51 protein-coding genes and 1 pseudogene (1 of these 52 running past the window's edge) are annotated in these 54,452 nt (G+C 68.0%); 19 read left to right on the top strand and 33 right to left on the bottom strand.

All coding sequences use genetic code 11. The annotated features are described in order from the left end of the window. On the bottom strand, positions 1-320 hold the 5' portion of the coding sequence (locus tag EPD82_RS09320; RefSeq protein ID WP_055423875.1) for a response regulator. It extends 94 nt beyond the left edge of the window; only the first 320 of its 414 coding nucleotides appear in the window; it begins with the start codon at positions 318-320; the stop codon falls past the left edge of the window. Positions 321-381: 61 nt separating this feature from the next. Between EPD82_RS09320 and thiE the strand changes: the two genes are divergently transcribed. Both thiE and hemL read left to right on the top strand, forming a co-directional pair. Next, complete coding sequence (gene thiE, locus EPD82_RS09315; RefSeq protein ID WP_141056508.1) at positions 382-1,044, top strand: thiamine phosphate synthase; 663 nt, start codon at positions 382-384, stop codon at positions 1,042-1,044. Continuing rightward, entirely contained in the window at positions 1,041-2,333 is a 1,293-nt protein-coding gene (hemL, locus tag EPD82_RS09310) for a glutamate-1-semialdehyde 2,1-aminomutase (protein WP_141056507.1), read from the top strand. The genes thiE and hemL overlap by 4 nt, the downstream gene beginning before the upstream one ends. A 40-nt stretch (positions 2,334-2,373) precedes the next feature. Here the strand turns inward: hemL and aroE are convergent, their stop codons facing one another. From aroE to EPD82_RS09295, 3 genes are read right to left on the bottom strand one after another with little or no spacing between them, the layout of a single operon-like run. Further along, a complete protein-coding gene (gene aroE, locus EPD82_RS09305; protein ID WP_141056506.1) occupies positions 2,374-3,207 on the bottom strand; it encodes a shikimate dehydrogenase in 834 nt (277 codons plus the stop codon). 1 nt (position 3,208) lies between these two features. Next, positions 3,209-4,111, bottom strand: coding sequence for an energy transducer TonB (locus EPD82_RS09300; RefSeq protein ID WP_141056505.1), 903 nt, complete (start codon positions 4,109-4,111; stop codon positions 3,209-3,211). Further along, entirely contained in the window at positions 4,108-6,021 is a 1,914-nt protein-coding gene (locus EPD82_RS09295) for a ribonuclease catalytic domain-containing protein (RefSeq protein WP_141056504.1), read from the bottom strand. Before EPD82_RS09295 ends, EPD82_RS09300 begins: the two co-directional genes overlap by 4 nt. Before the next feature lie 150 nt (positions 6,022-6,171). Between EPD82_RS09295 and EPD82_RS09290 the strand changes: the two genes are divergently transcribed. From EPD82_RS09290 to EPD82_RS09275, 4 genes are all read left to right on the top strand, one after another. After that, positions 6,172-7,689 carry a surface-adhesin E family protein gene (locus EPD82_RS09290; protein ID WP_141056503.1) on the top strand — a complete coding sequence of 506 codons (1,518 nt, stop codon included), beginning with the start codon at positions 6,172-6,174 and terminating at the stop codon, positions 7,687-7,689. A gap of 103 nt (positions 7,690-7,792) precedes the next feature. After that, entirely contained in the window at positions 7,793-8,338 is a 546-nt protein-coding gene (locus EPD82_RS09285; RefSeq protein ID WP_055423881.1) for a DUF4124 domain-containing protein, read from the top strand. A gap of 179 nt (positions 8,339-8,517) precedes the next feature. Then, on the top strand, positions 8,518-8,793 hold the full coding sequence (locus EPD82_RS09280) for a type II toxin-antitoxin system TacA family antitoxin (RefSeq protein WP_055423882.1): 276 nt from the start codon (positions 8,518-8,520) through the stop codon (positions 8,791-8,793). Further along, positions 8,794-9,294: a GNAT family N-acetyltransferase gene (locus EPD82_RS09275; protein ID WP_055423883.1), complete on the top strand. Its 501-nt coding sequence runs from the start codon at positions 8,794-8,796 to the stop codon at positions 9,292-9,294. Positions 9,295-9,418: 124 nt separating this feature from the next. Here EPD82_RS09275 and recQ read toward each other — a convergent pair whose 3' ends face one another. From recQ to rpoH, 4 genes are read right to left on the bottom strand one after another with little or no spacing between them, the layout of a single operon-like run. Beyond that, on the bottom strand, positions 9,419-11,290 hold the full coding sequence (recQ, locus tag EPD82_RS09270; RefSeq protein WP_141056502.1) for a DNA helicase RecQ: 1,872 nt from the start codon (positions 11,288-11,290) through the stop codon (positions 9,419-9,421). A 10-nt stretch (positions 11,291-11,300) separates the two neighbouring features. Further along, the gene (gene thiC / locus EPD82_RS09265) at positions 11,301-13,217 is read right to left on the bottom strand and encodes a phosphomethylpyrimidine synthase ThiC (protein ID WP_055423885.1); all 1,917 of its coding nucleotides are present in this window, start codon (positions 13,215-13,217) and stop codon (positions 11,301-11,303) included. Positions 13,218-13,261: 44 nt separating this feature from the next. Next, a complete protein-coding gene (gene thiD, locus EPD82_RS09260) occupies positions 13,262-14,113 on the bottom strand; it encodes a bifunctional hydroxymethylpyrimidine kinase/phosphomethylpyrimidine kinase (RefSeq protein ID WP_141056501.1) in 852 nt (283 codons plus the stop codon). Further along, a complete protein-coding gene (rpoH, locus tag EPD82_RS09255; protein WP_141056500.1) occupies positions 14,106-15,005 on the bottom strand; it encodes an RNA polymerase sigma factor RpoH in 900 nt (299 codons plus the stop codon). The genes thiD and rpoH overlap by 8 nt, the downstream gene beginning before the upstream one ends. A 260-nt stretch (positions 15,006-15,265) precedes the next feature. On the opposite strand from rpoH, the gene EPD82_RS09250 reads away from it, so the two are divergent. From EPD82_RS09250 to icmF, 3 genes are all read left to right on the top strand, one after another. Next, positions 15,266-16,420: a porin gene (locus EPD82_RS09250; RefSeq protein ID WP_141056499.1), complete on the top strand. Its 1,155-nt coding sequence runs from the start codon at positions 15,266-15,268 to the stop codon at positions 16,418-16,420. A 289-nt stretch (positions 16,421-16,709) separates the two neighbouring features. Beyond that, the gene (locus tag EPD82_RS09245) at positions 16,710-17,873 is read left to right on the top strand and encodes a porin (protein WP_141056498.1); all 1,164 of its coding nucleotides are present in this window, start codon (positions 16,710-16,712) and stop codon (positions 17,871-17,873) included. 167 nt (positions 17,874-18,040) lie between these two features. Then, complete coding sequence (icmF, locus tag EPD82_RS09240) at positions 18,041-21,313, top strand: fused isobutyryl-CoA mutase/GTPase IcmF (protein WP_141056497.1); 3,273 nt, start codon at positions 18,041-18,043, stop codon at positions 21,311-21,313. Positions 21,314-21,365: 52 nt separating this feature from the next. On the opposite strand, the gene EPD82_RS09235 is transcribed toward icmF, so the two are convergent. From EPD82_RS09235 to EPD82_RS09220, 4 genes are all read right to left on the bottom strand, one after another. Continuing rightward, complete coding sequence (locus EPD82_RS09235) at positions 21,366-22,013, bottom strand: alpha/beta hydrolase (RefSeq protein ID WP_141056496.1); 648 nt, start codon at positions 22,011-22,013, stop codon at positions 21,366-21,368. Continuing rightward, positions 22,010-22,330 carry a (2Fe-2S) ferredoxin domain-containing protein gene (locus EPD82_RS09230; protein WP_141056495.1) on the bottom strand — a complete coding sequence of 107 codons (321 nt, stop codon included), beginning with the start codon at positions 22,328-22,330 and terminating at the stop codon, positions 22,010-22,012. The genes EPD82_RS09235 and EPD82_RS09230 overlap by 4 nt, the downstream gene beginning before the upstream one ends. 2 nt (positions 22,331-22,332) lie before the next feature. Continuing rightward, positions 22,333-22,854 carry an acyloxyacyl hydrolase gene (locus EPD82_RS09225; RefSeq protein WP_141056494.1) on the bottom strand — a complete coding sequence of 174 codons (522 nt, stop codon included), beginning with the start codon at positions 22,852-22,854 and terminating at the stop codon, positions 22,333-22,335. Between the two features lie 290 nt (positions 22,855-23,144). Next, a complete protein-coding gene (locus EPD82_RS09220; RefSeq protein ID WP_141056493.1) occupies positions 23,145-23,900 on the bottom strand; it encodes a pteridine reductase in 756 nt (251 codons plus the stop codon). Between EPD82_RS09220 and EPD82_RS09215 the strand changes: the two genes are divergently transcribed. After that, a complete protein-coding gene (locus tag EPD82_RS09215; protein WP_141056492.1) occupies positions 23,899-25,107 on the top strand; it encodes a class I SAM-dependent methyltransferase in 1,209 nt (402 codons plus the stop codon). The genes EPD82_RS09220 and EPD82_RS09215 overlap by 2 nt on opposite strands. A 6-nt stretch (positions 25,108-25,113) precedes the next feature. Here EPD82_RS09215 and EPD82_RS09210 read toward each other — a convergent pair whose 3' ends face one another. The 4 genes from EPD82_RS09210 to EPD82_RS09195 all read right to left on the bottom strand — a co-directional run bounded on the left by EPD82_RS09210 (position 25,114) and on the right by EPD82_RS09195 (position 30,279). Next, entirely contained in the window at positions 25,114-25,911 is a 798-nt protein-coding gene (locus EPD82_RS09210) for an alpha/beta hydrolase (protein ID WP_141056491.1), read from the bottom strand. Positions 25,912-25,988: 77 nt separating this feature from the next. Further along, complete coding sequence (locus EPD82_RS09205; RefSeq protein WP_055423896.1) at positions 25,989-27,251, bottom strand: multifunctional CCA addition/repair protein; 1,263 nt, start codon at positions 27,249-27,251, stop codon at positions 25,989-25,991. Continuing rightward, complete coding sequence (locus tag EPD82_RS09200) at positions 27,248-28,219, bottom strand: complex I NDUFA9 subunit family protein (protein ID WP_141056490.1); 972 nt, start codon at positions 28,217-28,219, stop codon at positions 27,248-27,250. Before EPD82_RS09200 ends, EPD82_RS09205 begins: the two co-directional genes overlap by 4 nt. Positions 28,220-28,242: 23 nt before the next feature. After that, positions 28,243-30,279 carry a lytic transglycosylase domain-containing protein gene (locus tag EPD82_RS09195; RefSeq protein WP_170210817.1) on the bottom strand — a complete coding sequence of 679 codons (2,037 nt, stop codon included), beginning with the start codon at positions 30,277-30,279 and terminating at the stop codon, positions 28,243-28,245. A gap of 79 nt (positions 30,280-30,358) precedes the next feature. Here EPD82_RS09195 and EPD82_RS09190 point away from each other — a divergent pair, with 79 nt between their 5' ends. Beyond that, entirely contained in the window at positions 30,359-30,943 is a 585-nt protein-coding gene (locus EPD82_RS09190; protein WP_141056488.1) for a 5-formyltetrahydrofolate cyclo-ligase, read from the top strand. On the opposite strand, the gene ilvA is transcribed toward EPD82_RS09190, so the two are convergent. From ilvA to cbiB, 13 genes are read right to left on the bottom strand one after another with little or no spacing between them, the layout of a single operon-like run. Next, positions 30,916-32,448 carry a threonine ammonia-lyase, biosynthetic gene (gene ilvA, locus EPD82_RS09185; protein ID WP_141056487.1) on the bottom strand — a complete coding sequence of 511 codons (1,533 nt, stop codon included), beginning with the start codon at positions 32,446-32,448 and terminating at the stop codon, positions 30,916-30,918. The two genes, EPD82_RS09190 and ilvA, sit on opposite strands and share 28 nt — an antisense overlap. Next, the gene (gene hprK / locus EPD82_RS09180) at positions 32,435-33,397 is read right to left on the bottom strand and encodes an HPr(Ser) kinase/phosphatase (RefSeq protein WP_141056486.1); all 963 of its coding nucleotides are present in this window, start codon (positions 33,395-33,397) and stop codon (positions 32,435-32,437) included. Before hprK ends, ilvA begins: the two co-directional genes overlap by 14 nt. Positions 33,398-33,407: 10 nt before the next feature. Next, positions 33,408-33,860 carry a PTS sugar transporter subunit IIA gene (locus EPD82_RS09175; RefSeq protein ID WP_141056485.1) on the bottom strand — a complete coding sequence of 151 codons (453 nt, stop codon included), beginning with the start codon at positions 33,858-33,860 and terminating at the stop codon, positions 33,408-33,410. Positions 33,861-33,909: 49 nt separating this feature from the next. Further along, a complete protein-coding gene (gene hpf / locus EPD82_RS09170) occupies positions 33,910-34,233 on the bottom strand; it encodes a ribosome hibernation-promoting factor, HPF/YfiA family (RefSeq protein WP_141056484.1) in 324 nt (107 codons plus the stop codon). A gap of 21 nt (positions 34,234-34,254) precedes the next feature. After that, positions 34,255-35,760 carry an RNA polymerase factor sigma-54 gene (locus EPD82_RS09165; protein ID WP_141056483.1) on the bottom strand — a complete coding sequence of 502 codons (1,506 nt, stop codon included), beginning with the start codon at positions 35,758-35,760 and terminating at the stop codon, positions 34,255-34,257. 2 nt (positions 35,761-35,762) lie between these two features. Beyond that, positions 35,763-36,485: an LPS export ABC transporter ATP-binding protein gene (gene lptB / locus EPD82_RS09160; protein WP_141056482.1), complete on the bottom strand. Its 723-nt coding sequence runs from the start codon at positions 36,483-36,485 to the stop codon at positions 35,763-35,765. Between the two features lie 7 nt (positions 36,486-36,492). Then, the gene (gene recX / locus EPD82_RS09155; RefSeq protein ID WP_206202266.1) at positions 36,493-36,975 is read right to left on the bottom strand and encodes a recombination regulator RecX; all 483 of its coding nucleotides are present in this window, start codon (positions 36,973-36,975) and stop codon (positions 36,493-36,495) included. 9 nt (positions 36,976-36,984) lie between these two features. Continuing rightward, complete coding sequence (gene recA, locus EPD82_RS09150; RefSeq protein ID WP_141056480.1) at positions 36,985-38,052, bottom strand: recombinase RecA; 1,068 nt, start codon at positions 38,050-38,052, stop codon at positions 36,985-36,987. Positions 38,053-38,111: 59 nt separating this feature from the next. Further along, positions 38,112-38,615 carry a CinA family protein gene (locus EPD82_RS09145; RefSeq protein ID WP_141056479.1) on the bottom strand — a complete coding sequence of 168 codons (504 nt, stop codon included), beginning with the start codon at positions 38,613-38,615 and terminating at the stop codon, positions 38,112-38,114. Then, on the bottom strand, positions 38,612-39,115 hold the full coding sequence (locus EPD82_RS09140) for a phosphatidylglycerophosphatase A family protein (RefSeq protein ID WP_055423907.1): 504 nt from the start codon (positions 39,113-39,115) through the stop codon (positions 38,612-38,614). Before EPD82_RS09140 ends, EPD82_RS09145 begins: the two co-directional genes overlap by 4 nt. Further along, positions 39,112-40,119: a thiamine-phosphate kinase gene (gene thiL, locus EPD82_RS09135; RefSeq protein ID WP_420824932.1), complete on the bottom strand. Its 1,008-nt coding sequence runs from the start codon at positions 40,117-40,119 to the stop codon at positions 39,112-39,114. Before thiL ends, EPD82_RS09140 begins: the two co-directional genes overlap by 4 nt. Continuing rightward, positions 40,113-41,123, bottom strand: coding sequence for a threonine-phosphate decarboxylase CobD (gene cobD, locus EPD82_RS09130; RefSeq protein ID WP_141056477.1), 1,011 nt, complete (start codon positions 41,121-41,123; stop codon positions 40,113-40,115). Before cobD ends, thiL begins: the two co-directional genes overlap by 7 nt. Then, positions 41,120-42,037: an adenosylcobinamide-phosphate synthase CbiB gene (gene cbiB / locus EPD82_RS09125; RefSeq protein WP_141056476.1), complete on the bottom strand. Its 918-nt coding sequence runs from the start codon at positions 42,035-42,037 to the stop codon at positions 41,120-41,122. The genes cobD and cbiB overlap by 4 nt, the downstream gene beginning before the upstream one ends. A 73-nt stretch (positions 42,038-42,110) precedes the next feature. Between cbiB and EPD82_RS09120 the strand changes: the two genes are divergently transcribed. Further along, positions 42,111-43,556 (top strand): cobyric acid synthase, encoded by a 1,446-nt coding sequence (locus EPD82_RS09120; protein ID WP_206202265.1) that lies wholly within the window; start codon positions 42,111-42,113, stop codon positions 43,554-43,556. A 64-nt stretch (positions 43,557-43,620) separates the two neighbouring features. Here the strand turns inward: EPD82_RS09120 and EPD82_RS09115 are convergent, their stop codons facing one another. From EPD82_RS09115 to EPD82_RS09100, 4 genes are all read right to left on the bottom strand, one after another. Continuing rightward, positions 43,621-44,151 (bottom strand): FlgO family outer membrane protein, encoded by a 531-nt coding sequence (locus EPD82_RS09115; protein WP_055423912.1) that lies wholly within the window; start codon positions 44,149-44,151, stop codon positions 43,621-43,623. Positions 44,152-44,153: 2 nt separating this feature from the next. Further along, positions 44,154-44,693 carry a hypothetical protein gene (locus EPD82_RS09110; protein WP_055423913.1) on the bottom strand — a complete coding sequence of 180 codons (540 nt, stop codon included), beginning with the start codon at positions 44,691-44,693 and terminating at the stop codon, positions 44,154-44,156. 88 nt (positions 44,694-44,781) lie between these two features. Next, entirely contained in the window at positions 44,782-45,585 is an 804-nt protein-coding gene (locus EPD82_RS09105) for an enoyl-CoA hydratase/isomerase family protein (protein ID WP_141056475.1), read from the bottom strand. A 15-nt stretch (positions 45,586-45,600) separates the two neighbouring features. Further along, a complete protein-coding gene (locus EPD82_RS09100; RefSeq protein WP_055423915.1) occupies positions 45,601-46,278 on the bottom strand; it encodes a GntR family transcriptional regulator in 678 nt (225 codons plus the stop codon). A gap of 137 nt (positions 46,279-46,415) precedes the next feature. On the opposite strand from EPD82_RS09100, the gene scpA reads away from it, so the two are divergent. From scpA to EPD82_RS09065, 7 genes and pseudogenes are all read left to right on the top strand, one after another. Beyond that, positions 46,416-48,581: a methylmalonyl-CoA mutase gene (scpA, locus tag EPD82_RS09095; RefSeq protein ID WP_141056474.1), complete on the top strand. Its 2,166-nt coding sequence runs from the start codon at positions 46,416-46,418 to the stop codon at positions 48,579-48,581. A gap of 3 nt (positions 48,582-48,584) precedes the next feature. After that, positions 48,585-49,616 carry a methylmalonyl Co-A mutase-associated GTPase MeaB gene (gene meaB / locus EPD82_RS09090; protein ID WP_206202264.1) on the top strand — a complete coding sequence of 344 codons (1,032 nt, stop codon included), beginning with the start codon at positions 48,585-48,587 and terminating at the stop codon, positions 49,614-49,616. Positions 49,617-49,625: 9 nt separating this feature from the next. Then, entirely contained in the window at positions 49,626-51,158 is a 1,533-nt protein-coding gene (locus EPD82_RS09085) for an acyl-CoA carboxylase subunit beta (RefSeq protein WP_141056473.1), read from the top strand. Positions 51,159-51,201: 43 nt separating this feature from the next. After that, on the top strand, positions 51,202-53,199 hold the full coding sequence (accC, locus tag EPD82_RS09080; RefSeq protein ID WP_141056472.1) for an acetyl-CoA carboxylase biotin carboxylase subunit: 1,998 nt from the start codon (positions 51,202-51,204) through the stop codon (positions 53,197-53,199). A 163-nt stretch (positions 53,200-53,362) separates the two neighbouring features. After that, positions 53,363-53,644 (top strand): type II toxin-antitoxin system Phd/YefM family antitoxin, encoded by a 282-nt coding sequence (locus EPD82_RS09075; protein ID WP_055423919.1) that lies wholly within the window; start codon positions 53,363-53,365, stop codon positions 53,642-53,644. Next, positions 53,628-53,906, top strand: a complete 279-nt coding sequence (locus tag EPD82_RS09070; protein WP_055423920.1) for a Txe/YoeB family addiction module toxin — start codon at positions 53,628-53,630, stop codon at positions 53,904-53,906. Before EPD82_RS09075 ends, EPD82_RS09070 begins: the two co-directional genes overlap by 17 nt. Positions 53,907-54,037: 131 nt before the next feature. Next, positions 54,038-54,223, top strand: a pseudogene (locus EPD82_RS09065) (IS256 family transposase); the annotation flags it as partial. Between the last annotated feature and the right edge of the window lie 229 nt (positions 54,224-54,452).

Here is a 54,452-nt window from a genome sequence, read left to right as displayed (position 1 = left end):
AGGTACTCGTCGGAGCCCACGAGCTGCCCCCTTGCCCGGTCGAAGACGCCGTCCTTCGAGGTGAGCATGATCACCGGGATGTGGCGGAATTTGGGATTTTGCTTGATGAGGGCGCAGGTCTGGTAGCCGTCGAGACGGGGCATCATCACGTCGATGAAGATGAGATCCGGCGCGAACTCGACGACTTTGGCGAGCGCGGAAAACCCATCTTCGGCCAGCATGACTTCGTAGCCGGCCTGGCCGAGGAAGATCTCCGCGCTGCGGCGGATGGTGTTGCTGTCGTCGACCACCAGGATGCGTGGTTTGCGTTCGGTGTTCACGTCGGATCCCCGTTCTTGGCAGGCAGGCCGTGTCGGCGATGATCCATGATACCATGATCCAATGCAAACGCGTTTTTCTCGGTCGCCCGCGCGCGGCCTGTATCTGATCACCCCCGACGAGCCTGACGACGGCGCCCTCTTCGCGGCGCTGCGCACGGCGCTCGCCGCCCGCCCGGTGCTGGTGCAATACCGCAACAAGGCGCTCGACCGCGCCGCCAGGGCACGTCAGCTCGAGCGCATCGCACCGCTGGTGCGGGCTGCCGGGGCGGCGCTCGTCGTCAATGACGATGTCGAGCTCGCCGCCCAGTTCGAGGCCGGGGTTCATCTGGGCAAAGACGACGGTTCGATCGTGCAGGCGCGGCGCTTTCTGGGGCCGCACGCACTCATCGGGGCGAGCTGCTACGCGGAGCTCGGGCGGGCGCAGGCGGCGCTCGCCGAAGGGGCGAGCTACGTCGCTTTCGGGGCGATGTATCCTTCCCCGACCAAGCCCCAGGCGAGCCGCGCCTCGCTCGAACTCCTGCGCTGCGCCCGCGCCGAGCTCGCCGTACCGATCGCAGTGATCGGTGGCATCACTTTGGAGCGCGCCGACGAGCTCGTCGCTGCCGGGGCCGATTGGCTCGCCGTGATCTCGGATCTCTTCGCCGCGCCCGATCCGCTGGAACGGGCGCTCGCCTGGGCGGCGTGGCACAATCGCGTTTTCGGCACGGAAGGGAAGGAACGATGACGGATCGCAACGAAGCGTGGTTCGAACGGGCCCGGCGCGTGATTCCGGGCGGAGTGAATTCGCCGGTGCGGGCGTTTCGCTCGGTGGGGGGCACGCCGCGCTTCATCCGGCGCGCGCAGGGCGCGTATCTGTGGGACGAGAACGGCACGCGCTACATCGACTACGTCGGCGCCTGGGGGCCGGCGATCGCCGGGCACGCGCACCCGAAGATCGTGGAAGCGGTGCAGCGGGCGGCCGCCGACGGACTCTCCTTCGGCGCCCCCACGGCGCTGGAAGTGGAGATGGCCGAGCGGCTCACGGCGCTGCTGCCGTCGCTCGAGCTGGTGCGGCTGGTGAGCTCGGGCACCGAGGCCACGATGAGCGCCATTCGCCTGGCGCGCGGCTACACGGGGCGTGCCTGCATCGTCAAGTTCGAGGGGTGCTACCACGGTCACGCCGACGCGCTGCTCGTCAAGGCGGGCTCCGGCGCCCTCACGTTCGGGCACCCGAGTTCGGCCGGCGTGCCCGAAGGGGCGGCGCGCGATACCCTGGTGCTGCCGTACAACGATCTGGCGGCAGTGGAGGCGGCCTTTGCCGAGTGCGGCGACGAGATCGCGGCGGTGATCGTGGAGCCGGCTGCCGGCAACATGAACCTCGTCAAGCCGCGTCCCGGTTTTCTCGAAGGACTGCGCGCGCTGTGCGACCGCCACGGCGCGGTGCTCATCTTCGACGAGGTGATGACGGGGTTTCGCGTGGGGCTGCAGGGGATGCAGGGTCGCACCGGCATCCGGCCCGACCTCACCACGCTGGGCAAGGTGATCGGCGGCGGCATGCCGGTGGCCGCCTTCGGCGGACGGCGCGAGATCATGGAGTGCGTCGCCCCGCTCGGGCCGGTGTATCAGGCGGGGACCCTGTCGGGTTCGCCCGTGGCGGTGGCCGCCGGACTCGCTTCGCTCGAGCTCGTCGCCCAGCCGGGATTCTACGAGCGGCTCGAAGCGCTCACCGCGCGGCTGGTGTCGGGATTGCAGCGTGCGGCCGAGGAGGCGGGCGTGCCGTTCGCGGCCGATTCGCTCGGCGGCATGTTCGGCCTCTATTTCGCGCCCCAGGTGCCGGGTTCCTACGCCGAGGTGATGGCCTGCGACGTCGAGCGCTTCAAGCGCTTCTTTCATGCCATGCTGGCGGCGGGGCACCATTTCGCGCCCTCCGCCTTCGAGGCGGGGTTCGTCTCGGCGGCGCACACCGAGGCGGACATCGACGCCACGGTGGAAGCGGCGCATCGGGCGTTCGCTACCCTTGGGCACCTCGAATAACCTGCTGCGCAGCGGTTCTTCGAGTGGCCCCCTTTGATCCTCAGCCCGCGAGCGCGGCGCGCAGGCGGGCATACACCGCCTGGGCGTCCGGGCGCACGCCGCGCCAGAGGAAGAAGCTCTCGGCGGCCTGTTCCACCAGCATCCCCAGGCCGTCGGCGGTGTGCGCGCCGTGCCGCGCCGCCTCGCGCAGGAAGGGCGTAGGGGCGGCGCCGTACATCATGTCATAAACGAAGGGCCTTGCGGCGAAGAGCTCCGGCGGCAGCGGCGGCAGCTCGCCGGCGAGGCTCGCGCTGGTGGCGTTGATCAGCAGCGTGAAAGGGGGGCGCAGCGCATCCCAGGTTTGCACGTCCAGTTTCACGCCCGTCTCGGCGGCGAGCGCTGCGAACGCGCGGGCGAGCGTCTCGGCGCGGGCAGGAGTGCGGTTGGCAAGCACCAGCCGCCGCGGCCGTTCGCGCAGAATCGGCCCCAGCACGCCGCGCGCGGCGCCGCCTGCACCCACGAGCAGCACCTCGGCTCCCGCGAGCGGCACGCCGTGGCGCCGTGTCAAGTCGCGCACCAGTCCCACCCCGTCCGTGTTGTCGGCCAGAAGCCGCCCCTCGCGTGCGATGAGCGTATTGGCGGCGCCGGCCTCGCACGCGCGCGGCAGCGCCTCGTCGGCGAGCGCCAGCGCCTCTTCCTTGAAGGGCAGCGTCACGTTGGCGCCGCGCCCTCCTTCGGCGAAAAAACGCCGCGCCGCTTCGGCGAAGCCCTCGGCGCCGGGGTCGATCGCCTCGTAGTCGAGATCCTGTCCCGTCTGTTCGGCAAAGGCGCGGTGGATGAAAGGCGACTTGCTGTGCGCCACCGGGTGGCCGAAGACGGCGTAGCGATCGGTCATTTCATTTCCCCTGCAGGCGCGATTCGCGGGTGAAGGTCCAGGTGCGCTTGATGACGATCACGTCGGTGTCGGCACGGATCTCCGGGGGAAACGGCGCATAAGGGGAACCGAGCCGGACGATGCGAAGCGCCGCCTCGTCGAGCACCGGCTGGCCGGAGGAGCGTTCGATGTGCGCGTCGATCAGCTCGCCATCGGCGCGGATCGACACCGACATGAGCAGGCTCCCGTAGAGTTTGCCCCGCGCTTCCTCGGGATAATTGAGGGTACCGATGCGCTCGACCTTGAGCCGCCAATCCTCGATGTAGCGCGCGAAGCGGTATTCCTTGACGTTGGCGCCGAAGAATCGCTTGCGAGGTTGCCCCGCCACGGCGCGTTCCGTGTCGTCGAGCGCCGCGTGCAGGCGGGCGACGCTCGCCGTCTGGTCGAGCAGGTCGAGGCCGCTCGGCGTGGGCGTGGCCGGAGCGGTGGGCTCGGGCGCGGAAGGAGTCGCTTTTTCAGGAGAGGGGCGGCTCAGCTTGCGCCTGGTGGTGCTGGCCGTTTCCTGATGTCGGCTGCGGGCTTCGAGCGGGCTGTCGCTGGGATGCTCGCGTTCGAGGGGAGGCTGGGCGGTGGTCGGAACGGGGGCGGTCTTCTCGTTGCCGCCGCCGGCAAGGGAGGTCTGGGCCAGGGCTTTTGCCTCTTCCGGCGTCGAGCGGCTATAGGCATTGACCAGGACGATCTCCAGCCCCTCGTCTTTCTGCGCCGCGAGCCGGGCTTCGGGCGGAACGAATCCCAGGGAGAGCAGCAGGGCATGCAGGGCGAGGGAAAGGAAGATCGCCCAAGCGAAGGGGGATCGCCGCCACTGCCGCCACGTGTGCGTTGCGGTATCGCGCAGGGAAAAAAGAGGCAGCGAACGGGGGTTCATGGCTCCACGATGAGGGCGGCGGTCGCGTCGGGGGATTCTTCCTGCGTAAGGAGACGACGGAAACGCAGCCGAAGTTCCATCTCGACGAGATCGATGCGCTCGACTTCCAGCTCGACCCGCCGACCCGCGTCGGTGGGGGGCAGGGAGGGAACCTTGGCGACGAGCGGGAGCCGCTCACAGCGCACGAGATCGTCACGCAACACCGTGGCGGTGAGCCGCTCCACCCGGTGCTGGCGCAGCCAGCGTAGGCACCAGTAGCGTTCCATGTGGCGCTGGAATTCCTGGTAGGTGGTGTAGGCTGCCTCGAACTGGCGCACGATGCCGAAGAGCTCCTGCCTCCGCTCGGGGAAAGGGGCGGGCGTGCCGCGTACCGTGGCAAGCAGCTGCATCTGGTTGACCAGGTCGACGTAGCGGCGCAGGGGCGAGCTCGACCAGGCATAGCAATCCACCCCCAGACCTTCGTGGCTCTCCGCCTCCAGCGCCATGCGCACCTTGCCGCCGGCGGGCTGGACGCGATAGATGCCCGGCAGCCCATGCTCCGCCAGGCGCTTGCCCCAGGTCTGGTTCGTGAGGATGGCGAATTCGCTCACCAGCTTGTCGATCGGTGCGCCGCGCGGGCGCGGGGTGATGCTCACCCAGCCGGGGCCGTCCTCCGTGACCCGCTCCCAATCGACGTGAAAGAGATAATCGATCTGATTCGGCGTGACCGAGGCTTTGCCGCGCCCCGCCTCGAGCACGGTGGCGAGCTCCCACAGCAGCTTGAGCTCCTCGCGCCAGGGCAGATCTTCGGGCAGGGCTTCCTGCAGCGTCTCTTCGTTGAAGAACGGCTCCAGGGCATGCAGGCGAAGGTTGGCCGCGATCGGCACGCGCTCGAGCCGCGTCTCCATGCCCTGGATGGCGAGCGAGGCATCGACGTCGAGGTACAAGGAGAGGGCGGGCGGGACGTGGCCTTCGGCCAGGGTGAAGCGATCGACCACGTCGGGCGGCAGCATGGTGATCTTGCGGCCCGGCATGTAGACGGTGGACATGCGGGCGCGGGCGATGGCATCGACCGCATCCCCGGGGGAAAGCCCCAGAGCCGGCGCGGCGATATGCACGCCGATGCGCCAGCCCCCGCCGGGGCGGCGGGTCACGGAGAAAGCGTCGTCGATCTCGGTGGTCGAGATGTCGTCGATCGAAAACGCCTGCACTTCGGCCAGCGGCAGATCCTCGCAAGGAGGCGGCTCGGGATGCTCGGGAAATTCCAGCCCTTCGGGGAAGACCTCGAAGAGGAAACGGCCGAAGTGGTAGTCGTGTGTCGAGGCGATCGCGCCGACCGAGAGCAGCAGCTGGGCCGTCGAGCAGCGCAGGGCGACGCTTGCGGCCTCCAGCGCCTGGGTTTCGGGGCGGTTGCGGTCGGGCCGGTAGAGGATCTGGGGCAGGGCCGCGGCGATCTCCTCGGGCAGACGTCCCGCTACGAGCTCGTCGCGCATGCGCTCGATCGCTTCCTGGCGCTTGCGTTTCTTCTCCAGACCGGCGAGCGCCGCCTGCAGGATCTCGGCCGGCGCCTTCTGGAAGCGTCCCTTGCCCTTGCGGTGGAAGTGGATCGGCGAGCCGTGCAGGCGCAGCAACAGCGCCGCCGCTTCGACCGCGGAGGGTTCGGCGCCATAGTATTCCCGCGCGAAGTCGAGATAGGAGAACTCTTCCTCGCCGCACACTTCCCACAGGAAGTCGGTGTCGAGCGCCTCGGCCCGGCGCTGGGCCTCGTCGAGCAGCGCCTGAGGTTCCGGTTCGCGGAAGGTGAGGAGCACGGCGTTGCGCTTGATCTTCAACCGGCGGCCGGAAGGAAGCTCGACGTGCAGCGTGGCCTCCTGCTCCGAGACGAGCGTGCCGGCCTTGAAGGCGCCGGACTCTTCGAAAAGGACGAACATGGAACGATGTCGAATGGCTTGATCGCCGGCAGTTTACCCGAAATCGGCGCGATGGCGGAAAAGACTCGGCGCAGCGGCTCAAGTTTTCCTCGCACCGGCCGATAATGCAAACCATGAGCTTCGTCGGGCCGAGAGGAGATACGACGCATCATGGACGCGATGAAAGGGATGACGGGATACGGGCTGCGCCTGCTCGTGCTCCTCGCGCTGGGCCTGCTCAGCCAGGCGGCGCTTGCCGAGTGGCAGACGGTGGCGCGCGACCGCGATCGCTTGGTGCAGATCGACCCGGCCACCTTGATTCCGGCCGAGGGCGGCATCAAGGTGGCGTGGGGACGCGTGGTCCTCAGCGCCGACGAAGCCAAGCGCCGCGGTTACGCCTCCGTCAAGGCGCTCAACCGCTTCGACTGCCAGCGCCGTACCTATACCACCGTCAAACGGGTGTATCTCGACGCCAACGACCTGCCGCTCTCCGAGGAGACCCTCCCCAAGCCGGAGGCGACGCCCATTCCGCCCGGCTCGGTCGACGAACGGCTGTGGCTGGTGGTCTGCCGCCCGCCCACGCCGGAGGAATTGAGCCGTATCGCCCAGGAAGCCCTGGGCTCGGCGCAGAGCGCGATGGAAGGTGCAGCCAAACAGCCCGCGCAGGCGGACGGAAAACCCTTGCCCCTGGGCGTCGACCTCGTCGATCCTTCGGCCTTGCCGCCCGAAGTGGCAAAGCTTCCGGTCCCTACGCCGCAGCCTGCAGTCAAGCCGCCGGTGAACCGTCCCGAGACTCCACCGCCGCCCTCTGCCGTGGCGCCTCAACCCCGGGCGCCGGCGCCGGTCGCTGCGGCTTCGGCCGCGGGGGGGCACCCTGCCGGCGTTCCCGCGTCCGCTTCCCGGCCACCGGTGCCGCGGGAAGCATCCCCTGCCATGGCCACTGCGGCACGCCGGCCGGTCGTCGCCCGTCGCACAGCTCCTTCGGGCAAGAACATCGCGGCGAAACGGCCCTCGCCCGGCGAATGGACCTACGCCGAGGGTCCGGCCGGCCCCGGGCGCTGGCACCTCCTCTCGCCCGACTGGCGCATCTGCCGCAAGGGCAAGCGTCAATCCCCCATCGCACTCGAAGGGGCGATTCCGGCCGATCTTCCGCCTCCTTTCTTCCGCTACCAACCCAGCCGGGTCGTCCTGCAGCAGGACAGGACGGGCCTGGTGCTCGAACCGGCGCGGGAACAGCGCCTGGGCTGGGAAGGAAAATGGTACCGGCTGGAGCGCATCAGCTGGCATCACCCCGGCATGCATCGGCTCGGGGTGCGCGTCGCCCTGGGGGAACTGGTCCTGCAGCATCGGGCCGAAGACGGCTCCCGCCTTTTCGTGGCCCTGCGCGTCGTCGCCGCCGAGCGCACCCATCCGCTGCTCGCCACGCTGGCGGACTGGGCCGGGCAGGGAAGCGCCGCACCGCGCGAATTGCCGCTCGACCTGCGCACGCTCGAACCGGTCGACGCCTCCTATTTCACCTACGAAGGCTCCGAGCCCTGGCCGCCGTGCCGCGAGGACGTGCGCTGGATCGTCTTCCGCGAGCCGCTCGAGGCCATCTCTACCGAGATCGCCCCGCTCACCCAGGGGCCGCGTACCAGCCGGCCGCTACAGCCGCGCCACGATCGACCCGTTTTCGGCATCGTGCGCTGAATGCCCGCCTCACAGGTCGGAGGGCAGCGGCGGGTCGGCGGCCTTGGGAGTGGCGGTGCTTCCGGATATACTGCCTCGATATCCAAGGTGGAGGCGTCCGTCCATGCCGACCGCGCTCGTTCGTTGCCGGGCTTTTTGCCTCCGCGCCGTGCTGCTGCCTGCCGCCCTGCTCGCCGCGCCTGCGGTGATGGCGGGCGAGACGCTCGTCTATCGTTGTACCTCTCCTGACGGCAGCATCCGCTTCGAGGCGAACCCCTGCGGCCCCGACGCCGCGGCAGTGACGCTGCGTCCGCCGCCGCCCTCGGCTCCGCCGGCGACAACGAAAAAAACGCGAGAGACCGTCGTCGAATCGCCCCAAGCGTTCGCCCTGCGCCAGCAGCGGCTCGCCCAGATCGAAAGCGAGCTGCGCGATCTCGCCCGCGAGCGCGATGCCTTGCGCGCACGCCACGCCGACGAGCGCATGGCGCTGGCGGTGCGCGAGCCTCCCGCCGACCTGAAACCCGCGCAGCGCGCAGCCTACGAAAAAGCCCGCGTGCGCGAGCGCGAAGGGGTGGAGCGGCGGCAGGTGAAGGAGATGGAATTCCTCGAGCGCCGCGCCGCGCGCCTGGAGCGCGAACGCACGCGCTTGCTGCAGCCGCCGGGACGGTGAGGCATCCCGCCGATCGGGGAGCGCCACCTGCACCTCGATCGCAGCGACGCCTCAAGGGGCGTCGGAATGAGGCGTTGCGTGGATGAGCCGGTGTTCCTGGTGGCGGATTTTGGCTTGACCATGTGCGCACAAATGGCGCACAATTGGATCTGCCATCAGGAGTCTATCAGGAGTCGTCCATGCCCACCCTTGCCAAAGACACCCGGCTGCATATCCGCTGCGATCAGGAGACGCGCCGTTTGCTCGACAAAGCCGCCGCGTATGCGCATATGAGCGTGTCCGAGTTCGTGCTCAGGAACGCGCTCGAGCAAGCCCGGTCGGTCGTGCAGGCCCACGAAGCCATCACCCTGTCTCAGGAGGATTTCGCGGCATTCTTGGACGCGCTGGATACGTCGGCCCCAGCCAACCCCGCATTGCAGCGTGCGTTCGTCCGTCACGCCAGGGATGTGCGGTAAATGGCCTATGTCATTCGCGCGTTCGACGGCGACGCGCGAACGGCCGGCTTCGATTGTGGCGAGAAGGCACTCGACGACTACCTGCAGCGCTACGCCTCGCAGGACATCAAACGCGGCGTGGCACGGATGTTCGTGGCCAGCCCGGTCGGGCATCCCCAGGTAGTGGCCGGTTTCTACACGCTCAGCGCCGCCAGCGTCGCTGCCGAGGCGCTCCCCGAGAAGTGGCGTAAAAAACTGCCGCACTACCCGGTGCCGGTGGCATTACTCGGCCGTTTGGCCGTGGACCGGACGTTTCAGGGACAGGGACTCGGTTCGATCCTGCTGGTCGATGCCTGCAAGCGCGTCGCCGCCGCCAGCGAAACGCTCGCGGTGGCCGCCCTCGTCGTCGACGCGAAGTCGCCCACAGCAGCCGCGTTCTACCGGCACTTCGGCTTCATCGAACTTCCCGGCCAGCCCGGCCGCTGGATGCTGCCACGCGCACACTTTGTGGATTTGGCGTGAGTCATCGTCTGCGCGTGGGTTATGTTCCAGATTTGGATGAGCTGCACCGCAATCTTGCCGTAGTCATTGCCCTGCCGCTCGAAGACGGCGAACCGAAGAGGGAATACGAGTTCGTCAGCCTCCATCAGGTCGCCGTGGCCGTGGCCAGCAGGGCGAGCAATTCCTCGCCCCAGCGCTCGCGCTTGCGTGCGCCGATGCCTTCGATTCCCGCCAGTTCCGCGAGTGTTGCCGGTGCGCGGCGCGCGAGTTCGCGCAGGGTCTTGTCGTGGAAGATCACGTAGGCCGGCACGCCTTCGGCCTGCGCCTGGCGCAGGCGCCAGCGCCGCAGACGCTCGAAGCGCGCCTGCTCGGACGGCGAGAGGGGTTCCGCCGCCGGCGCCGCGCTCGCCATTCCCGCGCCGCGGGCCGACCCTTTTGCCGCCGCGCGCGGCAGGGCGAGGGCGAAGGTTTCCTCGCCGCGCAGCAGGGGCTTGGCGCGCGGCGTGAGCACCAGGGCGCGATGCCGCTCGAAGTCGATCGAGAGATGGCCGCGCAGCAGCAGCTCGCCGAACACCGCCTGCCAGGTCTCGGCCGGCAGATCGACCCCCAGGCCGTAGGTGCTCACCCGGTCGTGCCCGCGGCGCACCACGGCCTCGCTCGCATGCCCGCGCAGCACGTCGATGAGGTGTGCCGCGCCGTAGCGCTGGCCGGTGCGATACACCGTGGAGAGCGCCTTGCGCGCCGCGTCCGTCGCCTCCCACGGCCGCACTGGCGCCAGGCATCGGTCGCAGCGCCCGCAGGGGCCGATGGTCTCGCCGAAATAGGCCAGGATCGCCTGCCGCCGGCAGCCGGTGCCCGCGACCATGTCCACCAGCGCGTCCAGCCGGCGGTGCGCCATCTCCTTTTGCTCCGGCAGCATGTCCGATGTTTCGACGAGTTGCCGGTGCCACGCCGCGTCCTCGCCGTCCCACAGGAGATAGGCCTGCGCCGGTTCGCCGTCGCGGCCGGCGCGCCCCGTCTCCTGGTAGTAGCCTTCGAGCGAGCGCGGCAGGTCGAGATGCGCCACGAAGCGCACGTCCGGCTTGTCGATGCCCATGCCGAAGGCGATGGTCGCCGTCATCACCAGGCCATCCTCGGCGAGGAAGCGCCGCTGATGGCGCTCGCGTACCTCGTGCGTGAGCCCGGCGTGGTAAGGCAGCGCCGGGATGCCGCGCTCGTTCAGCCAGCGGGCGAGCTTCTCCGTCTTGCCGCGCGACAGGCAATAGACGATGCCGCCGCCCTCGGGCGGTTGCCGCCGCAGGAAGGCGAGCAGCTGTGCGCGCCCGTCGCCGCGCTTGCGCTCGGCGGCGTAGAAGAGGTTGGGGCGGTCGAAACTGGTGACGAAGCGGCGCGCCTCGTGCAGCGCCAGGCGCGCGGCGATTTCCTCGCGGGCCGCCGCGTCCGCCGTGGCGGTGAGCGCGATGCGCGGCACCTCGGGGTAGCGCGCCGGCAGCATCGCCAGGTGAAGATAGTCGGGGCGGAAGTCGTGCCCCCACTGCCACACGCAGTGGGCCTCGTCGATGGCGAAGAGCGCGATCGCCCCCTGCGCGGCGAGCGCGTCGAGGAGCTCCAGGAAGCGGCGCGTCTGCAAGCGCTCCGGCGCGCAATAGAGGAGCTTCAGCCGCCCCTCGCGCGCCGCGCGCTCGATCGCCTCGGCTGCTTCCGGGGCGATACCCGAGTGCAGCGCGGCCGCGGCCACGCCGTTCTCCCGCAGCGCCGCCACCTGATCCTCCATCAGCGCGATGAGGGGCGAGATCACCACCCCCACGCCCTCGCGCAGCAGCGCCGGCAGCTGGTAGCACAGCGATTTTCCCCCGCCCGTGGGCATCAACACCAGCGCGTCGCCGCCGCGCGCCACGTGCGCCACGATCTCGGCCTGCGGGCCGCGAAAGCGCGCATGCCCGAAGACGCGCGCGAGCAACGCCTGCATGCGCGCGGCGAGCGCCGCGTCTTCCTCTTCCGCCACGAGCGCGCTCATCGGCTCGGCGCTACTCGGGACGATAGAGCTCGGCTCCGCCGCGCACGAATTCGCCCGCCTTTTCCTCCAGCCCCGCGGCGAGCGCCGCTTCTTCGGAGAGCGCCTTCTCTTCGGCGTAGAGGCGAACTTCCTGCGTGATCTTCATCGAGCAGAACTTCGGCCCGCACATCGAGCAGAAATGCGCCACCTTGGCCGACTCCTTGGGCAGCGTCTCGTCGTGGAATTCGCGTGCCTTGTCCGGGTCGAGCGAAAGGTTGAACTGGTCTTGCCAGCGGAACTCGAATCGCGCCTTGGAAAGGGCGTTGTCGCGGATCTGCGCTCCCGGGTGCCCCTTGGCAAGGTCAGCCGCGTGCGCCGCGAGCTTGTAGGTGACGATGCCTTCCTTCACGTCGGTCTTGTTCGGCAGCCCCAGATGCTCCTTGGGCGTGACGTAGCACAGCATCGCCGTGCCGTACCAGCCGATCTGCGCCGCGCCGATGGCGCTGGTGATGTGGTCGTACCCCGGGGCGATGTCGGTGGTGAGCGGCCCGAGGGTGTAGAACGGCGCCTCGTCGCACCATTCGAGCTCCTTGTCCATGTTCTCGCGGATGAGCTGCATGGGCACGTGCCCCGGTCCCTCGATCATCACCTGCACGTCGTGTTTCCAGGCGATGCGGGTAAGCTCGCCCAGCGTCTTCAGCTCCGCCAGCTGCGCGGCGTCGTTCGCGTCGTAGATCGAGCCGGGGCGCAGGCCGTCGCCCAGCGAAAAGGCCACGTCGTAGGCTTTCAGGATCTCGCAGATCTCCTCGAAGTGCGTATAGAGGAAATTCTCCCGGTGATGCGCCAGGCACCACTTGGCCAAAATCGAGCCGCCGCGCGAGACGATCCCCGTGAGGCGCTCGGCCGTGAGCGGGATGTGGGCAAGCCGCACGCCCGCGTGGATGGTGAAGTAATCCACCCCTTGTTCGGCCTGTTCGATGAGCGTGTCGCGGAAGAGCTCCCAGGTGAGCTCCTCGGCCTTGCCCTCGACCTTCTCCAGCGCCTGGTAGATGGGCACCGTGCCGATCGGAACGGGGCTGTTGCGGATGATCCACTCGCGCGTCTCGTGGATGTGGCGGCCGGTGGACAGATCCATCACCGTGTCGGCCCCCCAGCGGATCGCCCAGGTCATCTTGTCGACTTCTTCCTGGATGTCGGAGGCGAGCGCCGAGTTGCCGATGTTGGCATTCACTTTCACCAGGAAGTTGCGCCCGATGATCATCGGCTCGGATTCGGGATGATTGATGTTGGCCGGGATGATCGCCCGGCCGGCGGCCACTTCCGCGCGCACGAATTCCGGCGTGATCTCCTCGGGGATGCGGGCCCCGAAACGCTGCCCTGGATGCTGGCGCGCGAGGATCTGCGCGAGGCGCTCGCCGCGCGGGCCGCTTCGCGCCAGCGCCTCGAGATACGCCCGGCGGTTCTGGTTCTCACGGATGGCAATGAACTCCATCTCGGGCGTGACGAGGCCGCGGCGCGCATAGTGCAGCTGCGTCACGTTCGCGCCGGGCTTGGCGCGGCGCGGGGTGCGCGCAAGGCCCGGAAAGCGCAGCCCGGCGGTGGCGGGGTCCCGCAGGCGCGCCTGCGCGTGCGCACTCGTCGGGCCGGGCAGTTCCTCGGTGTCGCCGCGCTCTTCGATCCAGGCCCGGCGCAGCGGCGGCAGACCCCGGCGGATGTCGACCTGCGCCTCGGGGTCGGTGTAGGGGCCGGAGGTGTCATAGACGTAGATCGGCGGGTTGGGCTCGGCGCCGAAGGAAGCCGGCGTGTCCGCCTGCCGGATCTCGCGCAGGGGTACGCGCAGGTCGGGGCGCGAGCCCTGCACGTAGATCTTGCGCGAATTGGGGAAAGGCTGCACCGCGGCGGCGTCGACGCGCGCGCGCTCGGCGAAAAAATGGTCTCTGGCGTTCATGGATGCGCTCTCTGGCTGGGGAGGGCGAAGCGCCCGTCGCCCCATTATAGCCAGAGCGCGTGGAAGTGATGCAGCGGCCCGTGCCCGTGGCCGACGGCGAGCGCGCCGCTTGCCGCGATCGCCTCTTGGAGATAGCGGTGCGCCTCGCGGACCACCTCACGCATCGCCGCGTCGGTGAGCGGCGAGCCGGCCCGGGCGGCGAGCGCCGCGATCGCCGCGGCGTAGGTGCAGCCGGTGCCGTGCGTGTTCTTCGTCGCCGCCTTGGGGGCGGCGAATTCGTGCAGGTGCTCGCCATCGAAGAGCAGATCCACCAGTTCGCTCCCCGGCAGGTGCCCGCCCTTCAGGAGCACCCAGTGCCCGTCGTCGGTGGGCAGGAGCGCGCGCAGCGCCTCGGCCGCGCGGATCATCTCGCGCCGGCTCTCCGGCGCCGTGCGCCCCAGCAGCACCGCCGCCTCCGGCAGGTTGGGCGTGATCACGGTAGCGAGCGGCAGCAGCGCCTCCACGAGCGCGCCCACCGCCTGGCGGTCGAGCAGGGCATCCCCGCTCTTCGCCACCATCACGGGGTCGACCACCACGATGGGGCTTTGCCCCTGCGCCCGCCAGTGGGCGAGCCGCTCGGCCGTCGTCTCGATCACCGCGGCGCTGGCGAGCATCCCCGTCTTGGTGGCGGCGATCGCCACGTCGGCGAAGAGGGTGTCGAGCTGCGCGCGCAGGAAGTCCGCCGGCGGCACGTGCACCGCGCGTACGCCCTGGGTATTCTGCGCCGTGAGCGCCGCCACCACGCCGCAGCCGTAGGTGCGCAGCGCGGCGAAGGTCTTGAGATCGGCGTAGAGGCCGGCGCCGCCGGAAGGGTCGATGCCGGCAATCGAGAGTACGTTGGGCACGGCCTCAGGCATGGGCGGGCACCTCCGCACTCATGCCCTGCGTCAGCCACGCGCGCAGTTTCTTGATCGCCGCCGCCTCGATCTGGCGGATGCGCTCGGCCGAGACGCCATACTCCGCCGCCAGCGCCTGCAGCGTCTCCGGCTCCTCGGCCAGCCAGCGTCGGCGCACGATGTCGGCGCTGCGCGCATCGAGCCGGGAGAGCGCCGTGCGCAGCCCCTCGTCGGCGAGCCAGTGCGCCTCCGCTTCCAGCACCGCCTCCTCGGGCGTGGCGCCGGGATCGGGCAGATAGGCGATCGGCGCGGGGAGCGCATCTTCCTCGCCCTCCACCGTGGGCGCCTCCAGCGGCACCTCCGCCCCGGCAAAGCGCGCCTCCATCTCCAGCACCTCCTCGGGCTTCACCCCCAGCTCCTCGGCGATCGCCCGCGCCTCGGCCGGCTGCAGCGCGTTCCTCGAACCTTTGAGGCGGCGCAGGTTGAAGAAGAGCTTGCGCTGCGCCTTGGTGGTGGCGATTTTCACCAGGCGCCAGTTGCGCACGATGAACTCATGGATCTCCGCCTTGATCCAGTGCACCGCGAAGGTGACGAGCCGCACGCCGCGCGTCTCGTCGAAGCGGCGCACCGCCTTCATCAGCCCCACGTTGCCCTCCTGGATGAGGTCGGCTTCCGGCAGCCCATAGCCGAAATACTGCCGCGCGATCGCCACCACGTAGCGCAGGTGCGCCAGCACCAGGCGCCGCGCCGCCTCCAGGTCGCGCTCCAGGCGCCAGCGCCGGGCGAGCTCCTTTTCCTCCTCGGCGGAGAGCGGCGGGATGCTGCGCACCGCCCGCACGTACTGCTCCAGACTGGAGACGGGGCCCGGAAGCCCTGCCGCGTATCCCAGCGGTACGACCGCACTCATCGTCATCCTGCTCCTCCGTTCGTTTTTGCGCCCATGCAATTTAGCACTCGTGGCATGAGAGTGCCAACAGGTGTCTGCGGTTCCACTTCTGCTCCCTTGTCGCATTCACACAACAGCTTTCATCAATTTTGTTGTTTTCAGTATTTCCAATTGTTGGAGTAACAAAACTTATGTAAAAATCCGTTGCCCGCGTCTTCGAGGGACGCGGTGATCGATGGAGGGGAGTTTCCGCGCCTCCTGTTTACGGAATCGAAGGGAGACCAGAAATGAAAAAGAAACTGCTTGCATTGGCAGTGCTCGGCAGCCTCGCCGCGCCGGTGTTCGCGCAATCCAACGTCCAGATCTATGGCGTTGCCGATGCTTACATGCGCTACGGGCAGCTGATGGGCGACGATTTGATGAGCGTGCACGACGGCGGTATTGCCGGCAGCCGCCTCGGTTTCCGTGGCGAAGAAGATCTTGGCAACGGTTTGAAGGCGGTATTTTTGCTCGAGGAAGGATACGATATCAGCACCGGCAAGTCAGCCTATATGAGTGGAACGGATTCTGCGGCAAACTCCGGCAGCGACGTGTTCACACGCCAGGCCTACGTCGGCCTCAAAGGCTCCTTCGGCCAAGTTGCCTTGGGCCGGCAGTATGCTCCGGGCTACTTTGCCGATCCCTATGATCCATTCATGGGCGGCACGGTTGGTCCGATGGCTGACTTGACGACATTCGGCGGCCTCACCATTCAGCCGGCTTCGCTGGCGCGCTGGAACAATTCGGTGGCCTACAATGGTACCTTTCAGTCGGTGAGCATCGCCGCCATCTACTCGGCAGGTAACAGGGAAACCGAGATGGCGGGGTCAAGCGGCTATGATGCCAGCGACGACGACAAGTACGGCGTTTCGCTGAAATATGACAACGGGCCGCTCAAGCTGGGAGCCATTTATCAAGGTGTCAAATTCAAGTCTCGCTTTTCAGGGGGTTCATACATCGACTCGCCTGCCGACCGAGACGAAACCCAGCAAGATTGGTTGATCGGCGCCGCCTACAACTTCGGCGTGGCAACGGTGATGGGTCTCTATCAAAAAGGCTCGGACGTGTTCGGCAGGAGCGATCTCGACGTCGACTTCTGGCAGCTCGGTGCGGTCGTGCCGGTCGGCCCTGGAAATATTCGATTGGCATACGGGCAGGAAAAAATCGACACGCCGACCGGCCCCGATTACAAACCGAAGTCGTTCACTCTGGGTTATACCCAGGACCTCTCCAAACGTACTGCCGTCTATGTCGGTTATCACTATACCGACTATGATGATATGCCGTGGGGGACGGCACTGGACTATGGATTCGTAGCCGGTGCGAATGGCCACAGCACGACGAAGCCGGAGAATATGGATTCCACCAGCTTTGCATATGTCGGGATGATCCATAGATTCTGATTGGCGGCCAATCCCCTTCGACGTGCCTCCCCCGTGCCGTCTGCGGCGACGGGGGCTTCGTTTCTGCCGGCGCAGCATCGTGCTGCAATGCGTCGCCGCCATGACTGTTGTGGCGATACAACACCTTTGCCGTGAAATCATACCCTCCGCCGAAGCCTCCCTTGCCATCGTTCCCCGTCGCGGCCACAATATCATCAAGCTTCGCTCGGTTCAGTTCAGCGATGCTTTTCGGTGGGCGGCATCCTCCGCCCGAAGACGGACTTCCTTCTTGCAAGAGAGGAGAAACACGATGCAAAAGAAACTGATCGCACTGGCGGTGGCGGGCCTCGTCTCGGCGCCGGTGTTCGCGCAGTCGAACATCCAGATCTACGGTGTCGCCGACGCCTACATGAAGTACGGCGACTTCATGGGTGACGACGCGATGGGCGTCGACTCCGGCGGTCTGGCGGGCAGCCGCATCGGCTTCCGTGGCGAGGAAGACCTCGGCAGCGGCCTGAAAGCCGTGTTCGTGCTGGAACAAGGGATCAACATCGATAGCGGCAAGTCGACGGGGATGACGGGGGATGACGATAAGAATAGTGGTGACCAGACCTTCACCCGCCAAGCCTACGTCGGTCTGAAGGGCAACTTCGGTCAGGTCGCGTTGGGCCGTCAATACGCGCCGGGCTATTTCATCTATGCCTACGACGCGTTGCTCTCGGCGACGCCCAGCCCACAGAGCTGGCTGTCGCTGCTGGGCAATCTGACCATCACCCCGAACTCGCCGGCGCGCTGGAACAACGCCGTGGCCTACGACGGGGTCTTTCAGTCCGTTTCCTTGAGCGCCATTTATTCGGCGGGTAACCGCGAAAGCGACTCGGGGAAAAATCTTCTCAGCCCCAACGGCAAGCGCGTCGATTACGACGACGACGACAAATATGGCCTGGCCCTGCGCTACGACAACGGCCCGCTGAAAGTCGGCGCCATCTACCACGGCATCAAGTACAGCGGGCAGAACGTCTCCGATAAGTACGCCAAAGGGGATGATACCCAGAAAGAATGGTTCCTGGGCGCCTCCTACAACTTTGGCATGGCTACGCTCGCCGGCTCCTACCAGCAGGGCCGCGACGTGATGGGGGTGAACGGTTTCGACGTCGATCTGTGGCAGGTGGGCGTGATCGTGCCGGTGGGCGTGGGCAACATCCACTTCTCCTACGGGCAGGCCGATCTCGACAAGGTGGACAATGTCCTGTCGCGCGACGTGAAGCCCAAGTCCTTCACTGTGGCCTATACCCATGCGTTCTCCAAGCGCACCACCGGGTATCTCGGCTACAACAAGATCGACTACGACGATCTCACCTGGAACGACGCCTTCAACCTGGGGCAGACCGATTCCTCCTTCAATGGTCATTCTGGGACGGGCAAGGTGGACGACACCGACCTCTTCTTCGTCGGCATGTCCCATTCCTTCTGACGCCGACCGGTCGTTTTTCCATTCCATCGGGGAAAGGGGCTTCGGCCCCTTTTCTTTTGTGACGGCGGCGGGAACTCGTACCCGCCTCTCGGTTGACGTTGACGTCAACGTCATCTTCGCGCTACATTTCCGTTTGAAAAAACCGCATCGCACGAGGAGGGACTTTCATGAGCGATCCGCACGTCCAGCACAAAATCGCCCCGTACAAGCCGAAGAACAAGGTGCGCTTCGTCACCGCGGCGGCGCTCTTCGACGGGCACGACGCCTCGATCAACATCATGCGCCGCATCCTGCAAGCGACCGGCTGCGAGGTGATCCACCTGGGGCACAACCGCTCGGCGGGCGAGATCGTGCGCGCGGCGCTGCAGGAGGACGTGCAGGGGATCGCCGTGACGAGCTACCAGGGCGGGCACGTCGAGTTCTTCAAGTACATGGTCGATCTGCTGCGGGCGAACGGCGGCGAGAAGATCAAGGTGTTCGGCGGCGGGGGCGGGGTGATCGTGCCGCCCGAGATCCGCGAGCTCGAAGCCTACGGGGTGGAGCGCATCTATTCGCCGGAAGATGGCGCCCGTCTGGGGCTGCAGGGCATGATCAACGACGTGGTGCAGCGCGCCGACTTCGATCTCAGCCACGAGGCGCCGGCCACGCTCGAAGAGATCCTCGAGCGGCTGGGGCAGGGCGACTGGCGCACGCTCGCGCGGGTGATCACGGCGCTGGAGAACGACGCCTATCCCGATTCCATCCGCCGGGGGCTACTGGAGGCGGCCGCTTCGCTGCGCGTGCCCACGCTCGGCATCACCGGCACCGGCGGGGCGGGCAAGAGCTCACTCACCGACGAGCTGGTGCGCCGCTTCCGGCTGGACCAGGAGGACCGGCTGAAAATCGCCGTCATCTCCATCGACCCCTCGCGCAAGCGCACCGGCGGGGCGCTGCTGGGCGATCGCATCCGCATGAATTCGATCGAGCACGAGAACATCTACATGCGCTCGCTCGCCACGCGCGACACGGGCAGCGAGGTGTCGCGCTCGCTCAGGGAAGTGATCGCCGCCTGCAAGCTCACCGGCTACGATTTCGTCATCGTCGAGACTTCCGGCATCGGCCAGGGGGATGCGGCCATCGTCCCATACGTGGATACCTCGCTCTACGTGATGACGCCAGAATTCGGCGCCGCTAGCCAGCTCGAGAAGATCGACATGCTCGATTTCGCCGATTTCGTGGCGATCAACAAGTTCGACCGCAAAGGGGCGGAGGATGCGCTGCGCGACGTGCGCAAGCAGTATCAGCGCAACCGCGAGCTCTTCCATCTGGCGCCGGAAGAGATGCCCGTCTTCGGTACCATGGCCTCGCGTTTCAACGACGACGGCGTCACCGCGCTCTACCAGGCCATGTTGCCGCGGCTGGTGGCGCAGGGGTTGAACGCGAAGATCCCGGGCAAGCTGCCCGTGGTGTCGGTGCGCGCGTCCAGCAAGGGGCGGGCCATCATCCCGGCCGAGCGTGCCCGTTATCTCGCCGAGATCGCGCAGACGGTGCGCGACTATCATCGCCAGGTGCAGGCGCAGGCCCGCATCGCGCGCGAGCGCCAGTCCCTGCGCATCGCCAAGGCGCTCTTCGAGCGCTGTGGCAAGCCGGCCGAGCATTTCGACGAGCTCATCGCCTGGAAGGACGGGGAACTCACGCCGCACGCCAAGAAGCTGCTCGACCAATGGCCGACGCTGCGCGAGCTCTATGCCCAGGACGAGTATGTGGTGAAGATCCGCGGCAAGGAGATCCGCACCAGGCTCTATCACGAGTCGCTCTCGGGCAACAAGATCCGCAAGGTGGCGCTGCCCACGTTCGAGGACGAGGGCGAGGTGCTCAAATTCCTCATGAAGGAGAACGTGCCCGGCTCTTTCCCTTACACGGCCGGGGTCTTCGCCTTCAAGCGCGAGAACGAGGATCCGACGCGCATGTTCGCCGGCGAGGGCGACCCGTTCCGCACCAACCGGCGTTTCCGCAAGCTCACCGAAGGGATGCCGGCGGCTCGGCTCTCCACCGCCTTCGACTCGGTCACCCTCTACGGCTGCGATCCGGATGAGCGGCCCGACATCTACGGCAAGATCGGCAACTCGGGCGTGTCGGTGGCCACGCTCGACGACATGAAGGTGCTCTACTCGGGATTCGATCTGTGCGCGCCGAACACCTCGGTGTCGATGACCATCAACGGGCCGGCGCCGATGATCCTGGCGATGTTCTTCAACACCGCCATCGACCAGCAGATCGACAAGTTCCGCGAGCAGAACGGGCGCGAGCCCACGGAAGAGGAGGCGGAGAAGATCAAGGAGTGGGTGCTCTCCACCGTGCGCGGCACGGTGCAGGCCGACATCCTCAAGGAGGATCAAGGCCAGAACACGTGCATCTTCTCCACGGAGTTCGCCCTGAAGCTGATGGGCGACATCCAGGAGTACTTCGTCCATCACGACGTGCGCAACTTCTACTCGGTGTCGATTTCGGGCTATCACATCGCCGAGGCCGGGGCGAACCCCATCACCCAGCTCGCCTTCACGCTCGCCAACGGGTTTACCTACGTGGAAAGCTATCTGGCGCGCGGCATGCACATCGACGACTTTGCGCCCAACCTTTCCTTCTTCTTCAGCAACGGCATGGATCCGGAGTACGGCGTGATCGGGCGCGTGGCGCGGCGCATTTGGGCGATCGCCATGAAGCATCGCTACGGGGCCAACGAGCGCAGCCAGAAGCTGAAGTACCACATCCAGACTTCGGGGCGCTCGCTGCACGCGCAGGAGATGGATTTCAACGACATCCGCACTACCTTGCAGGCGCTCATCGCCATCTACGACAACTGCAACAGCCTGCATACCAATGCCTACGACGAGGCGATCACCACGCCCACGGAGGAGTCGGTGCGCCGGGCGATGGCGATTCAGCTCATCATTAACCGCGAGTGGGGTCTGGCGAAGAACGAGAACCCGAACCAGGGCAGCTTCATCATCGAGGAGCTCACCGACCTCGTGGAAGAGGAGGTGTTGCGCGAGTTCGAGCGTCTGGCCGAACGCGGCGGGGTGCTCGGGGCGATGGAGACGGGCTATCAGCGCAGCAAGATCCAGGAAGAGTCGCTCCATTACGAGCAGAAGAAGCACGACGGGAGCTTGCCCATCATCGGGGTGAATACCTTCCGCAATCCGAAGGGCGACGTCATCCCCGAGAAGCTCGAGCTCGCGCGCTCGACCGAGGAAGAGAAGCAAAGCCAGCTGCGCCGCCTGCGGGAATTCCACGAGCGCAACCGCGAGGAGGCGCCGAAGTGGCTCGCCAAGATCCAGGAGACGGCCATGGCCGGCGGTAACGTCTTCGAGGTGCTGATGGACGCGGTGCGCTACTGCTCGCTGGGGCAGCTGTCGCAGGCGCTCTACGAGGTGGGCGGGCAGTACCGGCGCAGCATGTGAGGTATGTGCCGCCCTGGACGGACGTCGCCGTGGCGGCGTCCGTCCGGCGCTTTCAGCAGCCGGCGGCGTGGTCGCGCTGGACCAGCGTCTTGATGAGGGCGAGCTTGCCGTGGAAGAAGTGGTCCGCCCCGGGGATGACGACGACGGGCCGCGTCTGTGGGCGGGCCCAGTCGAGGACGCGCGCGAGCGGGGCGATGTCGTCGTGCTCGCCGTGGATCAGCAGCGCCGGCAGCGTCTCGGGAAGCGTGGGCGTGTCGTACTGCTTGCCGCTGCCCAGCGCGAGGCCATGCGGCAGACCCACGAGCGTGAGGTGGCGCGGCGGGTCGGGCAGCCGTCCGACGACGCGGGTCTGCACGTAGGCGCCGAAAGAAAAGCCCGCGAGCGCGAGTTCGCCTTCGCCCCAGCGCTCGCCCGCCCAGGCAAGGAGCGCGAGCATGTCTTCCGTTTCGCCTTCGCCGTGGTCGTGCCGGCCCTCGCTGCGCCCGACGCCGCGAAAGTTCGGCCGCAGCGCGGCGTAGCCGAGTTCGGCGTAGGCGCGCGCGAGGGTGTAGGTGACCTTGTTGGTGTTGGCTCCGCCGAAGAGCGGGTGGGGATGGCACACGAGCGCCACGCCGCGCGGCGCGGCGGGCAGGTCGGCGAGCACTTCGATCGTGCCGGCCGGGCCGGGGGCGAGCAGAGTCTCGACGCGAATCCGGGTCATGATCGTTCGGGCAGTCGCAAGCGCTCGACGGGGCGGCCACCGACGAGATGCTCGTCGATGATCTCGTCGATGTCGGCCTCGTCGAGGTAGGTGTACCACACGCCTTCGGGGTAGACGACCAGCACCGGCCCTTCGTCGCAGCGTCCGAGGCAGCCGGCCTTGTTGATGCGTACTGCCCCTTTGCCCTTCAGGCCCAGCGCCTCGATGCGGGCCTTGGCATGCGCGAGCAGGGCGCTCGCGCCGTGATCCTCGCAGCAGGCTTCGCCCGCCGGGCGCTGGTTGCAGCAGAAGAAGACGTGGTGGCGGTAGTAGCCCATCGTCAGAACTTCACTTCGAGCACGACGTGGTGCAGGTTGAGTCCGTCGTTGTCGCTGGCGATGCCGGCGTTGGAGTAGTGGGAGAAGCGATAGCCGATCGACCAGGTCTGGTCGATCGAGACGCCGACGCCGATCTGCTCGGTAAACTGGAAGGCGCTGCCCAGATCCTTGTCACCGAGGTGGGTGTCGCTGAAGCCGGCACCGCCGAGGCCGAGGTCGAGGTAGGGGCGCACGGCGCCCATGCCGCGTTCGAGGCGGAAGCGCAGGAGCGCGCCGAGCTCGCCGGCATCGTCGTTGCCTGGATGGTTGCCGTCGTACTCGAGGTAGGAGGCTTCGACTTCGGGCGAGAGGGTGGCCTGCCAGCCGCCCCAGACGTCGCCCCAGAAGGGCTTGAAGCGGTAGGAGAGGCCATAGCGGTCGATGTCCCCGTCTTGGCCGTAGAAGGCGGTCATCGAATTCTTGTCCTGGGCGAGGACGGGCAGGCTCAGGCAGGCGGCGATCAGTGCCGGGACGAGACGTTTCATTGGGTGCTCCCAAGGTGGTCGTTATGGTACGAAATCATACGCCGAAACGCTCCGGGCCGTATCCACGGGCGAGTTCGCGGGCGTCGGGTTCGGCGAGCAGCAAGGCGACGAAGTCGGATAGAGTTCAGTATAGTCCGTCCGCGTCAGGGAAACGCTGAATGATTCGCTGCGCGGGCGAATTGCTGCGTTGCGCGGTGCTCGATCCCTCGCCTATCTACTCGATATGTCTCGGTCGCTGCGCTACCTTCCGCCTTGCGTTTCATCCCGCTCGCTCATTTCTTCAGCGTCCCCTAGAGGGCGAGGCTGCGCCCGCCATCGACGGCGAGGATCTGGCCGGTGACGTAGGGGGCGTCTTCCAGGAGGAAGCGCACGGCGCGGGCGATGTCGCCGGGTTCGCCCAGGCGCTGCAGCGGGATCTGGGCAAGGATGCGCTCGCGCTCGGCGGGCGGGTATTGATCGTCTTCCGGCCACAGGATGGCGCCGGGGGCGATGCCATTGACGCGCACCGCCGGGGCGAGCTCGATGGCGAGCGCCCGGGTGAGACCGGCGAGCGCCGCCTTGGCGGCGGTGTAGACGGGGTAGCGCGGTAGCGGTCGCTCGGCGTGGATGTCGACGACATTGACGACCGCGCCGCGCCGGCGCGCGAGCTCGGGCGCAGCCGCCTGGGTGAGGAAGAAGGGGGCGCGGGCGTTGGCGCCGAGCAGATCTTCCCACTGCCCGGGGGTGACCTCGGGAAGCGGCGTGGGGTAGAAGCTGGAGGCGTTGTTGACCAGCGCGTCGAGCCGGCCGAAGCGGTCGAGCACGGCGGCGACGAGCGCGGGGGCACACGAGGGGGCGGCGAGCTCGGCGGCGAAGGCGGCGGCGCTGGCGGGGCGCTCGGCGTTGAGCTCAGCGGCGAGCTGCTCGGCGGCCGTCGCCGAGGTGCGATAATGCAGCGCGACGTTCCAGCTGTGTGCGTGCAGATGGCGGGCGATGGCTGCACCGATGCGCCGGGCGGCGCCGGTGATGAGGACGACGGGGCGATGCTCGGGGGGCGAGGAGGTCATGGCTTCGTCCAGCGGGCAGAAACCAGACAATGGTAGCGTGAAACGGGGGGCTCGAGTGTTCGAACGGGAGCGGACGACGAGGGGATTGCCGGCGCCGGAGCCGGAAGTGGTGGCGGCGAGCGAAGTCTTGCGCGCGCGCATCGCGGCGCGCATCGGGGAGGCCGGCGGCTGGGTGCCGTTCGCCGATTACATGCGCTGGGCGCTCTACGAGCCGGATCTGGGCTATTACAGCGGCGGAGCGACGAAGTTCGGCCCGGCGGGAGATTTCATCACCGCGCCGGAGATCACGCCGCTCTTCGGGGCGACGCTCGCCGAGGCGATCGCACCGGTGCTGCGGCAGACGGGGGGGATCGTGCTCGAAGCCGGGGCGGGCACGGGTTTGCTCGCAGCCGACGTGCTGCGCCGGCTCGCCGAGCTCGGGACGCTGCCCGAGCGTTACGCCATCCTGGAGGTATCGGGGTCGCTGCGTGCGCGCCAGCAGGAGACGATCGCGGCGCAGGCGGGGGAGCTCGCCGAGCGCGTGGTCTGGCTCGATGCCGTGCCCCAGTCTTTCTGCGGGGTGCTGCTCGCCAACGAAGTGCTCGACGTGCTGCCGGTGCATCTGGTGGGCACGGCCGAAGGGGAGGTGTTCGAGCGCGGCGTGACGGTGCGCGACGGGGCGCTCGCCTGGGAGGATCGTCCGCCGACGCCGGCGGCGCTCGCCGGGCTGGAGGGGATCGAATTGCCCCGGCTGGAGGGGCAGGAGTACGTGACGGAAATCCATCCGGTGGCGCGCGCCTGGGTGGGGACGCTCGCCCGTGCCCTGCAGGCGGGCATGCTGCTCTTGATCGACTACGGTTATCTGCGGGAGACGTATTACGTGCCGTGGCGCTGGCGCGGCACGCTGCAATGTTATTTTCGCCACCGGGTGGTGGAGGATCCGCTGTGGCTGCCGGGAGCGATGGACATCACCAGTTTCGTCGATTTTACTGCCGTGGCCGAGGCGGCCGAGGCCGAGGGGCTGGAGACGCTGGCCTTCATGAATCAGGCGGGGTTTTTGCTGGCCAACGGCATCCTGCAGCGGCTGGAGGAACGCGCCGAGCCGGGGAGCCTCGCGTACCTCAAGGCGGCGCGCGCCCTGCAGCGGCTCATCATGCCGCACGAGATGGGGGAGCTCTTCAAGGTGATCGCGCTGGGGCGGGGGATCGAGCTGCTTCCTTGGGAATGAGCGCGTTCAGGCGGCTTGCGCTGCCGGCTGCAGCACTTGGGCGATGGCCTGCGCGGCGCGCTCCCAGCCTGGTTCGAGCATGAGGGTGTGGCCAAACTCGGGAAGGATGCGGGCGGTGGTGCCGTAGAAACGCGCCGTGGTCTCCACCTGGTCGGGCGGGATGATTTTGTCGTGTTCGGCGCCGAAGACATGGACCGGTGCGGGGTGCTGTCTGGTTCGATCGATGCGCGAAAACCCCATCATGTCCCAGATGGCGCGCAGCGATTCGGGGCCGCTCGCGGCCAGGTAGCGGGCGAGATCCGCTTCGGGCGGCAGATGGTGGAAGAGTGCCTCGACCAGGCTGCGGTGCGGTTTGCGCTTGCCGGTCATGAAGAGGTTCATCTCGAGCAGCGCCAAGGGCGAGCTCAGCAGCATGTGCAGGAGCGACCCGGCAAGCCCGGTGGGCGGTACCGAACACAGCAGCACGATCGCCGGAAAAGGGTGGCGCTCAAGCGCTTTCTGGGCGACGAATCCGCCCATGGAGTGGCCGATGAGGATGGGCTCGGCCGGCAGGCGTTCCTGGGCGCGCAGCACGTCGTCGACGTAGTCGTCGATGGAGAGCGTGTCGCGCGGGCGGCTGGTGCGTGAGCCGCCGTGGCCGCGCAGCGACAGCGCCCAGGCGTCGAACCCTTGGGCGGCGAACCAGGGCAGGAAGTGCTCCTGCCAGCACCAGGCGCCGACGTAGGCGCCGTGGATGAAGAGGAGCGGCGGGACATCGAGCGCCCGGGCAGGGGCTTCGTGCAGCAGTTCGAGGCAGTCGGTCATCTGGGGCTCGGTAGAGAGGGCTTTGGGGTTTCCCCGGCGTCGGTGTACCGAGGTAAGCCGTTCATGATACTACGGGGTCAGGCGTCCTTCGCGGTGGGCGAAGATAAGGCGACGGGGCCGTTTTCCTTGCGTCGTTCGCGCGCCTTGACCGCGGCCACGCGCGCTTCGTGCAGCCGCGCCGGAATCTGGCTGCGTTCGGCGCAGGTGCGGGCGATGGCGCCGGCGTCGACGCTGCGGGCCGCCTCCAGCGTGTCGCGCCACAGGGTGGCGACAGGTGCGTAGTCTACGTGCAGTCCGGGGCGGCCGAGGGCGTCGCAGGCGCAGGCATCTAGCAGTTGTAGGAAACGCTCGGGGCGGCGCAGGGCGTCGCAGCGCTCGAGTACGCGCACGCGGGTGGCGGGGCGAAGGCGCGGGCCGCGGTGAATGAGTCCGTGCTCGCGCGCGGTGAGCACGGCGAGTTCGCGGCACTCGACGGGCGTGCGCAGCCGGGCACAGATCGAAGGGATGAGCGCCGCGCCGCGGGCTTCGTGTCCGTAATGGTGCGGCCAGAGTTCTGGCGGCGTGCGCCCTTTGCCCACGTCGTGCAGCAGCACGGCGAAGCGGGTGGGGAGCGGCAGGGCCCGTTCGGCCGCCATGCGCAGGGCAGCGAGCACGTGCACGCCGGTGTCGATCTCGGGGTGGTAGTTTGGCGGCTGGGGGATGCCGAAGAGGGTGTCGATTTCGGGCAGCAGACGCGCGAGCGCGCCGCATGCGCGCAGCACCTCGATCATGCGATCGGGCCGCGGCTCCATGAGGCCGCGGGCGAGTTCCTGCCAGACCCGTTCGGGTACGAGGTGATCGACTTCGCCCTCTTCCACCATGCGCCGCATCAGCGCGAGCGTCTCGGGGGCCAGGGTGAAGTCGGGCAAGCGGGCGCTGAAGCGCGCCACGCGCAGGATGCGCACCGGGTCTTCGGCAAACGCTGGACTGACGTGGCGCAGCACTTTGCGGCGCAGGTCTTCGAGTCCGCCGTAGGGGTCGATGAGGCGGCCCGTTTCGTCGCGGGCCATGGCGTTGATGGTGAGGTCGCGCCGCGCGAGGTCTTCTTCGAGGGTGACTTCGGGGCTGGCGTGAAAGGCGAAGCCGTGATAGCCGCGCCCGGTCTTACGCTCGGTACGCGCAAGCGCGTATTCCTCTTTCGTCTGGGGGTGCAGGAAGACGGGGAAATCCTTGCCCACGGGCAGGAAGCCGCGCTCGAGCATCTCTTCGGGCGTGGCGCCGACCACGACCCAGTCGCGGTCGCTCACCGGCCGTCCGAGGAGTTCGTCGCGCACGGCTCCGCCGACGCAGTAGATCTTCATCCGTGCCGGGCGCGCATGCGCCAGAGGACGTAGCGGCTGCGGAAGGTATCGTTGGCGAGATAGGCCGGCGCGATCGCTTCCATCGGCGTGGGTTCGAGCCCGAAGGGCAGCGGCTCATCGTGGGCCACGCTGTCGATCGAGAGCGAATCGAGCATGTCGCGCGTGAGCGGCGGGTTGGGCAGGAGGTGTTCGAGCAGCCACGCCTGCATCCGGGCGAGCCGCGGCGGGAGCGCCACCACGCGGCGCGGATGGCCGCTCGTGCGCGCGGCGTAGGCGACGATCTCGGCGAGCGTATAGACGGTGGGGCCGGCGAGCTCGTAGGTTTGTCCCGCGGCCTTGGCGGTGGCGGCGGCGCGCAGGATGACCTCGACGACGTCGCCCACATAGACCGGCTGCAGCTTGGCCTGCGCTGCGCCGATGGGCAGGATGGGGAAGAGCCGGGCGAGGGCGGCGAAGCGGTTGAGGAAGGAGTCGCCGGGGCCGAAGATGGCCGAGGGGCGCAGGAGGGTCCAGTCGAGCCCGTCGCCGGCGGCGCGGATGCGCGCTTCGCCGTCCGCCTTGGAGCGCAGGTATTGCGAGGGGGCGTCGGGCGCGGCGCCAAGGGCGCTCAGGTGGATGAGGCGGTGCACGTCCTGTGCCTGGCAGGCTTCGGCGAGTTTTTGTGGCAGTTCGACGTGGACGCGGGCAAACTCGGGGCCGTAGGGGGTGCCGGGGCGCGAGTGCAGGGTGCCGACGAGGTTGACCACCAGGCACTTGCCGGCGCACAGGCGCTCGAGCGTCTTCGGGTCGTGCACGTCGGCTACGACGATTTCGACCGTGGGCAGCAGCTTGAGATCGCGCGCATTCTGCAGGCGGCGCGTGGGCACGACGACGCGCCAGCCTTCGGCGACGAGCCGGTCGAGCAGGTGGCTGCCGACGAATCCGGTGCCGCCGAGGACGAGGGCGGTGCGTTCGGTCGCGGTGGTCATGGTCGTTTCTCCCTCATCGAAGTTCATCCGTTGTCCAGCACCGGCGCCGGCGCGCCGGCGGCGTTGCCCAGTCCGGGCAGGGGCAGGAGGAATTCGGTGATGTCCTTGCCTCTACCCCCGTTCAGGATAGCCGAATAGACGACGGTGTTAGCGAGCACTTTCTTGATGTAGTCGCGCGTCTCGTCGATCGGCAGGTTTTCGATGTAGATCTCGGTCTCGAGCGCCTGCTGCGGTCGTAGCCGTCCCATGCGGCCGGGGCCGGCGTTGTAGGCGCCGGTGGCGAGCACGGGATGGCCGTCGAGCTGTTCGGTGACCATGCGCATGTAGGTGACGCCGAGCATCACGTTGGTGTCGGGGTCGCGCAGGCGGGCGACGTCGAAGCGCGGGATGCCGAGTTTGCCGGCGAGCCACTTGCCGGTGGCCGGCATGATCTGCATGAGGCCGAGCGCGCCGCTGCTCGAACGGGCGTCGGCGCGAAAGCGGCTTTCCTGGCGCATCAGGCCCCAGACCCAGGCGGGATCGATATTCTGCTCGGCGGCGTAGCGTTCGACGAGCTCGCGGTAGGCGAGCGGGTAGCGGGCGACGAGGAAGCCGTCGTCGTCGGTCCCTTCGGCGAGCCGGATGGCCAGATCGAGATGACCGGCATCCGAGAGAGCGATCGCTGCGGCGCGCATCTGGGCGGCGGGGAGTTTGCGGCTCCAGGCGTCGATCTCACGGATGGCTTCGGTGAGCCAGTTGCGCTCGGCCAAAGCGAGGATGCGCACCAGCACGGGGTGGCGTTCGATGGCGAGCACGTCGCGCTGCGACGGCGGCGGGGATTGGGGCGGCAGGCGCCAGGGATGGCCGAGCGCTCGGGCGGCGAGCATGGCGTAGTAATCATCTCCGCGCTCGAGCTTGCGGAAGATGGCTTCGGCGAGTTCGTCCTTGCCGAGCTGCTTGAGCGCGTAGCCTTGCCAGTAGCGCCATTCGTTTCGTTCGCGCTCGCCGGGCGGGAGCGCCTCGATGCGCTGCCAGACCTTGACCCAGTCCTGCGCGGCGAGCGCCGCGCGTACGGCCCAGCGCGCCGGTTCGATCCAGAGCGGCGAGAGGGTGATCTCGTCGGCCCAGGCGTTGGCCTGCGGCAGGCGCCGCTTGGCGGCGTAGAGCACGAGGGACCAGCGCACGATGTCGCGCGCTTCGGGTTCGAGGCGATCGCCGAGGGCGGTGAGCCGCTCGTGGGCGGCTTCGGGGTCCTCTTTTTCCAGGGCGATGAGGGCGGCGGCGAGCGCCGCGGGCGAGGCGGCCGGCTGGGCGAGGACTGCGGCCGGGGTGCGGCTGGCGAGTTCCACTTCGCGCCATTCGTCGTCGCTCATGCCGGCGAGTTCGCGCCATTCCTGTGCGGCGGCAAGGCCGGTCTGCGCGAGGGAGGCGTAGAGACGCTGGCGTAGGGTCTGCCGGGCGAGCCGGCCCTGGAAGGCGGCCGTGGCGAAGAGCGGCAGGCATTCGGTGCCGGGTCGGGGGGCGGAAACCAGCAGACGCAGCACGTCGTTGGTGGACACGCCGGATTGGGGTTGATCCTGTATCCAGGCGAGCGTCCCCCAGCATTGGGCTTCGCGGTCGGGCTTGACGAGGGCGCGATAGTGGCGCAGCGCCTCGCTCCAGCGGCCGTCGCGCACGGCGGCGCGCAGCAGCTCGCGTCGCAGGCGCTCGCCCAGGGCGTCGTCGCCATGGCGCGAGAGAAAGGCGTCGATCTCCTGCGGCAGCACCGTCTCGGTGGAGCGGCCGAGGCGCTGGGTGAGGGACCACAGCAGCACGTAGTCGCCCAGCGGCTGGTCGGCCACTTGCGGCAGCAGCATCTGCAGGGTGGCGAGATCGCCGCGCGCATAGGCTTCGCGGGCGCGGTCGAGTGCGTCGATGCTGCGCGCGGCCACGGGTTTGGGGGTGGGCTTGCCGGCCTTGGCTTGTACGGCCTTGGCATTGGGTTTCGCCCGGTGGGAATCGGCGGCGGACACGGAGGCCGCCGCCGGCAGCAGGGCGCAGGCGAGCAGGACGGTACGCAAGAGGGGGAGCCGGAGGGGCATGGCGGATCGGGTGGTTGGCGGAGAAAGGCCGTTTCGTTTATTGTAACTCATTGTGTATCGGGCATCGGAGGAGGATGGGATGGATCGGGCGCAGATGCGGCGCTGGGCTTTGGCGCGGCGGGAGGCGATCGCGCCCGAAGTGCGCCGGGCTTGGGACGAGACGATCTGGCAAGGGGTGGAGGAGATCCTTGCGGCCTTGCCTGCGCCAGAGGGGATCGGGGGGTACTGGGCGGTGCGCTCGGAGCCGGACGTGCTCACGCCGCTGGCGGCATGGGCGGCACGGCATGGAATCGGCGTGGCCCTGCCGGTGGCACTGCAAAAAGGGGCGCCGCTCATCTTTCGGCCGTGGAGGCCGGGCTCGCCCATGGCGCGCGACGTCTTCGGGTTGCCGGTGCCGGCGGGCGAGGAGGCCGTGTGGCCGGCGGTGTTACTGGTGCCGCTCGTGGCATTCGACGCAGCGGGTTATCGCATCGGCTACGGCGGCGGGTTCTACGACCGTACGCTTGCGGCCTACCGGGCAGCGGGGCGCCCGGTGACGGCGATCGGGGTGGGCTATGAATGTACGCGTCTGCCCGACACCCACCCCGGCGTGCACGACCTGCCGATGGATTGGATCGTGACCGAGGCGGGCACGTTTCAGCCGGCGGCGAGGAAGAGGGTATAGGCGGGGTTGTTCGTTTCCTCGACGTATTCGTAGCCGAGCTTGGCGAGGAACTGGGCGAATTCCTCGTTTTCTTCGGGCGGAACCTGCATGCCGACGAGCACGCGGCCAAAGTCGGCGCCGTGGTTGCGGTAGTGGAAGAGGCTGATGTTCCAGTCCGAGCGCAACTGGCCGAGGAAATTGGCGAGCGCCCCGGGGCGTTCGGGGAAGATGAAGCGCAAGAGCCGCTCGTGGTGCACGTTGGGTGCGCGCCCGCCGACCATGTAGCGGATGTGGGACTTGGCGAGTTCGTCGTCGGTGAGATCGATCGCCGGCAGCCCTTCCGCCTGTAGTTGGGCGATGAGTTTCTCGACCTCGCCGCGGTCGTGGATGCCGACGCCGACGAAGATGTGCGCTTCGTCGGGATCGGCGTAGCGGTAGTTGAATTCGGTGACGTTGCGCTTGCCCAGGAGTGCGATGAAGCGGCGAAACGCGCCGGGGCGCTCGGGAATGGTGACGGCGAGCACGGCTTCGCGTCGCTCGCCGAGCTCGGCTCGCTCGGCGACGAAGCGCAGGCGCTCGAAGTTCATGTTGGCGCCGGAGGCGATGGCGACCAGCGTCTTGTCCTTGAGCCCCGTTTTCTGGGCATAGGCCTTGAGGCCGGCGAGCGCCTGTGCCCCGGCCGGTTCCAGAATGGCGCGGGTGTCTTCGAAGACGTCCTTGATGGCGGCGCAGATCTCGTCGTTGCTCACCACGATCATGTCGTCGACGTAGCGCTGGCACAGGCGGAAGGTCTCGTCGCCCACGCGTTTGACGGCGGTGCCGTCGGCAAAGAGTCCGACCTGCTCGAGTTCGACCGGTTCTCCCCGGGCGAGCGACTGGGTCATGGCGTCCGAGCCTTCGGCCTCGACGCCGATGATGCGGATGTCGGGGCGCAGGCGCTTGAGATAGACGGCGATGCCGGCGATCAGCCCTCCGCCTCCCACGGCGCAGAAGACGGCGTCGATCGGCTTGGGATGCTGGCGCAGGATCTCCATGGCGATGGTGCCCTGCCCGGCGATGACGTCGGGGTCGTCGAAGGGGTGGATGAAGACGAGCCCTTCCTCTTCTTCGAGGGTGCGGGCGTAGGCATGGGCATCCGAGAAAGATTCGCCGTAGAGCACGACTTCGGCGCCGCGGCTGCGCACGGCCTCGATCTTGATGAGCGGGGTGGTGGTGGGCATGACGATGACGGCGCGCGTGCCGAGTTTTTTGGCGGAAAGCGCCACGCCCTGGGCGTGGTTGCCGGCCGAGGCGCAGATGACGCCGCGCGCGAGCGCTTCCGGCGGGAGCTTGGCGATCTTGTTGTAGGCGCCGCGCAGCTTGAAGCTGAAGACGGGCTGCAGATCCTCGCGCTTGATGAGCACGCGGTTGCCGAGGCGCCGCGAAAGGATGGGCGCGGGATCGAGCGGGGTTTCGACGGCAACGTCATAGACTTGGGCGGTGAGGATGCGTTCGAGGTAATCGCAGGAAGAGTCAGAGGTTTCCATGGGTGTCGGCTTCGGTTGAGCCCTCTTGGGCGAGGAGCGCGTTGTGACGGTCGATGAATTCGCGGGTGGAGTCGATGCCGCGCAGCCGCAGGATGGTGGCGCGTACGGCGGCTTCGAGCAGCACGGCGAGATTGCGCCCGGCGGCCACCGGCAGCGTGGCCTTGGGGATGGGGACGCCGAGGATCTCTTCGGTGACCTGCTCCATCTCCAGGCGCGGCGGCGGGGGTTCGCCCGGCAGCAGCCGGCGCAGGTGGACGATGAGGCGAAGCCGCATGCGCCGGCGCAGGGCGGTTTCGCCGAAAATGGTGCGGATGTCGAGCAGGCCCAGGCCGCGCACTTCGAGGTAATTCTGCAGCAGCGGCGGACAGCGGCCTTCGAGCACGGTGGGGGTGAGGCGGGCGAATTCGACCATGTCGTCGGCCACCAGCCCGTGTCCCCGCGAGATGAGCTCGAGCGCGAGTTCGGATTTGCCGGTGCCGGGATCCCCGGTGATGAAGACGCCGAGGCCGAGCACGTCCATGAGCACGCCGTGGCGCATTTCCCGCTCGGCGAGCACGCGCGAGAGGTGGTGGCGCAGGCGGTCGATGACTTCGGCCGAAGGGCGGTCGGTGGTGAAGAGCGCCACGTCGTGCGCGCGGCACAGGGCTTCGAGGATGGGCGGGGGCGTGCAACCGTCGGCGACGATGAGCGCCGGGGGCTTGGCGGCGAAGATTTCGCCCAGATGATGCGCGATGCGCTTTTGCCCCAGGCGGCGGGCCCAGGCCATCTCGGCGGCGCCGACGATCTGCACCCGTCCGGGGTGGATGAGATTGAGGTGGCCGACGAGATCGGCCGGCCACAGGCGCTCGTCGAGCACGGCGAGCTTGCGCTCGAGCGAGCCGGTGACGTGGGTGAGGTGGAGCTCGGGTGCGATCGCCTCGATGACGGCGCGCAGCGTGGTTTCTCTCATCTCGCAGGGGTCAGCCGTCGGCACCGGTGAGCAGGCCGAGGGCGGCTTCCGGGTCGGGAACGGTCGTGAGCGCCTGGCGCACGTCCGGATCGCTGAAGCGTTCGGCGAGCTCGGAGAGGATCTGCAGGTGTTCTTCGGTGGCCTGTTCGGGCACGAGGAGCACGAACATGAGCCGCACGGGGCGGCCGTCGCAGGCATCGAAGGGGACGGGTTCGGCCAGCCGCACGAAGGCGCCGCGGGGAGCGGACAGTCCCTTGAGGCGGCCGTGGGGGATGGCTACGCCCTCGCCGATGCCGGTCGAGCCCAGCTGCTCACGCTCGGCGAGCGCCGCCTGCACTTTGGCCGGATCCAGCCCGTCGCGGGTGAAGAGCCGGGCAGCGGCTTCCAGGGCAGCGGTCTTGTTCGCCGCGGGGAGGTCGAGAACGATGTGCTCGACGTCGAGAATGGATGCGATGCGGTTCATGGCCGGGTCGATGGCGCCGGGGCGGCGCGCAGGCCGCCCCGCGGGGCGCTCACTCGCCTTGGGCGGCCGGGGTGACCGGCTGGTGGTGGTCGGTGACGATTTCCTTGTGCTTGCGCACCTGGCGGTCGAGCTTGTCGACCATGAAGTCGATGGCGGCGTAGAGATCGGCCGGGTCGGTGGCTTCGGCGAAGAAGTCCTTGCCCTTGACGTGTACGGTGACTTCGGCCTTGTGGGTGTTGCGCTCGACGCGCAGGATGACCTGCGCCGAGGTGGCGTGGTCGAAGTGCCGCAGCACGCGCCCCACTTTTTCTTCGACGTAGCTTTGCAGGGCGGGGGTGACTTCGACGTGGTGGCCGGTGATGTTGAGGTTCATCGCACACTCCTGTGGTGGTGATTACAAGACTTTGCGCCGGCTCGCCGGCGGGATTTGCAGTTGCTCGCGGTATTTTGCCACGGTTCGCCGGGCAATGGGGATGCCATCGGCCGCAAGGAGCTCGGCGAGGCGGGCATCCGACAGGGGTTTCTTGCGGTCTTCGCGCTCGATCAGCTCGCGCAGCCTGGCCCGGATGGCGGTGGCCGAGGCGATCTCGCCGTCTTCTCTGGCGATGCCGCTGCCGAAGAAATGGCGGAATTCGAAGACGCCGCGCGGACATTGGAGGTATTTTCCCTGCGTGACGCGGGAGATGGTGGATTCGTGCAGTCCGAGCACTTCGGCGAGCGTGCGCAGCGTGAGCGGCTTCATGGCGGCTTCGCCGTGCTCGAAGAAGTCCTGCTGGCGCTCGACGATCTCCTGGGCGACGCGCAGTATCGTGCGGCTGCGCTGTTCGAGCTGGCGGATGAGGTTCTTCGCTTCGGCGAGCCGCTCGCGCAGGGCTTCGGTGCCGTCGCGCCGCTCGCCGAGGATCTGGGCGTAGCGTTGGTTGAGGGTGAGTCGCGGGGCGACGGCGGGGTTGAGTTCGGCCTGCCAGCGGCCGTCGCGCCGGCGCACGATGACGTCGGGAATGACGTAGGAGGGCGGTTCGCCGCCGATGCAGCTGCCCGGGTGGGGGTCGAGCGTGGCAATGAGGGCGAGCGCCTCGCGCAGCAGCGCCTCGTCACAGGCGTATTGGCGCTTGAGCGCGGCGTAGTCCTTGCGGGCCAGCAGCTCGAGGGCCTCTACCACGAGCCGTTCGGCCAGGCGCCGCGCCGGCGTGTCGGGGCGTTCGCGCAGCTGCAGCCGCAGGCACTCGCCGAGGTCACGCGCGCCGACGCCGGGAGGATCGAAGCTTTGGATGAGCTTGAGGGCGATCTCGAGGTCTTCGCGCCCGACTTCGAGTTCGGGCGGGATGCTGGCGAGCAGTTCGTCGAGATCCTCGTGCAGGTAGCCGTCGTCGTCGAGCGCTTCGATCATGAAGGCGACGAGCGCCCGGTCGCGTTCGGCGAGCGGCGTGAGCGCGGCCTGCTCGTGCAGGTAGTGGTGCAGGTCGGTGGTGGCGGCGTGCCATTCGGTGAAATCGGGCGCATCCTCGTCGTCGTGCGCGGGGCGGGCATCCTGCCACAGGAGCCCGTCGTCGAAGGATTCAGCATCGTTGGTGCCCGATGGCTCTTCGGGCGCGGTTTGGGGGGCGTCGTCGGCGTTGCTGCGCTCTTCGCTGGGCAATTCCGCGCTAGGACGTTCGAGCAGCTGGGCCTGCCAGTCGTCGACTTCATCGCCTGAGTCAGCTGCGACGGCAAGCGTTTCTTCGGGGGATTCTTCGTCGGTCTCGGCCACTTCGAGGAGGGGGTTCGTCTGCAGGGCTTCTTCGATGGTCTGCTGCAGTTCGACGGCCGACAGCGTCAGGAGCTTGAGTGCCTGCGCCATCTGCGGCGAGAGGGCGAGCGTGGTGCTGGCACGAAGGTGCAGACGGGGCTCGAGGCTCATGGCTACAGCCGGAAGTGTTCGCCGAGGTAGACTCGGCGCACGTGCGGATCGTCGATGATTTCTTCAGGACGGCCCGATGCGATGACCCGGCCGTCGGCAAGGATGGAGGCGCGGTTGCAGATGCCGAGCGTCTCGCGCACGTTGTGGTCGGTGATGAGCACGCTGATGCCGCGTTCCTGCAAGAAGCGCACGATGCGCTGGATCTCGATCACGGCGATGGGATCGACGCCGGCGAAAGGTTCGTCGAGCAGGATGATCTTCGGGTCGGTGGCGAGCGCCCGGGCGATTTCGAGGCGCCGCCGCTCCCCGCCGGAGAGCGACACCGAGGGCTGGTCGGCCAGGTGCGCGATGCCGAGTTCGGCAAGCAGCCCGTCTTCTTTCTGCCGGATGTCGTCTTTCGGCAGCCCGCGCAGTTCGAGCACGGCGCGCACGTTTTCCCGCACCGACAGGCGGCGGAAGATGCTCGCTTCCTGCGGCAGGTAGGAGAGGCCATGCCGGGCGCGGCGGTGGATGGGCTCGTGGGTGACGTCCCGGCCGTCGAGCTCGATCTTGCCGTCGTCGGCGCGCACGAGCCCGACGATCATGTAGAAACAGGTGGTCTTGCCGGCGCCGTTGGGGCCGAGCAGCCCCACGATCTCGCCGGCTTCGACGGTGAGATCGACCGAGGCGACGACAGTGCGTTTGCCGTAGGTTTTGCGCAGGCGTTCGACGTGCAGCAGCGACATGGGGGACTCAGGGTTCGGTATCGGGGAAGAATGGAGTGGCGTCTTCGGGCGGGTCGCGCAGCAGGCGGGTGACGAGGGACGGGGAGAATCCGCGGCTGGCGAGGAAGCGCGCCTGCCGGGCCCATTCCTTGGCGTCGGCGGGCGGCGTGCCGAAGCGCCTGCGCCACAGGGCCGTGGCGCGCTCGACTTCGCTCGATTCGGCCTCCAGCGCATCGAGGACTTCGTCGATGAGGGCTTCGTCCAGCCCGCGTTCGCGCAGCCGCATCTCCAGCAGGCGCCGGCCGCTGCGTTCGGCCCGGGCGGCGACGAAGGCGCGGGCGCAGCGCTCGTCCGAAAGGAGCCCCGTGCGCTCGAGCCGGGCGAGCGCCTCTTCGATTTCCTCGGGCGTGCCATGGGGAGCGAGCTTGCGCGCGAGCTCGGCGCGGCTGTGTTCGCGGCGCGCGAGCAGTCGCAGCGCCCTTTGCCACACGCTCGGCCCGCTCATCGCCATGACGCAGGCTTATTCGGCCGCCGGAGCGGCGAGGGCGGCTTCGCTCGGGGCGGCGCTGGGCACGGCGGATGCGATCTCGGGCAGGGGCGGCAGCCCCACCTTGGCGCGGATCTGGTTTTCGATGCGCCGCGCGAGCTCGGGGCGTTGGCGCAGGAATTCGCGCGCGTTGTCCTTGCCCTGACCGATCTTCTCGCCCTCGTAGGCATACCAGGAGCCTGATTTGTCGATGAGCTTGTGCTCCACGCCCAGGTCGATGATCTCGCCCTCGCGCGAGATGCCCTCGCCGTAGAGAATGTCGAAGAGAGCCTCGCGGAAGGGCGGCGCGACCTTGTTCTTGACCACCTTGACGCGGGTCTCGGAACCGACGACCTCGTCGCCTTTCTTGATCGTGCCGGTCTTGCGGATGTCCAGGCGCACCGAGGAATAGAACTTGAGCGCGTTGCCGCCGGTGGTGGTCTCGGGGTTGCCGAACATGACGCCGATCTTCATGCGGATCTGGTTGATGAAGATGACGAGCGTGTTGGTCTTGCTGATGCTGGCGGTGAGTTTTCTCAGCGCCTGGCTCATGAGCCGGGCCTGCAGGCCGGGGAGCGAGTCGCCCATCTCGCCTTCGATCTCGGCTTTCGGCGTGAGCGCGGCCACCGAGTCGATCACCACGATGTCGACCCCGCCCGAGCGCACCAGCATGTCGGCGATCTCGAGCGCCTGCTCGCCGGTGTCGGGCTGCGACACGAGGAGATCGTCGATATCCACGCCCAATTTCTTCGCATACTGCACGTCGAGCGCGTGTTCGGCATCGATGAAGGCGGCCACGCCGCCGAGTTTCTGCATTTCGGCGATCACGTGCAGCGTGAGGGTGGTCTTGCCCGAGGATTCGGGGCCGTAGATCTCCACCACCCGCCCGCGCGGCAGCCCGCCGATGCCCAGCGCGATGTCCAGCCCGAGCGAGCCGGTGGAGACGGTCTGGATGTCGCGCACCACTTGGGCGTCGCCCATGCGCATCACCGAGCCTTTGCCGAACTGTTTGTCGATCTGCGCGAGCGCCGCCTGCAGCGCTTTGAGTTTGTTGTCGTCCATCGAAAATTCCTTGGCTGGCAAGTACGAAAACGCTTCGACCGATTATGGCACAGGATGGTTCAGGGGTGGCACAGGGCGATGGCACCGGAGAGCGCCGTGCGCACGGCCTGGGCGCGCACGGCGATGCGCTCGCCAGCGAAGTGGCGCCGTTCGCTGCGTACCTGCGGCCGGTCTCGCTTCCAGGCCCAGCCGAAACAGACGGTGCCCACGGGTTTTTCCGGCGTGCCGCCGTCGGGCCCGGCGATGCCGGTAATGGACAAGGCCACCTCGGCGCGGCTGTGCGAGAGTGCGCCGAGCGCCATCTCGCGGGCCACGGCCTGCGACACGGCTCCATGGCGCTCGAGGGTGAGAGGAGCGACGCCGAGCAGCTCGATCTTGGCGGCATTGGAGTAGGTGACGAAGCCGCGTTCGAACCAGCCAGAGCTGCCGGCGATGGCCGTGATCGCCTCGGCGACGGCCCCGCCGGTGCAGGATTCGGCGGTGGCGAGCATCCAGCCGCGCGCGGCGAGCCGCGCGCCGACTTCACGGGCGAGACGCCCCAAGGGGTCTTCGGGCCGGATCATGCGCGCCCTCCCAGGAAATGCACCGCCACGGCGAGCACGAGCAGCACGTAGCCGGCGGCGGCCAGATCGTCGATCATGATGCCCAAGCCGCCGCGAAACCGCCGCTCCAGCGTAGCGATGGGTTCGGGTTTGGCGATGTCGAACAGGCGAAAGAGCGCCACGCCCGCCGCCTGCCAGGCAAGCCCCGGCGGGCAGAAGAAGAGCACCAGCCAGACGGCGAGCATCTCGTCCCAGACCACGGCGCCGGGATCGCCGCTGCCCAGCGCCTTGGCCGTGCGCTCGCAGGCGAGGATGCCGGCAAGGAAGAAAGAGACGAGCAACAGCAGGAAGACGCCCTCGGAGACGGGGGAGCGCAGCAGCGGATAGAGCGCCCAGGCCAGGAGCGACCCGACCGTGCCCGGCGCCCAGGGGGAGAGCCCGGAGCCGAAGCCGAGCGCGATGAAGTGCGCCGGGTGTGCGAGGAGGAAGGCGGCGGTGGGTCGTGTGCGCTCGGCGGTCATGGGTATTCCTTGCATGCGCAAAAATGATCATAGCCCAAAACCTCGGGCAGGGTGCGCCGGCCGTCGGGCTCGATGAGCACCATGGGATGTGCCGTGGCGGGCACGAGCCGCCCGATGCGGGAAAGCGGCAGGCCGAGTTCCCTGCCGAGAAGGAGGGTTTGGTCGCGAGATTCCGGCGCGGCCGTAAAGAGGAGTTCGTAGTCGTCGCCACCGGAGAGCAGGGCGGCCCGCGCCCGCTCGGGCGGCGCGCCGCCGGCGACGAGGGGGTCGAGGGGCAGTCTGGCCACCTCGATCTCGGCGGTGAGGAAGGGCGGTGCCGAGCGCTCGAGGAGGTGGCGCAAGTCGCCCAGCAGTCCGTCGGAGACGTCGAGCATCGCGTGCGCGAGGCCCCGCAGGCGGCATCCCAACGCAAGGCGCGGCTCGGGACGATCGAGCGCGGCGATCCATTCTTCCGCCCCCGGCAGCGTCGGGGAAAGCGACCCGAGCCGCACGGCGAGTCCCAGCGCTGCGCGTCCCGGTTGCCCGCTCACCCAGACGTCGTCGCCCGCGCGCGCGCCGCTGCGCAATACCGCCTCGCCTGCCGGCACCCGCCCCAGTGCCGTGATCGTGAGCGCACGCGGGCCGCGGGTGGTGTCCCCGCCGATGAGCCGGGCACCGTGCCGCCGGGCGCAGGCGAAGAGTCCGCGGGCGAAGGCCGTGAGCCAGGCTTCATCGGCCTCGGGCAGGGTGAGGGCGAGGAGGAACCCCGTGGGGACGGCGCCCATGGCCGCCAGATCGGAGAGGTTCACCGCCAGCGCCTTCCAGCCGAGCTCCTCCGGATCGGCCCCGGCCAGAAAGTGCCGCCCCTCGACCAGCGTGTCGCAGGTGATTGCCGTCTCCCAGCCGTTTTCCTCGGCAAGCAGCGCCGCGTCGTCGCCGATGCCCAGCCGCAGCCAGGACGGTGGGGGTTCGTGCGCGGCGGGATCGGCGAAGAAACGCTCGATCAGGGCGAATTCGTTCATGATGCCGTCCTTTGGGTCTCGGCGATCGCTTCGAGGAGCGCCGCCCGCAGCCGCTCTGACTGGGCTGCGTCGGCGGGCAGCCCGAAGCGCAGCCCCGGCGGGTCGTCGAAGCGGCGCACCAGGAGGGCGCGGCGCTCGAGCGCCGCGGCGAGCGCCGACGCCCGCGGCGTCTCGACCCAGGCAAAGAGCGATGTGCGGCCGCTCACCCTGAGACCGGCTTCTTCCAGCGTCGTCGCCAGGGCAAGCGAGGCGGCGGCAAGACGCGCGCGCTGCCGTTCCTGCCAGGCGGAATCGGCGAGCGCGAGCCGTGCCGCCCAGCGTGCCGGATGGCTCACCGCCCACGGGTCGAGCAAGGCGGAGAGCTGCGCGCGCAGCGGCTCGGCGGCGAAGACGAGGCCGAAGCGCACGCCCGCGAGCCCCCAGAATTTGCCCAGCGAACGCAATACGACGAGACCGGGTTCCCCGGTTTCGGCCACGAGGCTGCCGGCTTCGCCGGGATCGAGGAAGGCTTCGTCCACGATGAGCCAGCCGCCGCGCGCGGCGAGCCGCCGGTGCCAGGCGCGCAGGGCCCGGGCGGGAAAGCGCGTGCCGGTGGGATTGTTCGGGTGGACGAGCACCAGGGCGTCGACTTCGTCGAGCCGCGCGTCGATCGCGTCCGTGGCGGGGGTGCAGCGCACGGGGCGGTGCGCGCGCCAGGTATGTGCGTGCTCGCCGTAGCTGGGGTGCGGCACGAGCACGCGGCGCAGGTCGGGCAAGAGGGACGGCAGACGGGAAATGGCCGCCTGGGTGCCGGGCACCGCCAGGGCGGGGCGGCCGAAGACGGTATGCACGAGTTCGTCGAGCCCGTCGTCTTCCTCCGGCAGGCGGCGCCAGACCTCCTCGGGAACCGGCGGCAGGGGGTAGGACCAGGGGCTGATGCCGGTGGAGAGATCGAGCCAGGCGTCGACGGGGATGCCCCGGCGACGCGCCACTTCGCGCAGGCGCCCGCCGTGCACCGGCCGGCTCACCGCCCGCCTCCCGCGAGGGTGACGAGCGCGAGCAGCAGCAGCCAGCTCCAGACGGCCCGTTCGACGAGTTCCATGGCGGCGGCCACGGTGGTCGCGCCCGGCGCGGGACCTTCGCCGAGCAGGGGGCGCTCGTGCCGCGTGCCGCCATAAGAGGCTTCGCCGCCCAGGGTGACGCCCAACGCGCCGGCGCCGCTCGCCATCACCGGGCCGGCGTTGGGGCTGTCCCATCGCGGGGCCTGTCGGCGCCAGGCGCGCAGCGCCGTCCCCGTGCGTCCGCCCAGTGCGTAGAGGAGCGCCGTGATCCGCGCGCTCGGCCAGCCGAGCGCGTCGTCGATGCGGGCGGCGCACTTGCCGAAGCGCTCGTAGCGCGGCGTGCGATAGCCCCACATGGCATCGAGCGTGTTGGCCAGGCGATGCAGCACCACCCCGGGCGCGCCCAGGAGCGCGAACCACACCAGCGGAGCGAGCACCGCGTCGTGGCCGTTCTCCAGCGCCGATTCCGTGGCCGCGCGGGCCACGTCTTGCGGGCTCATCGCCGCCGTGTCACGGCTCACGAGGAAGGCCACCCGAGTCCGGGCACCGGGCAAATCCCCCGCGGCGAGCGCGTCCCGCACCGGTTCGAGGTGCTCGCGCAGGCTGCGCGCACCCACGGCGAGCGCGAGGCAGCCGACTTCGAGCGCGTCCTCGACGAAGGGATGCACCCGTCCCAAAGCGGCGACGAGTCCCACCCAGGGCAAGACCGCCAGCGCCCAGGCGAGCATTCCCGCGCCCACGCCCTCGCCGATGCGCCGGCGCACGAAGGTTTCGAGCGCGGCAGCCCAGCGGCCGAAGCCGACGAGCGGGTGCCAGCGCGGCGGCTCGCCGAGCAACCGATCGAGCGCGAGCGCGAGCACGGTGGCCAAAAGGACGGACATGGAAGGGGAGCCGGGCAGAGATCGGACGAAGTCGCCCATTATAATCGGGCGCTTTCCGGCCGTGGAGGCGAGCATGGCGCACGCGTTGATGATCCAGGGAACCACGTCCGATGCCGGCAAGAGCACGCTGGTGGCGGGACTGTGCCGCCTGCTCGCGCGCGCCGGGGTGCGCGTGGCGCCGTTCAAACCGCAGAACATGGCCAACAACGCCGCCGTCACCGCCGACGGCGGCGAGATCGGCCGTGCCCAGGCGCTGCAGGCGTTTGCCGCCGGGCTCGAGCCGCGGGTGGATTTCAACCCGGTCTTGCTCAAGCCCACCACGGATATCGGCGCCCAGGTCGTGATCCACGGGCGGGCGGTGCATACCCTCTCGGCGCGGGAGTATCACGCCTACAAGCCGGTGGCGCTGCAGGCGGTACTCGAATCCTGGGCGCGCCTGCAGGAGGAATTCGACTGGATCCTTGTCGAGGGAGCGGGCAGCCCGGCGGAGGTGAATCTGCGCGCGCGCGACATCGCCAACATGGGCTTTGCCGAGGCGGTCGACATCCCCGTGGCGCTGGTGGCCGACATCGACCGCGGCGGCGTCTTCGCCCAGATCGTCGGTACGCTCGAATGCCTCTCGCCAAGCGAACGTGCGCGCGTGCGCGGCTTCGTCATCAACCGCTTCCGCGGCGATCTCTCGCTCCTCACCCCGGGGCTGCGCTGGCTGGAGGAGCGTACCGGCAAACCGGTCTTCGGCGTGCTGCCGCATCTGGGCAACCTCGCGTTGGAGGCGGAGGACGGTCTGGCGCCGGTGGAGCGCGCCGAAGGCGCGCGGCTGCGGGTGACGGCGATCGCCTGGCCGCGCGTGAGCAATCACACCGATCTCGACGCCTGGCGCCAGCACCCCGAGGTCGAATTCCATTGGTGGCACGGCGGTCACTGGCCGGGCGCGGACCTCGTCGTGTTGCCGGGTTCCAAGGCGGTACAGGCGGATCTCGCTTGGTTCGAATCCCAAGGCGGCCCGGCGCTGCTACGCCGGCATCTGCGCTACGGCGGCAAACTCGTCGGCCTGTGCGGAGGATTCCAGATGCTGGGCGAGTGGCTCGACGATCCCTTGGGGCTGGAAGGCGCGCCGGGTGGCCGGCCCGGCTTGGGGTTGCTCCCTTTGCGCACGCGGCTGGAGTCCCAGAAAGTGCTGCGTCGTTGCCGCGGGCGGCTCGCTGCCGAGCTGGGCGGGGCCGAGGCCGAAGGCTACGAGATCCACCTCGGCGTGAGCGAAGGGCCGGCACTCGCGCGCCCCGCCGTGATCGGCGAGGACGGCGTGCCCGATGGCGCGATCTCCGAAGACGGGCAGATCCTCGGCACCTACTGGCACGGACTCTTCGATTCGGCAGCGGCGTTTGCGGCGCTCTCGCGCTGGGCCGGGGCGGCGCTTGTCACCGAAGGCGCGGCGCAGCGGCGCGAAGCGGCGATCGAACGGCTCGCTGCGGCGATCGAGGCGCACTGCGATTGGCGCCGGATGCTGGGGTTGTCCTGATCGTCCTGGAGTGGACATGAAAACGCCGCCCGCAGGCGGCGCCTTCGGCTCCGTGTGCGCTTTTTCAGCGCAAGAGGCTCTTCACGTTGTTGTCCATCGGAACGATGGTGTCCTTGGCCGCGAGCACCTGGCCGGTGGCCGGGTCGATCGCCTTGGCGCTCAGATAGACGGCTTCCTTGGCCGGGGAATAGGTGCCGGCCACGACGATGCGGGCGTCGTGTTCGCGGGCGATCTGATCGACTTCGCGCGAGAGCATCAGCTCGCCCGTGTCGCGCTTGACGAAGACGGCCGTGCGCAGCTTGAGCTCGGTGACGACGAAGCCGCGCTGCACGAAGCGGTTGGCGACCTGTTCGGTGAGCGTGCGCCCCAGGGTGGTGGAGCGATCGAGCGCATCGACGTCGACGAAGGTGGCGAAGAGCACGGGACCGGCGCGCAGCTCGGGCGGCAGCTGGTCGATGAGCGCATCGGCCGTTTCATAGGCCTTGTTGACGACCATGGAAGGGTCGGCCTTGGGCGGGGGCGGGAGCGTCTCGGTGGCGCAGGCCGACAGGGCGAGGGCGCTGGCCAGCATCAGGGGGGAAAGGATGCGCCGCATGGTCAGTCTCCTTTCACCGTCAGCCGGGCGGGATCGTACAGGGGCGGGGTCGCCTTGGCGTAGAGCTCGGGGCTGGTGATGTAGTAGACGTCGGAGATGCGGGCGAGATAGCGGTCACCGCGCCGTGCCGAGGCCGTGACCATCGCCTCGACTTCGGGGGCGGTGGCGAGCTTGGCGTAGCGGCTGTCGAGGTCGATCTCGATGTCGGCCGGCCCGTCCTGCGCCACGTTCCAGCCACGGCCGACGAGGTAGCTCACGAAGGCTTCGCGGAAGGCGGCGTCGAAGGTGGAGGCATTGGCGGCCGGGTGCACGTAGAGGACGTCGCACAGGGCGGCTTGCGGCGTACAGCTGTTGTCGCGGATCATCATGACGCTCAGCCGCTCGGCAAGGCTCGCGGCCACCGTTTGCCACTGCCGTACCGCCTGGATCTTCTGCTGCGGTTCCTGGGCGAAATCGGTGGGAAGCGGTGCGCCGGGGTTGGTGCAGCCGCCGAGCAGGACGGCGCCCAGCGCAGCGGCAAGGGGCAGGGGGGCGAAGCGCATGGTTGCTATCTCCTGAGGATGCCAAGGGCGATTCCATGATCTTAGCGTGAAGCGAATGCGAACGCAATCAATGCCCCCGAGAATGCCTTCATTTTTCATCCTGGCCGTGGCGTGCGAAACACGGGGCCCGTTTTTCGAGGAAAGCGGCGAGCCCTTCGCGGTAGTCGGGGTCGTCGAGGAAGTCCAGCCCGGCGCGTTTCTCTTCTTCCGACAAGGGCGTGCGCAGGCGCAGGCGAGCGAGCCAGCGCTTGTGCATGCGCGCCACGCGCGGGGCCCCGGCGACGATGCGCCGCGCCACCGCGAGCGCCTCTTCGAGCGCATGGCCATCCTCGACGCGGTGATGCAGCACGCCTAGCCCCCACAGGCGTTCGGCATCGAGCACGGCCCCTTCGAGCAGCATCTGCGCGAGCAGCCCTTCGGGCAGACGCTCGCGCAGCAGGGCGAGCTCACCGGGATACATCCAGAAACCGAGCCGGGCGATGGGCGCACCGAAGCGGGCGCTGCGTCCGGCCACGCGCAGATCGCACATCGCCGCGATCTCCAGCCCGCCGCCGATACAGGGGCCTTCGATCGCTGCGATCACCGGCAGCGGGCAGTCGGCGATGGCGCGCAGCGCCCGTCCGACCTTGCCTTCGTGGTAATCCAGCGCGGAGGCGAGGTCGGCGCGCACGCGGGGGAATTCCTCCAGGTCGCCGCCGGCGGCGAAGGCCTCGCCCGCGCCGGTGAGGATCACGCTGCGCCAGGGAAGCCCCTCGGCGGCGAGTTCCGTGAACAGGTCGCCCAGCGCCCGCCACAGGGCCGCATCGATCGCGTTGCGCTTGCCGGGATTTTCCAGGGTGACGACGAGGCAGGACGCCTCGGGATGGGGCTGGGTATGAAGCGTGCCGCTCATGGAAATTCCTCGCATTCAAGAAAAAGGATTGGCCACGGCGTCGTGCTGCACGTGCGCGATCGCCTCGCGCCCCGAGCGCAGATGCGCGCGCATGTACCGCTCGGCCGCCGCGGCCTCGCCGCCGAGCAGGGCCGCGAGCAGCTCGCGGTGCTCCTGCAGGCTGTGCTCCAGCCGCCCTTCGTCGTAGAGCGAATGGTGGCGGCTCAGCCGAATCTTCTGGCGCAGATCCTGGATCGTGGCCGAGAGGAAGGGGTTGGCGGCAAGGCGCAAAACTTCTGCATGGAAAGCTTGGTTCGCCTCGAAGAAAGCGTCGATCGCCCCGGCGCGCGCCGCTTCCTCCAGGCGTTCGTGCAGCTGCCGCAGCTGCCGGGCCGATGCCTCGTCCAGGCGCTCGGCGGCCCGGCGCGCGGCGTGCCCCTCGAGCACGGCGAGCACGTCGAAGATCGCATCCAGCTCTTCGCCGGAGATCTGGCTGACGAAGGCGCCGCGCCGCGGGATCAAGGTCACCAGCCCTTCGGCGGCGAGCACCTTCAGGGCCTCGCGCAGGGGGGTACGCGAGATGCCGTATTCGGCCGCCAGGCGCAGCTCGTCGATCGGCCGCCCCGGCGGCAGCTCGTGGGCGAAGATGCGCTGGCGCAGCCGTTCGGCCACTTCCTGATAGAGCGCCTGGGGCGCGATGCGTTGCGGAGTCATCGCTGCGGCTCCGGGTCTTCCATAATTATGGATTACATATTATATTTGCCGTTTCCGGTTTCCGCGCCGCCTGCCGATCGGTGCCGCGTTTCGACGGCGCGGATGTCACGCCTCCATCGTCGTCGAGGGATGTCTCCATGTCCGACTCCGCACCCGTCTACCCCAAACCCGATCTCGAAGCCTGGAAAAAAGCCGCGGCCAAGCAGGCGCCCGACGGCGACTTGAGCCGGCTCGACTGGCACACGCCCGAAGGCATCGTCGTCCATCCCCTCTATGTCCGTGCCGATCTCGACCGCCTGCCGCACGCCGACACGCTGCCCGGGTTCGAGCCCTTCATCCGCGGGCCGCAGCCGACGATGTACACGGTCAAACCCTGGACCATCCGCCAGTACGCGGGCTTTTCCACCGCCGAGGAATCCAACGCTTTCTACAAGAAGACGCTCGCCGGCGGCGGGCAGGGCATTTCGGTGGCCTTCGATCTGGCCACGCACCGCGGCTACGATTCCGACAATCCGCGGGTGATCGGCGACGTCGGCAAGGCGGGCGTGGCGATCGACTCGGTCGAGGACATGAAGATCCTCTTCGACGGCATCCCGCTCGACAAGGTCTCGGTGTCGATGACCATGAACGGGGCGGTGCTGCCGGTGCTCGCCGGTTACGTCGTGGCCGCCGAGGAGCAAGGGGTGCGGCAGGATCAGCTCTCGGGCACGATCCAGAACGACATCCTCAAAGAATTCATGGTACGCAACACCTACATCTACCCGCCCGAGCCGTCGATGCGCATCGTCGCCGACATCATCGCCTACACGGCCGAGCACATGCCCAAGTTCAACTCCATCTCGATCTCGGGCTACCACATCCAGGAAGCGGGGGCCACGCAGGCGCTCGAGCTCGCCTTCACCCTGGCCGACGGCATGGAATACGTGCGCACCGCCATGAAGCGCGGCCTGGACATCGACAAGTTCGCCGGGCGGCTGTCGTTCTTCTTCGCCATTGGCATGAACTTCTACCTCGAGATCGCCAAGCTGCGCGCGGCGCGCTACCTGTGGTGGCGCATCATGAAGGAGTTTGGCGCCAAGAATCCGCGCTCGATGATGCTGCGCACCCACTGCCAGACCTCCGGCTGGTCGCTCACCGCCCAGGATCCCTACAACAACATCATCCGCACCACGATCGAGGCCATGGCCGCGGTCTTCGGCGGCACGCAGTCGCTGCACACCAACGCACTCGACGAGGCGATCGCGCTGCCCACCGAGTTCTCGGCCCGCATCGCCCGCAACACGCAGCTCATCTTGCAGGAAGAGACGCACATCACCAACGTCATCGACCCCTGGGCGGGCTCCTACATGATGGAGACGCTCACGCAGGAGATGATCGACAAGGCCTGGTCCATCATCGAGGAAGTCGAGGCGATGGGCGGCATGACCAAGGCGGTCGAATCCGGCTGGGCGAAGATGAAGATCGAGGAATGCGCCGCCGAGAAGCAGGCGCGCATCGACGCCGGGCTCGACGTGATCGTGGGCGTGAACAAGTACCGTCTGGAGAAGGAAGACCACCCCATCGAGGTGTTGGAGATCGACAACCGCGCCGTGCGCGAGAAGCAGATCGAACGGCTGAAGAAACTGCGCGCCGAGCGCGATCCCGTGAAAGTGCAGCAGGCGCTCGAGGCGCTCACCCGCTGTGCCCAGACCGGGGAAGGGAACCTCCTCGCGCTCGCGATCGATGCGGTGCGCGCCCGCGCCACCGTGGGGGAAGTGTCCGATGCCCTGGAAAAAGTCTGGGGCCGCTATCAGGCCAACCCGCAGACGGTGACCGGTGTCTACGGCGCGGTCGTGGAGGGGCGCGAGGAGTGGCGTATGCTCAAGGACGAGATCGAGCGTTTCATCGAGGAAGAAGGACGTCGCCCGCGCATCATGATCGCCAAGCTCGGCCAGGACGGGCACGACCGCGGCGCCAAGGTGGTTGCCTCCGCCTTCGCCGACCTGGGGTTCGACATCGACATCGGTCCCATGTTCCAGACGCCCGAAGAGGCGGCGCGCCACGCGGTGGAAAACGACGTGCACGCCGTAGGGGTGTCGACGCTGGCCGCCGGCCACAAGACCCTGGTGCCGGCGCTCATCGACGAGCTCAAGCGCCTGGGGGCCGAGGACATCATCGTCTTCGTCGGCGGGGTGATCCCGGCGCAGGATTACGATTTCCTCTACGCCGCCGGCGCCAAGGGCATTTTCGCACCGGGCACGCCCATTCCCGAGGCGGCGCGCCAGGTGCTCGCGGCGATCCGCGCCGCCCGCGGCCGAGGGTGAGCCGTGTCGCAGCAGGAAGCGGTGCCGGCGGGTTTTGACGGGCAGTCCGTACTCGGCGAGGAGGATCGCGCCCTCGTCGAAGGGGTGCTCGCGCATGCGCTGCGGCCGCTCGCCAAGGCGATCACCCTCATCGAATCGAGCCGGCCCGATCATCAGCGCCGGGCCGAGGCCGTGCTGCAGGCGCTGCTGCCGCACACGGGTAGGGCGCTGCGCCTGGGCATCTCCGGCGTGCCGGGGGTGGGCAAGTCCACCTTTATCGAGGCGCTGGGCCTGTACCTCGTCGAGCGCGGGCATCGGGTCGCCGTACTCGCCGTCGACCCCTCTTCCAGCGTCTCGGGCGGCTCCATTCTCGGGGACAAGACGCGCATGGAGCGCCTGAGCCGCGATCCGCGCGCCTTCATCCGTCCCAGCCCCTCGGCGGGAAGCCTCGGGGGCGTGGCCGAGAAGACGCGCGAGACGATGCTGGTATGCGAGGCGGCGGGGTTCGACGTCGTCATCGTCGAGACCGTGGGGGTGGGGCAGTCGGAGACGGCGGTGGCCAACATGACCGACATGTTCGTCCTGCTGCAGCTGCCCAACGCCGGTGACGACCTGCAGGGCATCAAGAAGGGGATCATGGAGCTCGCCGACCTCATCGTCATCAACAAGGCCGACGCCGACCCGGCCGCGGCCATGCGGGCCAAGGCCCAGCTCGAGACGGCGCTGCACATGCTGCGCCCGCCGCACCCCGACTGGCGCGTGCCGGTGCTGCTCGTCTCGGCGCTCAAGGGCGAGGGGCTCGATCGCTTCTGGGAGACGGTGCTCGCCTTTCGCGACACGATGCAGAAAAACGGCGCACTTGCCGAAAAACGCCGCCATCAGGCGCTCGCCTGGATGTGGGAACGGATCGACGCCGAACTCAAGCGCCGCTTCCGCCAGCACCCCGCCGTGCGCACGATGCTGCCGGCGATCGAACGGGACGTGGAGAGCGGGCGGCTCGCGCCGGTGGTCGCGGCGCGGCGCCTGCTCGATGCGAGCCAGACCATCAGTCAGTGAGGATAAACCATGCAGGACATCATCCGTCGGTTGGAAGAGCAACGCGCCCGGGCCCGCCTGGGCGGCGGGCAGCGGCGCATCGACGCCCAGCACGCCAAGGGCAAGCTCACCGCGCGCGAGCGCATCGAGGTGCTGCTCGACGAGGGCAGTTTCGAAGAGTGGGACATGTTCAAGGAGCACCGCTGCACCGATTTCGGGATGGAGAAGGAGCACATCCCCGGTGACGGGGTGGTGACGGGCTACGGCACCATCAACGGCCGGCTCGTCTTCGTCTTCAGCCAGGACTTCACCGTCTTCGGCGGGTCGCTGTCGGAAGCGCACGCCGAGAAGATCTGCAAGATCATGGACCAGGCGATGAAGGTCGGCGCGCCGGTGATCGGCCTGAACGACTCGGGCGGGGCGCGCATCCAGGAAGGGGTGGCGTCCCTGGGCGGCTACGCCGACGTCTTCCAGAGGAACGTGCTCGCCTCCGGCGTGATCCCGCAGATCTCCATGATCATGGGGCCGTGCGCGGGCGGCGCGGTCTATTCGCCGGCCATGACCGACTTCATCTTCATGGTGAAGGATACCTCCTACATGTTCGTCACCGGCCCGGACGTGGTGAAGACCGTCACGCACGAAGAGGTCACGGCCGAGGAGCTCGGCGGGGCCGTCACCCACACCACGCGCTCGGGCGTGGCCGATGCGGCTTTCGAGAACGACATCGAAGCATTGCTGCAGCTGCGCCGCTTCTTCGACTTCCTGCCGCTCAACAACCGCGAGAAGCCGCCGGTGCGCCCCACCAGCGACACGGCCGAGCGCATGGAACCCTCGCTCGACACCCTCGTGCCCGACAACCCCAACCAGCCCTACGACATCAAGGAGCTCATCCTCAAGGTGGTCGACGAGGGCGACTTCTTCGAGGTCCAGCCCGACTACGCCAAGAACATCGTCGTCGGCTTCGGGCGCATGGAAGGGCGCACCGTGGGCTTCGTGGCCAACCAGCCCATGGTGCTCGCCGGCTGCCTCGACATCAAGTCCTCGATCAAGGCGGCGCGCTTCGTGCGCTTCTGCGACGCCTTCAACATCCCCATCGTCACCTTCGTCGACGTGCCCGGCTTCTTGCCCGGCACGGCCCAGGAATACGGCGGCATCATCAAGCACGGCGCCAAACTCCTCTACGCCTATGCCGAGGCTACGGTGCCCAAGATCACCGTCATCACCCGCAAGGCCTACGGCGGGGCCTACGACGTGATGGCCTCCAAGCACCTGCGCGGCGACGTCAACTTCGCCTGGCCCACCGCCGAGATCGCCGTCATGGGGCCGAAAGGGGCGGTCGAGATCATCTTCCGCGACGAGAAGAACGACCCCGAGAAGATCGCCGCGCGCGAGGCGGAGTACCGCGAGAAGTTCGCCAACCCCTTCGTGGCGGCGCGGCGCGGCTACATCGACGACGTCATCATGCCGCACGCCACGCGCAAGCGCATCTGCCGCTCGCTGGCGATGCTCGAGGACAAGAAGCTCGAAAACCCCTGGCGCAAGCACGGCAACATCCCGCTGTGAGGCGGCACGCCAACGGTTCATCGCAATGAGGGAAAACACCACCATGTTCAAAAAGATTCTGATCGCCAACCGGGGCGAGATCGCCTGCCGGGTGATCAAGACCGCGCGCAAGATGGGGATCGCCACCGTGGCGGTCTATTCCGAGGCCGACCGCCGTGCGCTGCACGTGCAGCTCGCCGACGAGGCGGTGTGCATCGGCCCCGCGCCTTCCAAGGAATCCTACCTGGCGATGGACAAAATCATCGCCGCCTGTAAGCAGACCGGCGCCGAGGCGGTGCACCCCGGCTACGGCTTTCTCTCGGAGAACGAGGAGTTCGCCCGCCGGCTCGAGGAAGAGGGCATCGTCTTCATCGGTCCCAAGGCCGACGCCATCGCCGCCATGGGCGACAAGATCGCCTCGAAGAAGCTCGCCATGCAGGCGGGCGTCAATACCATCCCCGGCTACAACGAGCCGATCGAATCGGCCGAGGAGGCGGTGCGCATCGCCCGCGACATCGGCTATCCGGTGATGATCAAGGCTTCGGCCGGCGGCGGGGGCAAGGGGCTGCGCGTGGCCTACGACGACGCCCAGTGCCGCGAAGGGTTCGAATCCTGCCGCAACGAGGCGCGCAACGCCTTCGGCGACGATCGCGTCTTCATCGAGAAGTTCGTCGAAGAGCCGCGCCACATCGAGATCCAGGTCTTCGGCGACGCCTACGGCAACTATGTCTATCTCTTCGAGCGCGAATGCTCGGTGCAGCGCCGCCACCAGAAAGTGGTGGAAGAGGCGCCCAGCCCCTTCATCGACCCGGACACCCGCCGCGCCATGGGCGAGCAGGCGGTGGCGCTGGCGCGCGCGGTGCAGTACCAGTCCGCCGGCACGGTGGAATTCGTCGTCGGCAAGGACAAGTCCTTCTACTTCCTCGAGATGAACACGCGGCTGCAGGTCGAGCACCCGGTCACCGAGATGATCACCGGGCTCGATCTGGTCGAGTGGATGATCCGCATCGCCGCCGGCGAGAAACTGCCGCTGTCGCAATCCGAGCTGCGCATCGACGGCTGGGCGATGGAATGCCGCATCAACGCCGAGGATCCTTTCCGCGGCTTCCTGCCCTCCACCGGGCGCCTGGTGAAGTTCCGTCCGCCGGCCGAAGTGCCGGGCCAGGTGCGCGTCGACACCGGCGTCTATGAGGGCGGCGAGATCTCGATGTACTACGACTCGATGATCGCCAAGCTCATCGTACACGGGCGCGACCGGCTGGAGGCGATCGGGCGGATGCAGGAGGCGCTCGATGCCTTCGTCATTCGCGGCATCCACTCCAACATCCCCTTCCAGGCGGCGCTCATGCAGCATCCGCGCTTCCGCGAGGGGCGGCTCACCACCGGCTTCATCGCCGAGGAATTCCCCCACGGCTTCACGCCGGAGATGGTGCCGCACGAAGACCCGCTGATGCTGCGCCTCATCCTGGCGGCGGTCGAGCACAAGTGGCGGCTGCGCAACGCCCGACTCTCCGGCCAGATGAACGGACATCGCTACGCGCCCTCGCCCAACTACCGGGTGATCGATGCCCAAGGCGCCACGCCGGCTACGGTCGAGTCGCTCTCGGACTCCCGCTTCGTGGTGCGCTCGGGCGAGCGGGTGCTGCAGATCGACTTCGATCCGCGCTGGCGCCTGGGCGAGATCGTGCTGCAGGTGCGCATCGGCGATGCGCCGATGACGGTGCAGCTCGAACGCGAGGGCATCCTCTACGTGCTGCGCCACCACGGCGCCGAGCTGCGTGCCCGCGTGCTGCCGGAGCATATCGCCGCCCTGTGGCCGCTGATGCCGCTCAAGTCGCCGCCCGACATGTCCAAGTTCCTCCTCTCGCCCATGCCGGGGTTGCTGCGCGAGGTTGCGGTCGCCGAAGGGCAGGAGGTGAAGGCCGGGGAGAAACTCGCCGTGATCGAGGCGATGAAGATGGAGAACATCCTGCGCGCCGAGCAGGACGGCAAGGTGAAGAAAATCGTCGCCAAGCCGGGCGCGAGCCTGGCGGTGGACGAGGTGATCCTCGAATTCGAGTGAGCTTCCTCCCTCGCGAGGGTGAAGAAAAGCCGGCCTCTGGGGGTCGGCTTTTTTTCTTTCCAAAATCAGCGTGTGACAGCAGTGAGTGGGAACTGACGGAAGAAGGGGTTCCTTTGTCATGTCATAGTTGTACAATATATATGTCCAACTAACGGAGATCGTCATGACCATCGAAACCACCTACAGCCAGGCCCGCAAGCAACTCAAGACTCTGATGGATCGTGCGGTCGATGACCGTGAAGTCGTCGTGGTGCGTCGCCGCTCGGGGGGGGCCGTTGCAATGATTGCCGCCGATGAACTACAAAGCCTGATGGAGACAGCGCATCTGCTGCGCTCGCCAAAGAATGCGGAACGTCTGTTGACTGCCCTGGCCCGTGCTCGGGCCGGTGAGGTCGCACCCACTGCGGTCGATGCCCTCGAGAAACTCTATGGCATCGAAGGCTGAGCTCAAGCGCGTCGCGGTGTTTCATCCCGAGTTCTTGGAGGACTTGAGCTACTGGGTGGAAACAGAACGCCGCACTGCCAAGCGCCTCCTGGAGCTGGTCAAGGCCGTCCTGCGAGATCCATTCAAGGGCATTGGCAATCCCGAACCATTGAAGTATCTGGGCCCGGATGTCTGGTCACGCCGGATCACGCAGGAACACCGTTGCGTCTATCTGGTGAAAGCGGATCGGATCGAGTTTTTGCAAGGCCGCTACCACTACTAGCCAAGCTGTCGGAGCGGTTGTGTCGGAAAGGTTGTGTACCATCCTTTCTGTAAATTCCGTTTAGCGCCTATGGTAGGAAGCGCGCGGCGCTCGGTCTGACGCCATGACTTCGAGAAAGGAGTATGCCCATCATGGCGATGCGTGTCGAAACCAATCCTTTGGAAATGGCTTATGCTGTGTTGCTCGAACACGGACTGGAGGGTGCCGGCGAGGCTCTGCGCATCCTCGTCAATGAAGCCGCCAAGATCGAACGATCCCAGTTCCTTGGAGCGGCGCCCTATGAACGTAGTGAGCGACGGCGTGACTACGCCAACGGTGTCAACACCGATTGAAAACTGACACAGTTTTGCCTTGATCAACGAAGTAAAACTGATACACCCCCTTTGACGCAAGCGATGCTATTCGGGCATCCCTGCGGCATTTCTAGCGGTTGTGCAACCTTTTTTCTGTAAATTTCCGTGGTGTTGGTCATGACGCCGGGGTTACGGGTTGAGGTTGAGATAGACCTTGCCGGTCATCCACTCGTCGTCGAGTTCGGCCAGCAGC

Source organism: Tepidiphilus succinatimandens (assembly GCF_006503695.1).
GTDB lineage: Bacteria > Pseudomonadota > Gammaproteobacteria > Burkholderiales > Rhodocyclaceae > Tepidiphilus > Tepidiphilus succinatimandens.
Note: the sequence above shows the minus strand (reverse complement) of the source record. Positions and strands in the feature narration are given on the sequence as shown.

What these genes read in the sequence shown, in the direction of transcription:
- thiE (WP_141056508.1), top strand. Translation starts at nt 382, where the DNA reads ATGCAAACGCGTTTTTCTCGGTCGCCCGCGCGCGGCCTGTATCTGATC.
- hemL (WP_141056507.1), top strand. Translation starts at nt 1,041, where the DNA reads ATGACGGATCGCAACGAAGCGTGGTTCGAACGGGCCCGGCGCGTGATT.
- aroE (WP_141056506.1), bottom strand. Translation starts at nt 3,207, where the DNA reads ATGACCGATCGCTACGCCGTCTTCGGCCACCCGGTGGCGCACAGCAAG.
- EPD82_RS09300 (WP_141056505.1), bottom strand. Translation starts at nt 4,111, where the DNA reads ATGAACCCCCGTTCGCTGCCTCTTTTTTCCCTGCGCGATACCGCAACG.
- EPD82_RS09295 (WP_141056504.1), bottom strand. Translation starts at nt 6,021, where the DNA reads ATGTTCGTCCTTTTCGAAGAGTCCGGCGCCTTCAAGGCCGGCACGCTC.
- EPD82_RS09290 (WP_141056503.1), top strand. Translation starts at nt 6,172, where the DNA reads ATGGACGCGATGAAAGGGATGACGGGATACGGGCTGCGCCTGCTCGTG.
- EPD82_RS09285 (WP_055423881.1), top strand. Translation starts at nt 7,793, where the DNA reads ATGCCGACCGCGCTCGTTCGTTGCCGGGCTTTTTGCCTCCGCGCCGTG.
- EPD82_RS09280 (WP_055423882.1), top strand. Translation starts at nt 8,518, where the DNA reads ATGCCCACCCTTGCCAAAGACACCCGGCTGCATATCCGCTGCGATCAG.
- EPD82_RS09275 (WP_055423883.1), top strand. Translation starts at nt 8,794, where the DNA reads ATGGCCTATGTCATTCGCGCGTTCGACGGCGACGCGCGAACGGCCGGC.
- recQ (WP_141056502.1), bottom strand. Translation starts at nt 11,290, where the DNA reads ATGAGCGCGCTCGTGGCGGAAGAGGAAGACGCGGCGCTCGCCGCGCGC.
- thiC (WP_055423885.1), bottom strand. Translation starts at nt 13,217, where the DNA reads ATGAACGCCAGAGACCATTTTTTCGCCGAGCGCGCGCGCGTCGACGCC.
- thiD (WP_141056501.1), bottom strand. Translation starts at nt 14,113, where the DNA reads ATGCCTGAGGCCGTGCCCAACGTACTCTCGATTGCCGGCATCGACCCT.
- rpoH (WP_141056500.1), bottom strand. Translation starts at nt 15,005, where the DNA reads ATGACGATGAGTGCGGTCGTACCGCTGGGATACGCGGCAGGGCTTCCG.
- EPD82_RS09250 (WP_141056499.1), top strand. Translation starts at nt 15,266, where the DNA reads ATGAAAAAGAAACTGCTTGCATTGGCAGTGCTCGGCAGCCTCGCCGCG.
- EPD82_RS09245 (WP_141056498.1), top strand. Translation starts at nt 16,710, where the DNA reads ATGCAAAAGAAACTGATCGCACTGGCGGTGGCGGGCCTCGTCTCGGCG.
- icmF (WP_141056497.1), top strand. Translation starts at nt 18,041, where the DNA reads ATGAGCGATCCGCACGTCCAGCACAAAATCGCCCCGTACAAGCCGAAG.
- EPD82_RS09235 (WP_141056496.1), bottom strand. Translation starts at nt 22,013, where the DNA reads ATGACCCGGATTCGCGTCGAGACTCTGCTCGCCCCCGGCCCGGCCGGC.
- EPD82_RS09230 (WP_141056495.1), bottom strand. Translation starts at nt 22,330, where the DNA reads ATGGGCTACTACCGCCACCACGTCTTCTTCTGCTGCAACCAGCGCCCG.
- EPD82_RS09225 (WP_141056494.1), bottom strand. Translation starts at nt 22,854, where the DNA reads ATGAAACGTCTCGTCCCGGCACTGATCGCCGCCTGCCTGAGCCTGCCC.
- EPD82_RS09215 (WP_141056492.1), top strand. Translation starts at nt 23,899, where the DNA reads ATGGCTTCGTCCAGCGGGCAGAAACCAGACAATGGTAGCGTGAAACGG.
- EPD82_RS09220 (WP_141056493.1), bottom strand. Translation starts at nt 23,900, where the DNA reads ATGACCTCCTCGCCCCCCGAGCATCGCCCCGTCGTCCTCATCACCGGC.
- EPD82_RS09210 (WP_141056491.1), bottom strand. Translation starts at nt 25,911, where the DNA reads ATGACCGACTGCCTCGAACTGCTGCACGAAGCCCCTGCCCGGGCGCTC.
- EPD82_RS09205 (WP_055423896.1), bottom strand. Translation starts at nt 27,251, where the DNA reads ATGAAGATCTACTGCGTCGGCGGAGCCGTGCGCGACGAACTCCTCGGA.
- EPD82_RS09200 (WP_141056490.1), bottom strand. Translation starts at nt 28,219, where the DNA reads ATGACCACCGCGACCGAACGCACCGCCCTCGTCCTCGGCGGCACCGGA.
- EPD82_RS09195 (WP_170210817.1), bottom strand. Translation starts at nt 30,279, where the DNA reads ATGCCCCTCCGGCTCCCCCTCTTGCGTACCGTCCTGCTCGCCTGCGCC.
- EPD82_RS09190 (WP_141056488.1), top strand. Translation starts at nt 30,359, where the DNA reads ATGGATCGGGCGCAGATGCGGCGCTGGGCTTTGGCGCGGCGGGAGGCG.
- ilvA (WP_141056487.1), bottom strand. Translation starts at nt 32,448, where the DNA reads ATGGAAACCTCTGACTCTTCCTGCGATTACCTCGAACGCATCCTCACC.
- hprK (WP_141056486.1), bottom strand. Translation starts at nt 33,397, where the DNA reads ATGAGAGAAACCACGCTGCGCGCCGTCATCGAGGCGATCGCACCCGAG.
- EPD82_RS09175 (WP_141056485.1), bottom strand. Translation starts at nt 33,860, where the DNA reads ATGAACCGCATCGCATCCATTCTCGACGTCGAGCACATCGTTCTCGAC.
- hpf (WP_141056484.1), bottom strand. Translation starts at nt 34,233, where the DNA reads ATGAACCTCAACATCACCGGCCACCACGTCGAAGTCACCCCCGCCCTG.
- EPD82_RS09165 (WP_141056483.1), bottom strand. Translation starts at nt 35,760, where the DNA reads ATGAGCCTCGAGCCCCGTCTGCACCTTCGTGCCAGCACCACGCTCGCC.
- lptB (WP_141056482.1), bottom strand. Translation starts at nt 36,485, where the DNA reads ATGTCGCTGCTGCACGTCGAACGCCTGCGCAAAACCTACGGCAAACGC.
- recX (WP_206202266.1), bottom strand. Translation starts at nt 36,975, where the DNA reads ATGGCGATGAGCGGGCCGAGCGTGTGGCAAAGGGCGCTGCGACTGCTC.
- recA (WP_141056480.1), bottom strand. Translation starts at nt 38,052, where the DNA reads ATGGACGACAACAAACTCAAAGCGCTGCAGGCGGCGCTCGCGCAGATC.
- EPD82_RS09145 (WP_141056479.1), bottom strand. Translation starts at nt 38,615, where the DNA reads ATGATCCGGCCCGAAGACCCCTTGGGGCGTCTCGCCCGTGAAGTCGGC.
- EPD82_RS09140 (WP_055423907.1), bottom strand. Translation starts at nt 39,115, where the DNA reads ATGACCGCCGAGCGCACACGACCCACCGCCGCCTTCCTCCTCGCACAC.
- cbiB (WP_141056476.1), bottom strand. Translation starts at nt 42,037, where the DNA reads ATGTCCGTCCTTTTGGCCACCGTGCTCGCGCTCGCGCTCGATCGGTTG.
- EPD82_RS09120 (WP_206202265.1), top strand. Translation starts at nt 42,111, where the DNA reads ATGGCGCACGCGTTGATGATCCAGGGAACCACGTCCGATGCCGGCAAG.
- EPD82_RS09115 (WP_055423912.1), bottom strand. Translation starts at nt 44,151, where the DNA reads ATGCGGCGCATCCTTTCCCCCCTGATGCTGGCCAGCGCCCTCGCCCTG.
- EPD82_RS09110 (WP_055423913.1), bottom strand. Translation starts at nt 44,693, where the DNA reads ATGCGCTTCGCCCCCCTGCCCCTTGCCGCTGCGCTGGGCGCCGTCCTG.
- EPD82_RS09105 (WP_141056475.1), bottom strand. Translation starts at nt 45,585, where the DNA reads ATGAGCGGCACGCTTCATACCCAGCCCCATCCCGAGGCGTCCTGCCTC.
- EPD82_RS09100 (WP_055423915.1), bottom strand. Translation starts at nt 46,278, where the DNA reads ATGACTCCGCAACGCATCGCGCCCCAGGCGCTCTATCAGGAAGTGGCC.
- scpA (WP_141056474.1), top strand. Translation starts at nt 46,416, where the DNA reads ATGTCCGACTCCGCACCCGTCTACCCCAAACCCGATCTCGAAGCCTGG.
- EPD82_RS09085 (WP_141056473.1), top strand. Translation starts at nt 49,626, where the DNA reads ATGCAGGACATCATCCGTCGGTTGGAAGAGCAACGCGCCCGGGCCCGC.
- accC (WP_141056472.1), top strand. Translation starts at nt 51,202, where the DNA reads ATGTTCAAAAAGATTCTGATCGCCAACCGGGGCGAGATCGCCTGCCGG.
- EPD82_RS09075 (WP_055423919.1), top strand. Translation starts at nt 53,363, where the DNA reads ATGACCATCGAAACCACCTACAGCCAGGCCCGCAAGCAACTCAAGACT.
- EPD82_RS09070 (WP_055423920.1), top strand. Translation starts at nt 53,628, where the DNA reads ATGGCATCGAAGGCTGAGCTCAAGCGCGTCGCGGTGTTTCATCCCGAG.